47 protein-coding genes and 1 pseudogene (2 of these 48 only partly in view) are annotated in these 57,671 nt (G+C 37.6%); all 48 read right to left on the bottom strand.

All coding sequences use genetic code 11. The features are described 5' to 3' along the window. Positions 1 to 2,427: the 5' portion of a YfhO family protein gene (locus CC90_RS0119440; RefSeq protein ID WP_031392380.1), read on the bottom strand. Its footprint begins 225 nt before the window's first position; the window shows 2,427 of its 2,652 coding nt (coding positions 1-2,427); the start codon lies at positions 2,425 to 2,427; its stop codon lies beyond the left edge, outside the window. 36 nt (positions 2,428 to 2,463) lie between these two features. Then, positions 2,464 to 3,555, bottom strand: coding sequence for a hypothetical protein (locus CC90_RS0119435; RefSeq protein WP_035315860.1), 1,092 nt, complete (start codon positions 3,553 to 3,555; stop codon positions 2,464 to 2,466). 32 nt (positions 3,556 to 3,587) lie between these two features. Then, positions 3,588 to 3,833: a hypothetical protein gene (locus CC90_RS0119430; protein WP_132038506.1), complete on the bottom strand. Its 246-nt coding sequence runs from the start codon at positions 3,831 to 3,833 to the stop codon at positions 3,588 to 3,590. Positions 3,834 to 3,961: 128 nt separating this feature from the next. Then, positions 3,962 to 4,813, bottom strand: coding sequence for a glycosyltransferase (locus tag CC90_RS0119420; protein WP_242843342.1), 852 nt, complete (start codon positions 4,811 to 4,813; stop codon positions 3,962 to 3,964). A 49-nt stretch (positions 4,814 to 4,862) separates the two neighbouring features. Next, a pseudogene (locus CC90_RS0119415) lies at positions 4,863 to 6,577 on the bottom strand (glycosyltransferase). 15 nt (positions 6,578 to 6,592) lie between these two features. Then, positions 6,593 to 7,750, bottom strand: a complete 1,158-nt coding sequence (locus tag CC90_RS23390) for a methyltransferase domain-containing protein (RefSeq protein WP_051869801.1) — start codon at positions 7,748 to 7,750, stop codon at positions 6,593 to 6,595. A gap of 12 nt (positions 7,751 to 7,762) precedes the next feature. Further along, positions 7,763 to 9,094: an ABC transporter ATP-binding protein gene (locus CC90_RS24270; RefSeq protein ID WP_031392374.1), complete on the bottom strand. Its 1,332-nt coding sequence runs from the start codon at positions 9,092 to 9,094 to the stop codon at positions 7,763 to 7,765. 14 nt (positions 9,095 to 9,108) lie between these two features. Then, positions 9,109 to 9,918: an ABC transporter permease gene (locus tag CC90_RS0119395; RefSeq protein WP_031392373.1), complete on the bottom strand. Its 810-nt coding sequence runs from the start codon at positions 9,916 to 9,918 to the stop codon at positions 9,109 to 9,111. A gap of 19 nt (positions 9,919 to 9,937) precedes the next feature. Beyond that, positions 9,938 to 10,648 carry a WbqC family protein gene (locus tag CC90_RS0119390; RefSeq protein WP_132038508.1) on the bottom strand — a complete coding sequence of 237 codons (711 nt, stop codon included), beginning with the start codon at positions 10,646 to 10,648 and terminating at the stop codon, positions 9,938 to 9,940. 28 nt (positions 10,649 to 10,676) lie between these two features. After that, positions 10,677 to 11,486 (bottom strand): radical SAM protein, encoded by an 810-nt coding sequence (locus CC90_RS0119385; protein ID WP_031392371.1) that lies wholly within the window; start codon positions 11,484 to 11,486, stop codon positions 10,677 to 10,679. Positions 11,487 to 11,508: 22 nt separating this feature from the next. After that, a complete protein-coding gene (locus CC90_RS22670; RefSeq protein ID WP_035315859.1) occupies positions 11,509 to 12,792 on the bottom strand; it encodes a radical SAM protein in 1,284 nt (427 codons plus the stop codon). Continuing rightward, complete coding sequence (locus CC90_RS0119375) at positions 12,767 to 14,083, bottom strand: polysaccharide pyruvyl transferase family protein (RefSeq protein WP_031392369.1); 1,317 nt, start codon at positions 14,081 to 14,083, stop codon at positions 12,767 to 12,769. The genes CC90_RS22670 and CC90_RS0119375 overlap by 26 nt, the downstream gene beginning before the upstream one ends. Positions 14,084 to 14,291: 208 nt before the next feature. Further along, on the bottom strand, positions 14,292 to 15,401 hold the full coding sequence (locus CC90_RS0119370; RefSeq protein ID WP_031392368.1) for a DegT/DnrJ/EryC1/StrS family aminotransferase: 1,110 nt from the start codon (positions 15,399 to 15,401) through the stop codon (positions 14,292 to 14,294). Between the two features lie 36 nt (positions 15,402 to 15,437). Further along, positions 15,438 to 16,283, bottom strand: coding sequence for a glycosyltransferase family A protein (locus tag CC90_RS0119365; protein ID WP_031392367.1), 846 nt, complete (start codon positions 16,281 to 16,283; stop codon positions 15,438 to 15,440). Between the two features lie 72 nt (positions 16,284 to 16,355). Further along, positions 16,356 to 17,408 carry a glycosyltransferase family 2 protein gene (locus CC90_RS0119360; RefSeq protein ID WP_031392366.1) on the bottom strand — a complete coding sequence of 351 codons (1,053 nt, stop codon included), beginning with the start codon at positions 17,406 to 17,408 and terminating at the stop codon, positions 16,356 to 16,358. A gap of 10 nt (positions 17,409 to 17,418) precedes the next feature. Continuing rightward, positions 17,419 to 18,579, bottom strand: coding sequence for a glycosyltransferase family 4 protein (locus tag CC90_RS0119355; protein WP_031392365.1), 1,161 nt, complete (start codon positions 18,577 to 18,579; stop codon positions 17,419 to 17,421). Beyond that, positions 18,557 to 19,804, bottom strand: coding sequence for a glycosyltransferase family 4 protein (locus CC90_RS0119350; protein ID WP_035315858.1), 1,248 nt, complete (start codon positions 19,802 to 19,804; stop codon positions 18,557 to 18,559). The genes CC90_RS0119355 and CC90_RS0119350 overlap by 23 nt, the downstream gene beginning before the upstream one ends. 27 nt (positions 19,805 to 19,831) lie before the next feature. Beyond that, positions 19,832 to 21,046: a glycosyltransferase family 4 protein gene (locus CC90_RS0119345; protein WP_157837568.1), complete on the bottom strand. Its 1,215-nt coding sequence runs from the start codon at positions 21,044 to 21,046 to the stop codon at positions 19,832 to 19,834. Then, positions 21,030 to 22,895, bottom strand: coding sequence for a hypothetical protein (locus CC90_RS0119340; RefSeq protein ID WP_031392362.1), 1,866 nt, complete (start codon positions 22,893 to 22,895; stop codon positions 21,030 to 21,032). Before CC90_RS0119340 ends, CC90_RS0119345 begins: the two co-directional genes overlap by 17 nt. Before the next feature lie 168 nt (positions 22,896 to 23,063). Continuing rightward, a complete protein-coding gene (locus CC90_RS0119335) occupies positions 23,064 to 24,230 on the bottom strand; it encodes a nucleotide sugar dehydrogenase (RefSeq protein ID WP_031392361.1) in 1,167 nt (388 codons plus the stop codon). Between the two features lie 66 nt (positions 24,231 to 24,296). Continuing rightward, positions 24,297 to 25,775, bottom strand: a complete 1,479-nt coding sequence (locus CC90_RS0119330) for a hypothetical protein (RefSeq protein ID WP_031392360.1) — start codon at positions 25,773 to 25,775, stop codon at positions 24,297 to 24,299. 175 nt (positions 25,776 to 25,950) lie between these two features. Continuing rightward, positions 25,951 to 26,940 (bottom strand): hypothetical protein, encoded by a 990-nt coding sequence (locus tag CC90_RS0119325; protein ID WP_051869799.1) that lies wholly within the window; start codon positions 26,938 to 26,940, stop codon positions 25,951 to 25,953. Beyond that, complete coding sequence (locus CC90_RS0119320; protein ID WP_031392358.1) at positions 26,933 to 28,672, bottom strand: ABC transporter ATP-binding protein; 1,740 nt, start codon at positions 28,670 to 28,672, stop codon at positions 26,933 to 26,935. Before CC90_RS0119320 ends, CC90_RS0119325 begins: the two co-directional genes overlap by 8 nt. A gap of 178 nt (positions 28,673 to 28,850) precedes the next feature. Further along, positions 28,851 to 29,441, bottom strand: a complete 591-nt coding sequence (locus tag CC90_RS0119315; RefSeq protein WP_198528784.1) for a serine acetyltransferase — start codon at positions 29,439 to 29,441, stop codon at positions 28,851 to 28,853. Between the two features lie 28 nt (positions 29,442 to 29,469). After that, complete coding sequence (locus CC90_RS23385; protein ID WP_051869797.1) at positions 29,470 to 31,347, bottom strand: glycosyltransferase; 1,878 nt, start codon at positions 31,345 to 31,347, stop codon at positions 29,470 to 29,472. A 2-nt stretch (positions 31,348 to 31,349) separates the two neighbouring features. Beyond that, on the bottom strand, positions 31,350 to 33,041 hold the full coding sequence (locus tag CC90_RS0119305; RefSeq protein ID WP_157837567.1) for an LIC_10190 family membrane protein: 1,692 nt from the start codon (positions 33,039 to 33,041) through the stop codon (positions 31,350 to 31,352). A gap of 91 nt (positions 33,042 to 33,132) precedes the next feature. Continuing rightward, on the bottom strand, positions 33,133 to 33,858 hold the full coding sequence (locus CC90_RS0119300) for a hypothetical protein (protein WP_031392354.1): 726 nt from the start codon (positions 33,856 to 33,858) through the stop codon (positions 33,133 to 33,135). 36 nt (positions 33,859 to 33,894) lie between these two features. Then, positions 33,895 to 35,391 carry a hypothetical protein gene (locus tag CC90_RS0119295; RefSeq protein WP_031392353.1) on the bottom strand — a complete coding sequence of 499 codons (1,497 nt, stop codon included), beginning with the start codon at positions 35,389 to 35,391 and terminating at the stop codon, positions 33,895 to 33,897. Position 35,392: 1 nt separating this feature from the next. Continuing rightward, a complete protein-coding gene (locus tag CC90_RS0119290) occupies positions 35,393 to 36,763 on the bottom strand; it encodes a DUF6020 family protein (protein WP_132038509.1) in 1,371 nt (456 codons plus the stop codon). A gap of 170 nt (positions 36,764 to 36,933) precedes the next feature. Beyond that, positions 36,934 to 38,082: a transglutaminaseTgpA domain-containing protein gene (locus CC90_RS0119285; RefSeq protein WP_031392351.1), complete on the bottom strand. Its 1,149-nt coding sequence runs from the start codon at positions 38,080 to 38,082 to the stop codon at positions 36,934 to 36,936. A gap of 14 nt (positions 38,083 to 38,096) precedes the next feature. After that, complete coding sequence (locus tag CC90_RS23815; RefSeq protein ID WP_081906059.1) at positions 38,097 to 40,121, bottom strand: WecB/TagA/CpsF family glycosyltransferase; 2,025 nt, start codon at positions 40,119 to 40,121, stop codon at positions 38,097 to 38,099. Positions 40,122 to 40,124: 3 nt separating this feature from the next. Further along, positions 40,125 to 40,676 carry an acyltransferase gene (locus CC90_RS0119275; protein ID WP_031392349.1) on the bottom strand — a complete coding sequence of 184 codons (552 nt, stop codon included), beginning with the start codon at positions 40,674 to 40,676 and terminating at the stop codon, positions 40,125 to 40,127. A gap of 56 nt (positions 40,677 to 40,732) precedes the next feature. Beyond that, on the bottom strand, positions 40,733 to 41,650 hold the full coding sequence (locus tag CC90_RS23380) for a glycosyltransferase family A protein (RefSeq protein WP_051869795.1): 918 nt from the start codon (positions 41,648 to 41,650) through the stop codon (positions 40,733 to 40,735). After that, positions 41,647 to 42,822: a glycosyltransferase family 4 protein gene (locus tag CC90_RS0119265; protein WP_031392347.1), complete on the bottom strand. Its 1,176-nt coding sequence runs from the start codon at positions 42,820 to 42,822 to the stop codon at positions 41,647 to 41,649. Before CC90_RS0119265 ends, CC90_RS23380 begins: the two co-directional genes overlap by 4 nt. A 19-nt stretch (positions 42,823 to 42,841) precedes the next feature. After that, on the bottom strand, positions 42,842 to 43,843 hold the full coding sequence (locus tag CC90_RS0119260) for a hypothetical protein (RefSeq protein ID WP_051869793.1): 1,002 nt from the start codon (positions 43,841 to 43,843) through the stop codon (positions 42,842 to 42,844). A gap of 36 nt (positions 43,844 to 43,879) precedes the next feature. Beyond that, a complete protein-coding gene (locus tag CC90_RS0119255) occupies positions 43,880 to 45,355 on the bottom strand; it encodes a hypothetical protein (protein ID WP_031392345.1) in 1,476 nt (491 codons plus the stop codon). A 150-nt stretch (positions 45,356 to 45,505) separates the two neighbouring features. Further along, positions 45,506 to 46,405: an alpha-1,2-fucosyltransferase gene (locus CC90_RS0119250; protein ID WP_031392344.1), complete on the bottom strand. Its 900-nt coding sequence runs from the start codon at positions 46,403 to 46,405 to the stop codon at positions 45,506 to 45,508. Between the two features lie 21 nt (positions 46,406 to 46,426). Further along, positions 46,427 to 47,521, bottom strand: a complete 1,095-nt coding sequence (locus CC90_RS0119245) for a glycoside hydrolase family 88 protein (RefSeq protein ID WP_031392343.1) — start codon at positions 47,519 to 47,521, stop codon at positions 46,427 to 46,429. A 27-nt stretch (positions 47,522 to 47,548) separates the two neighbouring features. Next, positions 47,549 to 48,580 carry a glycosyltransferase family 2 protein gene (locus CC90_RS23375; RefSeq protein WP_051869790.1) on the bottom strand — a complete coding sequence of 344 codons (1,032 nt, stop codon included), beginning with the start codon at positions 48,578 to 48,580 and terminating at the stop codon, positions 47,549 to 47,551. Positions 48,581 to 48,640: 60 nt separating this feature from the next. Further along, the gene (locus tag CC90_RS0119235; protein WP_132038510.1) at positions 48,641 to 49,795 is read right to left on the bottom strand and encodes a glycosyltransferase family 4 protein; all 1,155 of its coding nucleotides are present in this window, start codon (positions 49,793 to 49,795) and stop codon (positions 48,641 to 48,643) included. After that, positions 49,792 to 50,979: a glycosyltransferase family 4 protein gene (locus CC90_RS0119230; protein ID WP_031392340.1), complete on the bottom strand. Its 1,188-nt coding sequence runs from the start codon at positions 50,977 to 50,979 to the stop codon at positions 49,792 to 49,794. The genes CC90_RS0119235 and CC90_RS0119230 overlap by 4 nt, the downstream gene beginning before the upstream one ends. After that, positions 50,979 to 52,391 carry a sugar transferase gene (locus tag CC90_RS0119225; RefSeq protein ID WP_031392339.1) on the bottom strand — a complete coding sequence of 471 codons (1,413 nt, stop codon included), beginning with the start codon at positions 52,389 to 52,391 and terminating at the stop codon, positions 50,979 to 50,981. The genes CC90_RS0119230 and CC90_RS0119225 overlap by 1 nt, the downstream gene beginning before the upstream one ends. A gap of 19 nt (positions 52,392 to 52,410) precedes the next feature. Further along, entirely contained in the window at positions 52,411 to 53,634 is a 1,224-nt protein-coding gene (locus CC90_RS0119220; RefSeq protein WP_132038511.1) for a hypothetical protein, read from the bottom strand. After that, positions 53,592 to 54,446: a glycosyltransferase family 2 protein gene (locus CC90_RS0119215; protein ID WP_051869789.1), complete on the bottom strand. Its 855-nt coding sequence runs from the start codon at positions 54,444 to 54,446 to the stop codon at positions 53,592 to 53,594. The genes CC90_RS0119220 and CC90_RS0119215 overlap by 43 nt, the downstream gene beginning before the upstream one ends. A gap of 32 nt (positions 54,447 to 54,478) precedes the next feature. Then, positions 54,479 to 55,486, bottom strand: coding sequence for an O-fucosyltransferase family protein (locus tag CC90_RS0119210; protein ID WP_035315857.1), 1,008 nt, complete (start codon positions 55,484 to 55,486; stop codon positions 54,479 to 54,481). Positions 55,487 to 55,542: 56 nt separating this feature from the next. Beyond that, on the bottom strand, positions 55,543 to 56,397 hold the full coding sequence (locus tag CC90_RS0119205; RefSeq protein ID WP_031392335.1) for a DUF3431 domain-containing protein: 855 nt from the start codon (positions 56,395 to 56,397) through the stop codon (positions 55,543 to 55,545). Between the two features lie 89 nt (positions 56,398 to 56,486). Beyond that, a complete protein-coding gene (locus tag CC90_RS0119200) occupies positions 56,487 to 57,356 on the bottom strand; it encodes a glycosyltransferase family 17 protein (protein WP_035315856.1) in 870 nt (289 codons plus the stop codon). 15 nt (positions 57,357 to 57,371) lie between these two features. Next, positions 57,372 to 57,671 carry the end of a DUF5672 family protein gene (locus tag CC90_RS0119195; RefSeq protein ID WP_031392333.1) on the bottom strand. 381 nt of this gene lie beyond the right edge of the window, so only the last 300 of its 681 coding nucleotides appear in the window; the start codon falls outside the window, past its right edge — the gene reads right to left on this strand; it ends in the stop codon at positions 57,372 to 57,374.

The following is a 57,671-nucleotide window of genomic DNA, read 5'->3' as shown; positions in this document are numbered from 1 at the left end:
TTCTGCACCATTTATATATACCTTCCAGTCCTTATCATATATAATAGGCAGGTACAGTAAACTACTGTCACTCGCATTTATACTTCCCTCGATATATTCATCATTCCATTTAACTATTTTCATAGTTTCTTTTTTCTTTTCATCAATAATTTGCTGCAATTCTTCTGCATTTTTTTCATATATTTCAACTATAAAATCACTGCTTGGTAAATCTATTTTCATTTTCTTTATATTTAAGCTATCTATATTCGTATATTTTTCTTCCTCCGCTTGAAAATTTACAGGAATATAGTTATTGACGCTATATGTATCGCTATTAGCATCTTCTATATAAATATTCCCAGAAATTATGTCTGTCGTGTTATTTTTTATTTTTACAACTAGTGGATTTTGATTTTTCTTCTCTAAAGTTATTTCCTGTCCATTTGCAGTATCGTTGGTGGCCAAATTAAATTCTACCGGACTCAATGTGATTTGAATTCCGTCTTTTTCTGATAAAATATTTTTAACCCCGGAAATATCTTCCTCTTCTATAATACCCATCTCATAGACAACATTTTGTTTTTCATACTGGTTTAACTCATCAAATTTTTCCCGGGGTATATAATAATCATATAAAAATCCAAAACCAATATTATTAAGGTTTTCATACAAATACATATTTCCAACGCTATGAATTTGTCTGAATCCATAAAACTCTGTATCATCTGTTGATATCATATATTTACCGCAATTTATATCTCGTAAAGATTGCTTATCATCAAATCCATAAAAATAGTTTGAATTCTTTACACGCAAGTCAAACATATATTGTAAATTCCAATAAGAATCAGTTAAAATAGAACTATAGTACTTCTCGCCATTATAATGTTGAATCATGCTATCATTTAAATCTATATAGGCATATTTTTTATTTATTCTATAAATTCCCTGATCCCTACCAGAAATATAATCAAACATATCAGATGATTGATCAAAATAGTTCATCGAATTTTTATTATTTCGTTCAATTAAACTTCTGCATTGCGTACTAATCACTCCATTAACTGTTAGTTCCAAAGCAAATATAATTATAATAATTAATACTTGATTTTTTTTATTAGCCCATGTTTTACTTAAACATAAAAAATATATTGTGGAAATGAAAAATACTGTCAAAATTGAATATATTATAATAACATCCGCAGGGTCTTGTTTGTTTTGTAACAAATAAGAGCAGTATAAAACTAATATCGCGCTAATCATAGCGTATAAAATCTTGAAAACAATAGGTTTAATCCTTTCATTCTCATTGCTTTCGATCTTAGAAAAACCCAATCCGATTCCCATTCCTATTACTGGTATTATAACGTATGTCCACCTATAAGTAATAGTACTAAATGCATTAAAAATAATTGCCGGAATATGCGGAAAAATCATGCAAAAGGAGATTAATATTGTCACGATCAGAATATTTCTTTTAAATGTTTTTTTGCTGTATATTAAGGGGATTATAAATAACACAATTATTCCCATATATACAAAAGGAGCTTCATACCAATTACCATATCCGTAAAAGTCTTTATTGATTCCTAAAATATTATTCGACAAAAGCCTTAGCAGCAGCGTAAAGTACTCCTTACCAGTTGCCAGCTCTAAACCAGGCACTATCTTGTTTCCCAATCTTGGGCTATCCAAAATATCAGATACAACCGGTAAAAAAATTATTGCCGATAGCCCTATACCCGCAAAGCATAATAATATTGTTTTAAATCCATGGACGATAAACTCTTTATATTGCTTATCCGCTATCCTAATCCAAGTTCTAACGATATAATATAGTGCTAAAAATATTAATGTCATATAACAATAATAAGGCATCATCATCGCCAGCCACGCTAGCGTTATTACAAAAGCCGGCCATCTCCCCTCCTGCAGCCAACACTCAAAGAAATAGAGAAGAGCTATGAAAAAAACAAACATTGTAGCATAGTTGTAATGCTGCCCCCAGCCAACAAACCACCCTGAAAAAACTACGCTTAAAGAAGCCATAGCTTTTGCACCCGCTTGTATACCCATCTTACTAAAATACAAATAGGCAAATATGGATAGCGCAATATACTTTAAGCACAAAGAAATAAAAATACCAATATCCATATTATAAGGTGAGAAAAGAAACGTAACCCAGTTAAAAGGATCTATCAAGAAATAAGAAACTTGCAGCATTGATGATGCCCCCAGGCCCAGGTTCATATCCCAAAGCTTAAAATCCTTCAAGAGATCAGCTACATATGCGATGCTGGGCCAATAGCTGGAATAGGTATCCGCTCCTATATCAAGGAACATATACATCTTTCCCGAAAAAAGTATAGGCAGATAAATGATGCTAAAGATTACCAGGCACATACCTCCATATAATAATACAACTTTGTTTTTCTTTATAGACATATTATTTCTCACACCACCTTTGCCATCTATTCGTTCTTACCTGCTTTTTACAAACTTTACTGTTTTAGAAAAAAGCGATTTAACACCTTCATCTTTTAAAGTCCGCACGCCTTTGTGAAGATAGTGTATTGGATTTCGTTTTTTACTCAGCCTGATTCGCATTTCCTTATTACATAGGGCAAACGGATTTTCACAATTGAACATCACGTCGTAATTACTTCTATACATTATACGTAATTTATCATCAATTTCTTCACCTGAAGAATACTTACTATAACTCCATTTAGTGGTAGATATATTGTCTGAATCGTTCTTTTCATGCAATTTTTGATAATCATTATATAATTTTCTAAATGGATGATCCTCATTTTGCAGCCAATTTCTCATACAATTTTCAATTGTTTTCCCATATCCGGAAAAGTGAATAAAGCGCAGTGGATCGCCTTTTATAAAATAATGATTTCCATCGTTCGTCATTCCGCAATCCAAGAGTGACCATGTTGCAAAATCATATCCTCTATGCTTTAATATCTCTGCATCAAAAAAACAAGGCGCTAAATCAATCCACTTCTGATCAGTGAATATCCCCCTCTGTATATCATCATAGCAAAATAAATATAATCTGTCTGCCCACCAATTAATAAACCGCTCTGCTTCTTCACTATGATTAACAGCCAAAAACCCCAAATTATATACACCATGTGCCGTCGACGAAAGCTCCATATCAATATTTCCCGGCTGCAGCAGATGTGGACATAATATAATAGGCTTTTTTTCCAAAAGCTGTTTTAATTCTGTAAAGTCAGAATATACATAACAGTCCGGGTCCAAATACACAAATTTGTCTTCTCCGGGATATGTTTTTAATAAATACCTGAAAAATTGCCCCTTTACCGCAGTTGATGCTTCAACGATCGAATGTTTATAAATAAACTGATTAAAATTCCCTTCCCACATATCTTTCGATAAAATCACCTCATCGAAATATGGGAAATCCATTTCCTCGCCCTTTTCCCTTTCAGTTAAGCAAACAAAGAATTTTGCATCAGGTATATTTTTCTTTACTGATTCCGCCAATGTCCTGGCTTTGTGTGCGTAATTTGTACATATTGAAGTAAAAACTATCATAATATATCTTCATCCTTTTATTTTATAATTTCTTATGTTTCATATATGACCTTACTGCCAAGCGAACCATTATTGCTTATTATTAACTCTGCCTTTATTATATAAATTAAATTATCTATAATTGAATGAAAATCCGAATCTAATATTTTAGTGCCCGCAGAAAACATACATGCTTCACCTATAATAACGCTATTGTCATTATCTTCTGTCATAGTTATCTCAAGCAATTTACCGATTTCCCTAAATTCTTCTATAATAATTTGTATTAAAATTACCACTTATTGTTACTACAACCTTTTCGCGTATACCATCCGAACATTTCGTCCCTATTTTATTATCATATCTTTTTATTTTGTTAATATCATTAACTTCACTCATTTTTCTTCCCCCTTATCACATTATATACTTAACAAAATAATTTCCGCATAATTCGTTTTATAACATTTTCTTCTTCATACCCTTCCAGCAATCTTTTTAGTTCAAATTCATATTTTCTTTTTAAAAACGTTTGTTCAATCAAGGCATCTCTCAATATTTTAGCATAAACCTTTGAATATTTTTCATAGAACTCTTCATGGCTATCGTATATTCGGCTATAAATCTCTTTTACTTGCATACTGTTATCCATGAACTGTGTAGTTCTGGAAACCTTTTTTATCCTATAATGAAATAGAATTTCCGGTATCTGATAAATTTCTTTTCCTACTGCTAAAATAGATAACCAAAAATCATAATCTTCCATTCCCGAATCCATATATGTATTAAAGCCACCAACCTTTTCCCAATCGCTCTTATAGAAGATAGCCGTTACAAAAACTATATTATCTAATAGCATCGTTTCAAAAGAATATGAGGGCAAATCCCATTTTCCATTTTGCTCACCAAATAAATCGGCTTCACAATAAACAACACCTATATTCGGATTGTTCTGCAAAACTTTGACTGCCTTTTCAACATAGGTTGCATCAATTTTATCATCTGAATCTACAGGCAAAATATATTCGCCGGACGCGATATTGATTCCATAGTTTCTGGCTCCGGCAGGCTTCAAGTTTTCTGTATGCAGTACTTTCATTCTTTCATCGCTTAAATCGTTTAAAATATTAATAGTATCTTCTTCATCAGATCCGTCATCGATAATAATTAACTCTATATTCTTGTATGTTTGTTGCAAAACTGACTCTATTGCTTCATGAATATATAACCCATCATTATAACAAGGCATAATTATACTAACCTTGGGCATACTTCTTTTCATATCTTATTTTCTCCTAATTTTTTTCGCTCCTTCTTATCATTACATATATTTAATTACGTCTGAATAAATTTCTTCTCTTTAAATATTGTACGATATCCTGATTTCCTAAATCTTCATGCTCCTTTTTCAGCTTGGTATGATTTTTAACAAGCTCCTTATATTGATTTTTTAATTCTTCATGTTCTTTTTCCGACTGTTTATACTTTTGCTCTAATTTTAAATATTTTTTTTGTATTTCTTCCCTCGCCGTCACCTCCTCATTTAAATTTGAATTAATTTGTTCTTTAGTACTTCGCTCTTTGAAAAATAAACTTTTTGCTTCCTCATAATCTTTTTCCACATATTTGATTTTATCTGTGAGAGCTTCTACTTCTTTTGATATTTTATTAATGTGCTCTGCGACTTCTTTTTCACTCATCCTGATTAATTTTCCACGTATACGTATTGCCTTACCCGAATACGATGCCTCGCAAGATATATAAATAGGATCAAGGTCCATAAAAATATCTCCATCCTCATCGTGAAAATAAGTATTGTCAGGGAGCATCTCTATATCTTTATTATCGATTTTGCAACTTTCCATACAACACTTTACAAATATTTCCTCCGCAGGATCAAAGCGCACTCTTTTAATCTTTGCATTTGGCAAATCAAGAGTAAATAACCAATCAAACTCATATTCATTAGTTAAAAAATATTTATATTGAATTTTATTATTTTCTTTCCACCCATCTCCATTATCCCAGTACAGCGTCGCTCTTTGCTCCGACATATAGGGTAAAACATAAAAGATATCCACCCTTCCGGTGTCTTCAATAAAATTTTTATGATTATAATTATATTGCCTTTTAACAATCGCTGCTTGTACAGGATTATTAATTATATTAAACATTAATTGTAAGCCAAATAGCCGCGTATATTTTTGCATTCCTTCTTCTAAACATATGCGCCCAAAGGCATATTCTATAAGAAATTCTTCCCCCAAAGTATATTCTTCTGCCTTGGGAAAGATTTTCAGGAATTCCTCTTTGTCCTTCACTTGTAAATAGTTGCTTAACATGAAAAACAGTTCAACAGTTGAGCGTATTTGCGAATCCGCTCGTAGTCCGCTCGTATTTTTCCCATTTCGATGTACCCGAAACTTTACTAGCTTCTCAGGTAAAATAAAAATTTCATATTGTAAGCAAATTTTTATCCACATAATCATATCAGGAATCTGACTCATTCCATGTATAAAAGGCTGAACATCACTATATACCCGCCGTCTCATCATCAAACTGGGATGACACAAGCAATTTCCTTTGTAAAAAAACCTATTCAGCCATTCATAACGATTGCAATTATCCACCTGGAATAAGTTATAATAAAATCCTGTTTCTTCCTTATATATTTCGCCATTTTCGTCTATAATTTCTGCATTGGTAAATACGCCTGCATATTCGGAATGTTTGTCCAGAAAAGCTACTTGTTTTTCAAGTTTATTATATTCCCACACGTCATCGCTATGATGTACGGCAATATATTCTCCCTTTGCATATTTAAAAATACCTTCTGCCAAAACACCTTCGCCATAATTTTTATCATGATAAACTTTTACAATTCTGGGGTCAGTATATTCATCAATAATATTCCTTGAATTATCTTGCGAAAATCATCTATGATTATCAGTTCATAATCTTGAAAAGTTTGTTTTAGTACACTTTCTATACTTTCTTTGATATATTTCGAATGATTAAATGAAGTTAAGATTACAGACACCTTCATAGCTTTCCTACTTTCTCAATTACTTACATGAAATTCTTTATAAATTAATAATAAATTTTCTTTTTCTGAATTTCTCAATTTTAAAAATATATTATATGTTCCATTTTCGAAAATATTCAAAGCATAACTCAAAGCAATTCCCGAATAATAATAATTATTCCCGTTTTCTCCAAATGTAGTTTGTATGTCTTCGCGTTTTTGTAAATCAAAAGCAAATACTTTTTCTTCCATACTTAAATGGTTTTGAAAAACTATTTTTGCTTTTGTATACCTGCTGTTTTCACAAACAAAATAACCCCATCCCCAAATAAGTATTTGGCCATTATGTTCTTTGCAGCAATCAATCCAATAATTAATTTCCCCCTTTATTCTGTTCATTTGATCAAAATCTTGTTTATAGTTATCAACAAAATTCTGAATAAGCTCTCTTTTCTTTGAAAAATTATTTAAATTTTTATCTACAATATATAGTGTTGATGTATCAGTTAAAGCATTCTGTCTATAATTTTCTTCGCCAAAATCTGCTTTCCTCATTTCATTTACTTTAAACCCCACCTCCTTCAATCGATTAACAAAATCTATTTTTGCATATTTTCTTACATGATCTCCCTGACCAAACCTTCTCCAATTTTCCGCTTCCGTAAGTCCCCACTCTTCATCTGTTTCTGTCTGATTTAAATCAAGCGGGACAAGAATTATTGCCAAACCATTCCTATCTAAAATTCGATAAATTTCCTTCATTGCCAATTTATCGTCTTTTACGTGTTCCAAAACATGGCAACATATAACTAGGTGAAAGCTTTCATTACTAATATCTTTCATGTCTTGGACATCTAATCTATAATCGACATCTTCCATATATAAATCTGCCGTATAATAATTCGTATCCTTGCCTGAGTTAGAGTAAATAAATTTCTTTATTGCTCCTGAAGGCGCAATATCTAAAATATTTATTTCTAGTGTCTTTGTTTTTTCTAGTAACTCTTGCAAAAATAACGCACATAATCTATCTCTATCCAGAGCATAGCAAAATGGACAAGAATATTCATCGGCATTTAATGTCTCAGATCTGGATTTTTGTTTACTTCCATACTTCAACGGGAGTTCTAAATATTTTTTTTCTATTGCCACGTACTTTTCGATATTATTTTTACAAATAATACACTTCTTCATAATTGTGCCCTTTCACACTAATTTGTTTATCTCTACTTCGTTAGGAACATACACTTTATCCCACAATTTGGCGTCTTTACACTCTTCTACCTCAAATACCTCTACATTTTCTGCATAGTCAACAAATAAGGCACTCCTATTTAATATAATAGGAGTAGAAACTACTGTCGAAATATTGTATATTCCTTCGACAAGCGGCACTCTTGTTGAAAACTCAACTAAATATATTTCTCCTTCTTTTCCTCTAATTTGGTGTCCTAATTCTCTTGTTGTGCCACTGCCGATAATTTCCATATTCTTATCATCTCTTATATGATAGCCAATACCCACTTCAGCGTCTTGAAAAAATTTTATACACATTTTTATTTTTAACTTCTGATTAAATTCAGCGCTCTTTATTACCACATCATTTATATCCGTTAATTCAAAGTTAATTAGCTTAACTGTTCCCGTCCCTTCTCGAAATGGTGCTATTCTTTTTTCTAACTCCACATTATATAAATCTTTGCTACATTCTTTCGTTGATATCGGCGCATCTCTTTCTGTTTTATCAATAATACCTTCTTCTTCCTTACTCACGTCCATCACTTTTAGATGTTCTATGTTCATATTCTCTCTTATTCTCTTTAAATACACATCCGCCAGTTCTTCCGCATTTCCTTCCATTATCTTTTTCCCATTTTCAAGATAGATACATCTCTGACATAATCTCTTTACTGTGTTCATATCGTGTGTCACAAATAGAACGGTTGCACCGCCTTTCATAATTTGGTTCATCCTTGCCATACATTTTGCCTGAAACGCGGCATCTCCTACTGCTAATGCCTCATCTACAATCAGTATATCCGGTTCTACATTAACAGCTACAGCAAAAGCTAATCTTACAAACATACCACTTGAATAATTCTTAACTGGCTGATAAATAAAATCACCAATATCTGCAAAGTCAGCAATATCATATATTCTTTTTGACATTTCTTCTCTCGTAATTCCATTAAGGGTTCCATTTAAATATATATTTTCAATTCCTGTATATTCAGGGTTAAATCCTGCTCCCAGTTCTAAAAGTGCGGAAATTCTACCTTTAACTTCAACACTTCCCCCTGATTGACTCAATACTCCAGTTATTATTTTTAACAGGGTAGATTTACCACTACCATTCTTTCCTATTATCCCGACAATTTCTCCTTTTTCTATTTCAAAAGAAAGATCTTGCAACGCATAAAAATCTTTATGACGGCATTTCGCAAAAGGAAACAGGCCTTCTACAATTCTTGATTTATTGTTCTCATATAGCTTATAAACTTTTGATAAATTCTCTATCTTAATTGCTAATTTGTCCATTAACTCAACTCCTTTTATAGCATATCTGCGAACTGTGGACGCAATTTCTTAAAGGTATATGCACCTATTATTAATTGCACTAAGACTATTGCCCAAAAATACAAGGTCTGATAAGGATGCTGCCAAAACCAAATATCCGTGCAAAAAGCTTCCCTATACCCACAGCATATATAGTACATGGGATTTAACTTCACAATAAGCTGTACGTTTTGAGGCATGGTACTTGGATCCCAAATCAAAGGCGTAGCCCAAAATCCTACCTGTATAATGAGTGTAATAATATTTAATACATCTCTTGAGAAAACTGACAACGCAGAAGTCAGCCATATCAAACCTAAAACATAAAAAAATACACATATATAATAATAAAGTACTTGTATATTATTTATTCGCGGCATTCTTCCATACAAAAGATACATTACAAAAATAAATCCAACAAAAAATAAATGTATGAAACTAGCAGAAATTATCTTTATAAAAGGCAGTATGCTTACTCTAAACTTCATATTTTTAACCAAATAATAATAGTCAAATAAACAATTCGCGCCCGAAGAAAATGCTTCCGAGAAAAAATTCCATGCTAAGAATGCAGGAATATACCACAAAATAAATGGTACATTTTCAACCGGAGTAGACCTAAAACCAACCTCAAAGACAAACCATAAAACCAAAATAATTACAACCGGCAACAAAAACGCCCATGCAATTCCTAGCAAGGAATTAGTAAATCTGGATTTAAAATCATTCTTAGCTAATTCAAATAATATTTTTCGTTCCTTGAATATAGACGCCAAAAAGTATACTATTCTTTTTAAAGCACTCATTTAATTTCCTTCCTATCAATCAATTTATAATCTCATAATCATGCAGCATATCCATAATTTCACTTTTACTACAAAACATCATAACGTCAATAATTGAAAGTCCTTTTTCAAAGCGGCCAATTTTTTGAATATATTCATTAAAATTTATCTGCAAGAATTCTAGTTCTATATTCTTGTTACTATATTTTTCACGCACAAAAAAATCCTTTCCGCCAGGCGGATTTACATAAGTGGAATAACCTTCTTTTTCTGTTATATAAAGAGCCCATTCATCGGGTTTTTTTATTTCCGGCAAAGGCATATTCATTTTGGAAAAAACATCAAGCGACGTACTGATTCCAAGATAATCACAAACATTTTGTGTGGACACAATGTTTAAATCTGATAATTTTAGATATTCCCTATCTAAAATATTATGAAGTAATTCTAATACCAAATTATAGTACGGAGCCTTTTTTTTATATACAGTTAAGAGTCCCCATATCTTTTCTTTCCATTTTTTCGAGTTATCAATTTCAATATTCATAATTGGCATTGTCTGCTCCGCCTTTTTTATAGGAACGGTAATATAACTCACTTCATTTTTACTATTTAATACCCTATTTCTATTTACCCATCCATGGTGAATATATTGTGGCGTATCAAAAAATATAAATTTATCTGTATTTTCAATTATTGAAAAATATCCTATGTACGGAAAAAAATATGGCTGCATTATTCCTAATTTCACGTGTTAACGCCCTTTCTTCATTGTCATATTACTTTATCGGAAGCTGTTCTGCCGGATAATGCCTTTTTACATTATTACGTAGCCCCACACAATAGCCGCAAGAAGTGCTGCTTGCCTGCGAAAACATATGAGATAAGTCTTTTCGTTTCTCTTCTATAGTAATAGAAGAACTCGTTAAATCAATGTATTCACCTTTTATTCGAGGGATAGTTTCCTGCCCCATTCTCCAATAAGAGCGAGAGCACGAATGCAGTTCACCATCATTGATTACAAAATATCTTCCTGATCGGTGAATGCATTCTCTTCCTTGTGCATCGCGAAGCTCCAAGTCATCAATCTTTTTTGAGTGATCTGTAAAATCAATCCATCCATCAAAATATAAATCGTCTCCATGGAAATTAGAGATTCTGTATGTAATATTCCTTTTCCCTAATTCCTCTGAAATACTTTGTATCTTAGGCGACAAGTCACCATAATCGCTTAATACCAATCTGGTAATATCCGCATTTCTCTCAAATATCTGCAATATATCCTCCGGAATGTCTAAGGTTGCATTCGTCACAAAATCGACACTTTCCGTAATTTGACTTTTATAAGAATAGACGACCTTTAGTATCTCCGCCAATTCTTTATTCATCAAAGGCTCCCCTCCCGTTACCGTAAATGTCTTTACAGTGTCTACCACACTAAAATAACTTTTTAACACATCTTTTGTTTCCGCTAACGACAAATCTTTCGGATTCTCGTAGTATGGTATAAAAGCAAGACATAGTTTGCACCTTAACGTACACCTTTGACTAACACATAATGCAGTTCTCCATATATCTGTTCTTTGCATCTTTTTTCTCCTAATGTTTTCATTACACTGTAAACTGTTCTGCAGCAGGGTATTTAGGCGTATTTTCAGATAATCCTTCACAATACGCACAAGATGTACTGCTTTTCTGCCCTAACATATGCATTAGTGCTTTCTTTTTATCCTCTGATGAAATATCTTCCAACAAATCAATATATTCCTGTTTGTTGTGGGGAATAATTTCTGTCACCATTCTGTAATATGATCTGGTACAGGAATACAAACCGCCCTCCGCACTGATTATATACTTCTTGTTTTTTTGAAACTCACATTTCATTCCTTGTTTGTCTCTTTCCTCTTGAGTTTCATGTTTCAGGCTATGATCTCTGCAGTCAATCCATCCATATCTATTGCCTTCAGTATATAAGATAGTATTGTCCCCTAAATTGGAATTGCATAAATCTTTATATAACTCTTGTGCCTTTGTAGAAAGATCATTACCATAGTTATTAATAATAATTTTAATTTTATCTTTATTATTCTCAAACAGTTCTATTAATTCTTGTTTCATCTTAATCGTTCCGTTTGTAATGAATATGACTTCCTTTTCAATTTGTTTCTTATAGCTGAATATAATCTTTAAAATCGGTATAATATCTGGATTTGTTAATGGTTCGCCACCTGTTATAGCAAATTTATCTACAGTTCCAATAATGTTAAAATATTCTCTCAATACTCTTTCCGCTTTTTCCTTTTTCATTACTTTTGGTGAGGCATAATAAGGTGCATAAGAAAGGCATAGTTTACATCTGAGCGTGCACCTTTCCGTTACCATCAACGAAGTGCTCAATAGTTTTATCTGACTATCGATTGGCGCATGTAATTCCTTTACCATTTTAATAAATTCTCCTTCTATCTCCATGCTCTTAAATCCCATACTACTATACAAGCGTAAAGCTTTTTTATTATCCTTGTGTACTTCCAAGCTAATCTTTCTTATACCTTGACCAGTCGCGTTTTGAAGTACATTTTGCATTAATAAACTCCCTGCCCCTAGGCCTTGATATTCCGGCAATACTCCAAAAGAAGAGATATAGCTTTCTTCCTTCTGATTCATATAGATTGCGCAATGTCCACAATCTATTTCTCCGGTTTGTACATAAAAAATATCTGCATATTCAGAAAGCTTTTTAGCGTAATCTTTGATACATACCCTCTCAGACAAGGGGGGAACCATGTAACTGTCCATTTTCATCAAAAAATTATAAAGCCTTTGTAAATCTGCCGACGGCTCTTTATGATATACCCTATATTCTTCCATATCAATCCACAAGCTTTCGAATTTCATTAAAGGCTTCCATTGCCAACTGCTGCACTTCCGGAATTCTCTTTTCCAACCTTTTACGGAGACTTTCCATATTATGATAGCAGTATATCACTTTATCCATCACTCCATCTTTATCTCCCGGCTCACATACCATTTCGCCTATTCCTGCAAGGTCGGCAAAACCATACATTTTAGTACTGGGAATAAAACTCTTTTCATATGTTATGAACACTGTTGGTACATATTGTGTGATAGCGGCAACTGAAGCATGAACTCTTCCTGTTACAAACATATCAAACTTCCCAATGATAGTTTTGGTAACCCTTGGTAAATAAGGCCCTTCCAGACATATAATATCTTCTTTTCCAACATTTCCCCGCTTTATTATAATTTCCTGTAGCTGCTTCAAAATTGGATAATCTCTTCCATTTACTAATTTAAAATTTGGCGGAAGCTCAAAGCCATTCGTATGTGATATGAGCACTACTCTTGCATTTAATTTAATTACCATTTCTTCAATAATTTCCACGAAAATTCGATATTGGCTCTCATGCCTCGGCCACATATCATATGGGCCAACTGGCATATTAAAACCGCCTATTGTAAAACCAATTAATATCTTATCGCCGTTCCCTCTTAATTTTGCTACCATATCTTCAACATCAATATCTTCTTCTAATAATTGCGGGTAGTAGAGAAATGCCGGACATGCAAAGTCCTTGACTCTTGCCGATTCAAATCCCCATTTCCCCATATTTTGTGTAGAAGTCGGCTCTCTATTTATAATTAACGAAAAATGAGAGTATACTTCTTTAGCGAAATTTCTTGTCATTTCATCTGTAAATGGTCCGGGCGTTCCTGCAAAAAGCACAGTTTTCTTACCTAATAATTGTGCCGTCCGCATCTTATACAAATCCACCAGAAACCTCTCATGTCCAACATGTTCCGCATTATCTCCCCACATATCTCCCGAAACATTAATAACCAGAATACTTTCCTGTATACATTTCATATAAGGTGTCAACATTTCCTTGGAAATTTCCTTGTGTTGGGATACCAAATCATATTCTTGCTTAGCATCTTGCACATCATGCCCATTCCATGAATAATACAAATCCATAGGTAGCACTGTAATCTTATACTGTTCGATAAAGTTTTGAGTCATCTGAAATGTAGTTACTATCTCCGCATCAGGAAACACTCTGTGTAATTGTAGAAATAATGGTTCTATAATATAATAATTCCCTATGTTTCCAAATTGCAACCGCCCCCAATGGAGAGTGCAAAGCCCTGTCACTAAAACTTTTTTCATTTTTACTTCCTTTTCTTTATTTGTAATTTCCCTTTAAATTTAAATGTAAAGAGCCTTTGTCCATCTAGCCTGCCTATTTGCCATTTCAAAATTCCGCTAAAAACTTACATCTATAATATAAGATTTATATACACAGCTTATATCTCATAACAAAATCACAATATTCTTATTATGTAATGTTACATTGGCATTTATGATTAATTTTATTTTATCCACCTATATTATTAATTAATCCACATATTCTTTTTACATTTTCAATAGATAGTTCTGAATAAAGCGGTAACGTTAGCACACGCTCGGATATATTAGAAGCAATTTCAAGATTTTTATAGTAATAATTCTTACTATAACATTCTGTATTACTAACTAAAGGATAAAAATATTTTCGAGTAAAAATGCCATATTCTTTTAATCTATCATATAAATCATCTCTGCAAATTCCATATTTGTTCTCGTCTATTATTATTGGAAAATATGAATAATTAGGCCTTACACTTTTCTGTTTGTCAAAATACCTAATTCCATTTATCCCATTTAGCTCTTTTTGATAAGTCGATACAATCAACTCTCTTTTTCTTGCCTCTTGATCAACATATTTCAAATTGCATAATCCCATTATTGCACGAAATTCATCCATTTTTGCATTAGCGCCCACACCGTCAATCGTTAATTCATTGCGAATGCCAAAATTTTTCAATCCATACAATTCATGTCCCAATTTTTCACTTTCATATACCACCGCTCCGCCTTCTATTGTGTTAAAAACTTTTGTAGCATGAAAACTCAAAATAGAAGCATCCCCATATGCAGTGATACTTCTATCTTTATAAGTCACACCAAAGGCATGTGCCGCATCATAGATTACTTTTAGATTATATTTTTTAGCTATCTGCTCAATTCTCTCTACATCACATATATGCCCGTAAACATGTACCGGAACAATAGCAGATGTTTTTTCAGTAATTAACTCTTCAATTTTATCAACATCAATAGTTAAATCTCTTTCATTTATATCACAAAAAACAGGAGTTAAGTTATTTCTCACAATGGCATGCGTAGTAGACACAAATGTAAACGGCGTCGTTATGACTTCCCCGCTCAAATGCATAGCTTGCAAGGCCATTTCTAAAGCCATGTGACCGTTTGTCATTAAAGAAACATTCTTTACACCAAGATATTTCTTCAATTCACTTTCTAATTTTTTATGATTCTCTCCCATATTGGTTAATTTATGAGATTCCCATAGAGGTTTTATCATCTCTATGTACTCTTCATACGGGGGCATAGAAGATCTTGTTACATATATATTATTATCCATTTTCAGTTACCTCACAAAATATTTATTGAACTAAATCTATAGTTCTTTCAATGTCTTCCGGACTATCCATCTAATGAACGAAATATTTTTTAATAATTGAAATTTTTCAAATCGCCGCTCATATTTTCTTCTGACATAGATTTGCTCAATCAATGATTCCCTTAACGCCATCGCATACTCTTCTGCATGTTTTTCATAGAAAGCTTTATGATTATGATAAATTCTCTCATAAATTACCTTTGTTTTATCAATATCGCTTAAAAATTTTGTTGTTCTTGATTCCTCTTTTATTCTGTAATGGAATAACGTCTCCGGTATCTGATAAATTTCCTTCTCTTGTTCCAAAATGGAAATCCAAAATGCATAATCTTCCATTCCTTCATCCATAGAAGTATCAAAACCACCAACGCTTTCCCAATCTTCTCTTCGAAACATAGCCGTTACAAACACAATATTATCTATCAACATATTTTTAAAAGAATATGCCGGCAAATCCCACTTTCCTGTTTTCTTACCGAATAAATCCGCAAAACAATACACCACTCCAATATCTTTATATGTCTGCAAAATATGCACAGCCTTTTGCACATAAGTCCTATCAATAAGGTCATCAGCGTCGAGCGGAAGGATATACTTCCCTGTCGCTGCTTGAATACCGAAATTTCTCGCCCCGGCAGGACGTAAACGTTCAGTTCTTAAAACTAATATATTTTTATCCTTAGCAATCTCCTCTAGGATTTTCAGTGTTTTTTTCTCGTCCGAACCATCATCAATTATTATTAATTCGACATCAGGATATGTCTGCTTCTTTACCGAATCAATCGCCTGCACTATATATTTTCCATCATTATAGCAAGGCATAATTATACTCACTTTGTCCATAATATATCCTCACATAATATTTTACCAACTCATTTTACTATACTCTCAATAATAAAGCAAGTTACCAGCCCTCTACCTATTTTCTTCCGCCGTCCTATACTTTCTCATTGCAGCTATTCTTTTTCGGTAATCCTCTGCCCTGAAATATCTTTTTTTTAATACATCTTCCCATTTCTCTAAAAATAGCTTTCTATTTTTTTCAATACCCCGTATCTGCTCATTTTCTAACTTTGAAGACATACCCTCAAAATGAACCACTTCCGACTCTGGCTGATACACTACCTTGTATCCCTGCTCTCTTACTTCAAATGCCAAATCCACATCTTCATAATACGCCGGCGCAAACCGTTCATCAAATCCCCCAATTTCTTCCCATAACTTTTTTCTTATAATAATAGAGGCACCGGATACATAATCTGTTTCCCGCAAATAATTCAGTTCTTCTTCCCCTGCTTGCCTATTGTTTCCATATTGCAAAACAGTAGCATCTCTCCAGACTATGCCGCCGGCTTCTTGGACTAATCCTGTCGGATATACCAGCTTTGATCCTGCTAACCCAACTCTTTCTTCCGTTTGCAATAAATCCACCAGTGATTTCAGCCAATGTTTTTGTACTTGTGTATCATTATTCAGAAAAACCAGATATTTTCCTTTTGCCTCTTTGACCGCACAATTGCAGTTTATAAGAAATTGATAATTTGATTTATTATGAATTACTTTTATTCCTTTTGTATTTTTTTCCAATTCAGAAGTTAAATCAGTGGACGAATCATCAGCTATGATTATTTCATAATCCACGCCTTCACTGTATTTTTTTATAGCTCTTAAACAATTATAGGTATATGCAAATTGATTGTAGACTGGAATAATAATAGAAACCAATGGATTTGTATACGTCGAAAATACAATTGGTTCATATTGCTCCAGAGATAAATATTCGTAAAGCGGCTCTACATCATATATCCTGCCCTTCTTTTCTTTCAATCCCCTTTCTTTATCTTTAACAAGCCAAAAATGATATTTGACTCCGTTCCATCCTTGCTCCTTAAAAATAGAGATTGCATTTATAATTCTATGAGGCTTTATTATTTTTAATAAAGATTTGATTTCTCCAAGCAGCTTCATCTCAGCACCTTTATACTTCCTCTATCTTTGCCTTCCATTTATCAATTACACTATTCCATGTATAATACCGAGCTATATATTCTTGCGCTTTTTTACCATAAAAAATATATTTTTTCCCCATTATACTTTCTATTATAGTTTCAAATCCTTCAAAGTCCGAATAGGCCTCACCTGCATTACTTCTCTCACAATGCCCCTTGAGCACTTCGCATTTCCCATTCACGATCACCGGAACTCCCAGTGCCATGGCCTCAAGCACCGCAATGGAAAGGCTTTCGAACTGCGATGGCAGCCAAAGCAACTTAGCGCCTTTTATCGCATTATATTTATCTTCTTCTGAAACGAATCCAAGATACCGGATGTTGTCCTGTTCAGGGATGTCCATGTATGCTTTACCGATTACCACGAGCTGCAGGTCTTTCCTTTTTTCGCTAAAATTTTGGAAATAGGCGAACATTTCATCACAGCCTTTCTCAACCTCCACTCTTCCTGCGTAGAGCAGATATTCTCCTTCTATCTCATATTTTTCCCGGAAGCTTTCTTCATCGGCACTTTCCGGCAAATCTATTCCTACACCAATTACTTCGCTGTCTATTTTCTCGTTATGGAACAGGCCATGCACAAAAGCTCTCTCTTCCGGTGTCAAAAATATGATTTTTCTTGGCAATCGGAATAATTCATCATACAGCTTGAAATAAATACAGTACTCATCGTGAGCCGTAGGCACGAATATGGCTTTTTCCGCCACCTCCCGCATACCGAATACGGCGGGATAATACATATAGGTAACGAATATGAAAACATCATACTCGTCCTTATTCTCCCGGATATATTTTACCAAACTGGGGACATACGGCCCCAATACTTTATTCCATGTTTCCGTTATTTTCCGGGTATTTCCTCCAAACCGCATGATAAGAATCTTCAGAAACCTTTGCAGAACGCGGCTGCGCTTCGTTTTCACTCCGAACCGCCTTACTTTTACGCCGTCTATTTCTTCAACATCCTCTTTATAATAGTCTTCCCAATTTTCATAAGTAAGGGCCTTCGATGTCAGCACTTCCACCTCATAATGTTCTTTCAGCTTCTGAGCCATCAACCGCGTATAATATTCGGAACCGCCGTTTACTTCTTTTCCATATCGTTGATTAACAAATGCTATCCTTTTCATATATTTCCTTCAATCTATTTTTCATAATGCCTGCCGCACATTCATAACTCAAGTTCTCTTTTATATAGCTTTGAGCATTCGTTCCTGTCGTTTCCCTATATTCTTTATTTTCCCACAGCCTTTTCATATAATAGGCTGCGTGTTCTGTATCAGCATCCGCCCAATAATTTCCTTTCTCGTATGGCCCAATGGTCTTTTCCAGCTTTATTAGTTTATAGTCTACAAGACAGGCACTTTCTTCATCCATGAATTCCTTAGAGGCCGACCAGTTCGTAGCAATAACGGGCTTACCAAGCGCCATTGCTTCCGCAAGCGGAAGCCCGAACCCTTCCGAGCGGTGCAAGGAGACGAGTACATCGGATACGTAAATCAAAGAATCTACTTGAAGTCTCGTAAGGTTGGTTGTAATGAAATAAACGTTTTTATAATCTTTCAGTCTGTCTTTTAACTTCTCCAGCTTCTTATCCTCAGCATGATTTACTTTAATGACTATCCCTACATCTTTATTTTCCTCAGGAAATGCTTTGATGTAAGCATCGATTACCGCTGCAGGATTCTTTCTTTCACTGATGCTTATAAAATCATACATGGTCAAAAAGAGAAATTTATCCTCCGGCAGACAAAAATACTCTCTATCAAAGTAATCGCTCTGTACTGTCTCGATAACATATGGCACTGTAATAACCGGTTTATTTGTCTTCTTCCTTAAACTATTGCTAATAAATTCAGACGGAGTCCATATCTCATCCACTGTCTGAATGCAGGGCAGCCATCTGTCCGGAAATTCCTCCAACTCCCATAACCAGTAGGCGATATTATAGCGATAATCAAACATACTATTATCCGTTTCATTATAATCCTTTGCCCATGTTTCAGGAATCCAGTTAATTAAGTTGATGTCGTACTTTACTGTATTCGTAATTTTATGTTCCCACGTATTGTCATTGTGCTCCAGATTCCCATGGAGGTCTGTTTGCTTTACAACAAAAGGAATATCGCCCTTTTTCATAATAATGGCTAATATCCGAATGCTCTGTCCCAAGCCTGTCTCCGCTTTAATATCTCCCACCAGATTAATTCCAGAAGGGTAATATCCCTTTTTATATGGCTGAATTTTCTCCTTTTTAACAAGCATTTTACGGCTGTTCTTCACATTAATTATATTTTTTAATTTCAACGCAATGGTATCCGGAAACATTTTTCTAACTATTTTTTTTAATTTCATATATAACCCTTTGTTTAAACATATATTTTATGGACAAGTAATTTGCTCTTCTATCTTCTTCGCCGACTTCCCCCACTGGAACATCTCCACCCTCTTCTTAATTTCCCGCACAGTCACTTCATCGCATTCCTGATGAAGGCCCTGCCGCATCTTTTCTTTCAGCTCCTCCTTATTTCCCGAATGAAAATAAGAAGCAGCTTTACCCAGCACTTCCGGCAGGGAGGCGGCATCGGAGGAAATTACCATCGTACCTACCGCCATAGCCTCTAACGGCGGCATGCCGAAGCCTTCATAGATAGACGGGAAGATGAAGCAATCAGCCATATGATATACATAAGGCAAGTCTTCGTCATCGATAAAGCCTGTCACCACAATGCTCCTTCTGTACTCCTCCTCAATCCGGTTCAGGAACTCATCCATCTTCCAGCCCTTACGTCCTGCCAGAACAAGAGGTATGTCTGGAAATGGAGTGTTCACCTGTGAGCATTTCGCTTTTCCCTCCTCCAGCAGCTCCACATAAGCTTCTACCAGAAATGGAAGGTTCTTGCGCGGTTCTAAAGTGGCAAGGCAGAGCAGGTATTGCTCGGGAAGGTGGTATTTATGGCGTATATCCAACGATTTTTTCCTGATTTTCTCAAGGCGCGCCTCGATTTCTTTTTTATTCTCCTCACTGTCAGGGTCCTCCGAAGGCTGGGAGCCAATATAATTCATAAATACATCCGAGATTCCGCAGTAAGCTATCGTAATCTTTTTCTTATCGTAATGAAACTTGTCCACGATTCTGTCACGTGTAAACTTCGAGTTCACTATGATCCCTCTGCTTACCCACAGCGCATTTCTAATGGTCAGCTTAAAGTACAATTCCATCTTTTTCTTCATGGTCTCCGGGCAATCCCAACTGGTCAGGTCATGAATGGTGTTATAAATTCCCTTCCTGAGAAAAAGCACCGGACTCTGGAATGCAAGAAATAAATAAGCATCTGCCTTAATTTTATATAGATGAAACGGCAATATAATCTGTTGGAATACAAGCTTATTCCGTCCCGGATACACCTTGAAAACGATATTTTTCCTACTTTTATATTTTTCGAATTCCTTATGGACTTTTCTTTTAAATAATAAAATATAAGTATTCTTGCCCTCGCTATCCAACGCAATTAATTCTTCGGCTATGCTCATGGCATAGCGCTCTATTCCCGAAAAGTTATCAGCCAGAGAGGTTAAATCAATCACTATTCTCATTTTTTTGCTTCTGCTCACCTTTTTGTTTATCATTATAACGAACCATCCCAATCATTACAAATAAAATACTTCCCAGCAAATACCCTTCAAATATATTTAACAATGCTCCTCTGACATACTCTATCCTAACAATATTTCCGGTTTTTTCTACCATATAATTTTTATCTTGGCTGATATGCTCTATCCGATCCGAACCGGAATCCTTCATGATCCGTTCAGGATAGATTTCATCGGCCATAGCATTTCCAGAAATGATACGTGTCAGCAATACCCTATACTCTTCTTCACTGATATCAGAGTATAATTCAAACAATCGCACGCGGAAGGCATCATACCTTTTATTGCTGCGTACGCTCTGAGGGAAAGAGAATTCCAAGGCAGCATTCACTTGTGCTTCTGTCAGCCGCCCATTTAATCCTGTTTCTCTTAATATATCACGAATAGCACCTTCATTACAAACCGCTTGGACATATTGTTCCATTTCCTCTTCCAAGTCGCCTTCCGAAGCACCGGTATCGACAGCATGTATTATTACGCTCTGTGCATCTACATAACCTAACGCGCGAACCGGAACCTCCACATAATCCGGCATCGTCGTTCGCAATAGATAACAACATAGAAATATTGTTCCTCCCACTGCTCCCGTACCATAAAAATATTTTTTCCCGATCACCACTTTTCTAATTCGGCTTAAATACTTGTTACACCGATTACCCGTTTTTTCATCCGCCTCTTTACCGTATAAAATTATTCCCATGAAAAGTAATGATACGTTCATAAACGAGTTGGAAATAAACTGCTCCATAATACCATATAACAAAAAAGATAATATCATAGCCAATGCGGGTAAATCTTTTTCACATTTACGCAAATGCTTTCTTTTTCCAATTTTATTAAGTATACCACTGAATCCGGCTATCAAAATAATATACCCTATACAAAAAAGCAGGAATGCTATAACACCAAATGTCATAAAAAAATATACATATCCGTTATCCATAATCGTCCAGAAGTTAGGTAAATCCTTCATCCGTGTTCCGAACAGCGTAATGGGCTGATTCCATAAATAATATTGAGAAAAGGACAATCTCGCCTGCATCATACTATCCAACTTCTGCATAAAGGGGTAATTGAGAAGCTGCGGACCACCAAAAGAAATAAGCAAACAAGCCGGAAAAAATAACTGGCTGAGAAGTTTTTCCCCTCGGCTTAGTTCGCTTTTATTTACTGCGTATAGATTAAGTGCGAGATAGAATGTTGTCACTATAATACCCGTATAGCTGACTGAAAATAGAAACACCAGAATATTTCCCAACATAAATCCCATTGCTTTTTTGAAATTAAATTTATCCTTTAAAGCATAGCCAACCAACGCTACTAATATAAAATATGATTCATGAAATACATTTCCTGTACTATATCCCATTCCCCATCTAATAATCTCGCCTATATTTCCCTTATCATGTACAACTAACGGATTAGGGATAATCCCTATTCCTGCCGCTAACACGGTACCAATAAAAGAAACAGTATACACAACAGCACCTATCTTAAAAAGTTTGCGTATATCTATATCCTTAATTCCTACAACCGTCAGCGTTGTTAAGAGAATTCCCAATCTTCCCGAATTTCTATACGCAGCAAAGGCTATGAGACATAAAAGTATCATAGCCGCTATCTGCTTTTTATTATATTTTGTTAATATAAGCTTTAAGACTACACAAACACATGCGGCAGCACTTAAAAGATAATATATCTTATCTCCGCTATCCAGCCCTATTCCTTTTGCAAAAATCATTAACCCAAAAAAGAGGTAATAGGATAATTCCTTCAGCTTACTCTTGGTCATGCAAATGCCCGTCCTATCTTTTTATATCGCCGTCCGATGCGGTAATACTCAATGCCATAATTTCTCATAGCACCTACATCATACACATTTCTTCCATCATATACAACAGGGGTTTCTTTTTTACCGCTTAAAGCTATTTAATGCTTCGATTACATATATGCCTTAATTTCAATCTCTACCATACAAATCGCGCGTATATACCTTATCCTCTACTACGATAAGCTCTTCATTCATTCGATTCGCAATAATAACATCCGATTCATCCATAAAATCTTCCAGAGAGTGTATTACTTTTGAACCAAAAAAGTTTTCCATTTTCATTGTGGGTTCATAAATAACAACTTCAATTCCTTTTCCTTTCAGCCGTTTCATGATTCCCTGAATGGCCGATTGCCGAAAATTATCAGATTCTTTTTTCATAATCAGGCGGTAAATCCCTACTGTCTTCGGATTCTTATTCAATATCATCTGTGCAATGTGATCTTTTCTAGTGGTATTTGATTCTACGATTGCCCCTATCAGATTATTCGGAACATCGGCATAATTGGCTCTTAATTGCTTCGTATCCTTGGGAAGACAATATCCGCCATATCCAAAGGATGGATTATTATAGTGGTTGCCGATTCTTGAATCCCCGCACACTCCTTCTATAATATTCCTTGTATCAAGTCCGCGAACCTCTGCAAAGGTATCCAGCTCATTAAAATAAGCTACTCTAAGAGCCAGATAGGTATTGGCAAAAAGTTTTACTGCTTCTGCTTCTGTTGCATCCATGAAAAAGGTTGGTATCTCTTCTTTTATTGCTCCTTCCGATAATAATCCTGCAAAAACCTGCGCCCTTTTCGATTGTTCCCCTACTATGATTCTAGACGGATATAGGTTATCATAAAGTGCCCTTCCTTCTCTTAGAAATTCCGGTGAAAAAATAATATTATCCATTTCAAATCGTTCTCTGGCTTTCAACGTATATCCTACCGGAACGGTAGACTTGATAACGATCGTTGCCGACTTATTAACCTTTTTTATATTTTCTAACACACTTTCAATAGAACTCGTATCAAAAAAGTTCCTATCCGGATCGTAGTTCGTTGGAGTCGCTACAATAATATATTCCGCAGCCTTATAAGCCTCTTCCGCCACTGTTGTCGCTGCCAGATTCAACCGCTTCTCTGATAAATATTCACAAACTTCCTTGTCAACAATGGGGGACTTCCTATCATTGACCATGTTTACTCGTTCTGTTGATATATCTGTCACTACAACTTCGTGATTCTGCGCTAATAATATGGCGTTGGACAGACCTACATAACCGATTCCCACAACTGCAATTTTCATTGATTTCTTATATCCTTTCTCTCCCCGGATAATCCAATTATTCATTTACCTCGTATTGTTAATTAATTAGAAAAGATATTGAATCACTCCTATCATAGGAAGAATACCTACCAAACATGATATCGCGAATCTGGCAGTCAGCCACTTTCTTCGTTTTGCATAATCATGGGGAACTACTTCACCACTTTCTTCTCTTCTCGGATAATTCAAGACCAGGAAGTATATCAATCCAACAACAACAGCCGCACCAAAGCCTTTCATGATATTGCTTTCCCATATGCCGACTTTTTCACTTAATATAGAAATATAATGCGATAAACCATAATCATTCGCACTTAGATTATCATCAACGAATGAAAACTTATGTCTGGGCGCCAACATATTGCCAACCAAATTCAAATTACATGTCCAATAATATCCAATTGCTTTATTTAAAATAAACCCCACGGAAAAAACACCTTCTAAAACTAAATTTTCTCTCATCCTATGGGGGTGAAACATAATAATTAATATAATGTACGGAAGTAATAATATCCCCCATTGAGGATGCACTTTTACAGTGAGAACAAATATTGCCATAACTACTGCACATAAATAAATTACTTCTCTATTCTTCAATTCTTTTTTATTAAAATAACATATTAACCAAATTGCAATCATCCCGACAAACATCAGCGGAAGATGTTCCATGCTTATATATGTTAATTCTGCTGTACCACTTGCATTAGATGGAAATAATGCTCCGTTAACAATCCAATCAGCTTGTGCAATGATTCCAATCGTTTTCTCACCGCTTGCAAAATATATTTTAGGAATTGCAAGTACACTAATAACAGCTAATCCATACAAAAATATTTTCCAAACTTTTTTCTCACGCAACAGAACAAACGGTATGAAAATCCAAAGTGCAAACATCTTCAAAGCAACTGCCATCGCAAATGATAAGACAAAGCACTTGTTATTCCTTTTCAAATAACCATATATCCCTAACAGCGTGAATGCCACAGAAATAATATCATATCCACTGATTACTACCACTGCTATAAAAAAAATAGCCGATGAAAAGAAGAGAAATGAAGCCCATTTTGCCTCTTCCTTCTTCAGTTCACATTCTAATGCAATTTTATATATTAAATAGGCAGACAAGGCAGAAAAAATCCATACGATTCCTTTTATATATAATCTCGTAACATAAAATTCCAGAAAGCTATATCCGCTTAGTTTCTCCCATATCCATAGAGGAAAATTATAGAGCGCAAAAATCACATACATAGCAAAATCATAATCTCCTCCTCCTGTCTCTTCTAAAAATGTTCCTGGTAACCCTGTATAAGAAATTGAATAAAACATGGATAGCTTACCTTTAAACAGGCAATCCCATACCTTTATTCCACAACCGGATGTATGGGCTATATCCCCATATAGATAAAAGGTTGATAAGAAAAAACCTACTACTATTACAAATATCCACTCCGCTTTGTGTACATTTTTACTACCTTTTATATTCATTAGATTATCTTTTACCCTTTTTATTAAATCCCTCATATTCTATCTTCCTTTTCTCCTCTATAACACCCCTGCCTCACGGGATATCAAGGATTATATATAAGTTAATAGCATTAATAAACTCAACAATAATCATTGCCAATCAGTTTATTCTCATATATTACTTGGTTGAATATCATACCTCCGAAAGACATGCTAGCGCATAAAATCTCTCCTACCAATAACAATGATTTTCCACTATTTCGCTATTTCTGGGAGTTTCTGTTACTTTGGGATATACCCATGCATCGTTAAACCGAACCTCTGATCTTATATTATCTACCCAGCGCCTTCCTTTGATTCCAAACAGAATCTGCGTTGCACCTCCCATATGAATCACCTGCTTACCGGCATTTTTCAGCTTGGCCGCCAGTGGTAATCCATAAGCTCCGCAGCCTAAGATTGCCACATCAAAATCTATTTTTAAGGCTTCCCGATACATATATTCCAAAGCTTCGAACCAAGTCTCAAAACGTTCATCCTTTTCACCGGCAATGGTTTGAACAGCTTTAAGTGTCTTTAATTCAAAATCCGGCAGCACCTCTGTATCTGGGAAAAGAAGCTCACGCTTTTGATATTGTTCCCTAATGGATTCTTCAAAAGGATGGATAACTAATACTTTTTTTCCTTTCAATGCCGCAGACCAAGGTTCTTTGCATCTCCAAGGCTCTATATGATTCAAAAAGGAAACTCTTACATTCGGCATATACTCCGTAATCACATAATCGTCCATATAGCAATGAAACATCGCTAACAGATTTATGCTTTTACAGGAATCCAACATCAGATCAGTGAAATCCTCCGCCAGCGCCGGTTCATCCGGAAAAAATCCGGCCCCCTCCCCCAACCTATGAAACCACTCGGTAAACTGTGCGTCAATCTCCGGTGTATTACCAAACATCCGTCTGTTAAGGACACTAATCATCACGGCGAGCTCCGTGTTCCCCATTCGGGCAACCATAAAAGGTTTCCCTTCTTTTATTCTATCAGAAATAAAGCGATTGGTTTTTTCTTTTCCCATAACCCACTGATTAGCATAGAACGGTATAAATGGGTCCTTATTCAGATATTTTTCAAAAATATGCCTTCTAACTATTTTATGAAAATAAAAATTTCTGAATTCACTTCTTTTTTTATACAGCTTCCACTTTGTTTGCTTATTCATATAAGTGAATTCCTCCATCTCTTACTTCATATTTCAAGCTGCAGTTTTTTACTGTTGTCAACCTATGTGCAATAATAATAAGAGTCTTGCTTCCTGCCAAAGAATCGATGGCCTCCATAACTGCTTGTTCCGTATCGTTATCAAGTGCGGAGGTAGCCTCATCCAAAACCAGAACCTGCGGATTATTATATAACGCTCTGGCTATTCCAATTCGCTGTCTCTGTCCTCCTGACAGTCTGATTCCCTGCTCACCCACCTCTGTTCTAATCCCCTCACTGAGGCTCATTACGAAATCCTTCAGCTGTGCTTCCTCGATAGCCTTCCACAACTTCTCCTGATCTGTTTCGTCAGCTCCATATACAATATTATTTTCGATGGTATCATCCATCAGATAAATATTCTGGGGAATATATCCTACATTTTTCTGCCATGCCGAAAGATGTCTGAATGCATCTGTTTCATCAATGTACATAGTGCCCTCTGTCGGCGATAAAGCTCCCAGAATCAAATCTGCCAACGTAGTTTTACCTGCCCCTGACGGACCGGTAAGTGCCACCGAACTGTTTCTTGGAATCTCAAAGCTGATATTTTTCAGTACAAAATCTTCTCCTGTAGGATACTTAAAAGAAAGATTAGATACACGTATGGACTTCTCCAGCCTTAAGGCCTCCTCGCCCTTCGATCTATGTGATATGTTAATATCTACCCGCTCAATTTCCTTCAGCTCCTGATAGACCGCGTCAAAAGCAGGCATATTAAACAAAAGAGCACTTACAAATGCCGTCATTCTGTTAAAGGAAGGTAACAGCCGAAATGCTGCTATTGCAAATACTGAGATTGTAGTTACAAAATTTTCATTGCCTGCTCCATTTATTAACTTTATAATCACCGCCACCATCAGTGCCGTGATAGCAATAGTTTCCATCACCGGTCTGGGGATTAGCTGCAGATAACGATAATTTTTTTCCACGTCTGCAAAACGGCTATATTCATAGTCAAAATGCTTTAGGAAATAATCCTCCCTACCCATAATTTTGGTTTCTTTCATTCCACCAAAGGATTGCTGCATCCACTTAATGATTCCTGCGCTGTGAGTCCTGCTTTCTTCTCCCATTATTGATAAATGTGCCTTAAATTTCCTTGCAAAAATAAGAAGAAATGCCAAAAGTACAAATATAACTCCCAGTGTAATGCTTTTATCTCTCATGAATAGGTAAGTGCCCAAAACGATGCAGACTAAAAGCTCAGCAAATAGCTGCAAAATACCAAGTATCCCCTGAAACATCATAACCACATCGGTATTCACACTTCGAATCAAATCCGCACTATTGTGTGACAAATGAAAATAATAAGGCTGGTGCATATAGCAATCCATCATCCGGTACGCCAGTTTTCTCTGATTGCTATACGCAAAATGGTATTGAAGCTTGTACATAATGGAAACAAAGACATTCTTAACTACATATACCATAATCAAGAGACCTGCCAAAAAAGCTATAAAATCATTTCTACTCGAAAAATTAAAACTTATATACAACCATTTCAGATATTCCGTATTTTCAATCGAGCCCGGATCCGTCATTACATCAATCAAGGGCATAATTGCAGTAACACCCAACAGCTCGAGAAAAGCCGTAAATATTATCACAATTAATAATAATAGAAATTCGAATTTTTGTTTTTTTGTAAATATATAACTAAGCTGCTTAAACAATCTTTTGATTCTTTTCATGATTCCTCATTTCCTTACAATCTATATCCGTTCCCGCCGGTATACTGACATTATTGATATTTCTTTCATAATCAATTCTTCTGATATGTATCGATACACTGCTTTCCCTGCTCTATCTGATAACCTTTCCCGGCCCCAATCCCAATAAATAATCCCTTCTATACTGACTAATAGCATATTATCTCATAACATTAATAACAAATCGATTATCACACTTACCAATCGCCCTGGCCGGAACACCGCCTACTATTGTATTGTCTTCCGCATCCCTTGTCACAACTGCATTGGCTCCCACAATCACAGTATTTCCGATTGTCACCTTTCCTATAATCTTGGCGCCTGCGCATAGAAGAACCTCATCCCCTATACTGGCAACCTCGTCTCTGGACTTCATGATATTGTTCCCAATCGTTACTCCCTGCATGATTTCACAATTATTCCCTATTACAGCATTTACATGAATGACAATTCCTCCCCTGTGAGGCAACCTCAGCCCGCCCCCTATTTGAGTATGCTGATTTAATTCAATCCCGCACCTCCTCTGGAGTTTCCGGAAGCGAATATAGCAAAAGGAGTGCAATAAAAATTGAAGGAGATTTTTCTTTTCAAGCATTGCAAAATAGTGACAAAGCCTGAAATAGAGCAAAAAGCCTGTCAGAGAATTCCCTGAGAAAAAAGCCTTTATAATATTCTTTCTTGTACAAGACTCCAGATTGCGGTACATGTCACATTCTATACTGTTTTTCGTTTCATCCCATGTCATTCCCATACGTTATCTCCCAGATCTAAAGACGTATCTAATAGCTCCTCACACTGTTTATGGCATCTTTCACTTCATTAAAGTATCCAAGCTCATCCATACGTTTGTATATCAATTTTCCGATGAGTTCATAGCCTGCTGAATTGAAATGGACATCTTCCGCCGTTACTCTTAGCGAAGCAGGACACACTCCAACTGCCATCAATTCATTATCCACACTGGTCGGTATAAGCCCTGCATCACTGAGCCCCGCTGTCACCATATATTCCCTAAGATTAATATACTTCCTTCCATATGCCTTCTCCATCAGGCTCTCTATTTCGGTACTTTCTTCAGCTGTTCCTGAGTGGGAACCGACAATGATATACCTCTCTTGACCTATACCTTCCTCCTGATGTTTAATAATCGCCTGTTGCTGAGCAATCAGCTCCACTCCATCCTTATACCCTCCATTCTCTCCGATGAAAATAATTGGTATATAATCTGTATAGAGAACAGAACCTTGGGTTTGGATTAAAGAACCTTGCGGAATAGTTACCGCCTCACCATAAGTAATACGGGTAAAGTAGTATTTATAGTCCGCTGCTGCGTACGACTCCTGCTCAATAGTAATGATTCCCTCTATGCCATTTATAGATACACTTTCCATACCCTTATTGCCTTGGCGGAGCGGTGCTACAGGGTCACCGTTTTGGGAAGCTAAGTGTATTTCCACAGGTAACGCATCAGAAGCATTGCTTTTCACAAAGGACGGCATCCTCAACTCACTACTTAGGACAAAGGGAACTGCACCGTTTCTGCCCAATATCGTGTCTGTATTTTCACCGCCCACACCCATATTAATTACCTCCGGCACACCTATTTTCACATCTGTGCCGAACACCCCTGCTTCAATCTCATTACGAAGAATATCAGGATACTTAATACCTTTCTTAAGTCTTTCTCCGCTTGGTAAAATATCTCCTCCCGCACTGGCAGTCAGACTATCCCCCCAACAGACAATACCGGGAAGATAACGGCTGGTTGTTTTTTGTACCTTCATTGTAATATTCTCAAACCGCTCTTCTGCAATAGCTTGCTCTGTTGATTTTCTTCCGTCTCTCAAATGAGTAACATAAACCATAGATCCAAGTACTGCCGCCAAAATTATTATCAGAACAACGTATAAAGCACCATGAGGGGAATTCCCTTTATGCTGCGTTCTAAGTCTCATAGCAATCCAGCTCTTCATCATCTTTATCCTATATTCTCTTTTACCGATTAGCTTATAGGCACGTTTCAGCTTTAATGTATCCCGGTATGCCGGAATGGAACCGGAAGCTCCATCCACTGTAAAGTTGCTTAAAATACTATATATCCCCTGAAATCTTATTTCATCCTGCTTTCTGATCCTCATCATAAATTCGTAGTCTGCGGAATAAGGGTAATCCAAAGAATACATCCCATATTGTTCATATATTTTTTTTGTTATAAAGCAAGACGGATGTGCAATCATATCTTCTTCCAAAAAATCCGGATTCTTCAAATATACCGTCACTTCTTTGCCATCTGCTACCGTTCTTAATAAACCATATATAATGGTATACTCATATCCCTCATAGGCCGCCGACACCTGTTCCAAAGTATCCTTCTCATAGTAATCATCACTGTTTAAGATACCGATAAGTTCTCCGGACGCAGTCATGATCCCCTTATTCATTGCATCATAGATTCCCTTATCACTTTCGGAGATTACCCTTATCCTGTCTCCAAACAAGGGCTCATAACGGTGTATGACATTGAGCGTTTCATCGGAAGATGCCCCATCCACAATAATATACTCAAAGTCCTGAACACTTTGTTCCAAAACACTTCTCAGCGTTCTTTCAATTGTTTTTTCGCTGTTATAACAGACTGTTATGATAGAAAAAAGCATGTTTATTTCCTTTCAAAATTATTATAACAGAAACCATCTTTTAAATCCCTGCCCCGTAAGATTATTTTAGCTTTAACCGGTGACGCCGGGAAGGCTTCATAGCCTGTACGATCCCCTTCTGTTGGATAATAAAAGGAGAGTCCCTGAATCTCATAAGACATTGTTTCAAAATTCTCGTAATCCTTTTGATGAATCAGGTAATTACTTTCATATGCCGTTACAGTCTCTCTGCAAAAAGAAAACAGCTTATAGCATGCTAAAATACCTATCACCACATAAACCATCGTATAGCATACCTTCCTCAAACTCTCTCTACCTTCTACTATATATAAAAAGAGTCCACCTAGGGTCACTACTGTGGCAAGCCATACATAAACACAGCCATAACGAAAGAGCGGTGCGGAAAATAACCAGAAAAGAAAGGACACATTCACCGTCGTGGCTAATAATAGCCACACATACATCTCTTTTTTCTTCTTATAAAGCAAATGCAATCCCACTAGTATCCACATAAATACAGCGAAAATAGCTGTAAATACAGATAATTGCTCTAGTCGCCTTAAGCCTCCAAGCCATTCTGAGAACCAGATAGTAATTGGTTCCTCATATCGCCCTACCTCATAGATTCCTCGCCCCCACACCTGTATCTCTCTTGCGTCATACTCGACAATCCCCGCGGGTATCTTCCAATCCACAGCAAAAAGGTCTATGGAGGTAAATGGATAAACTAACCAACCGGAAATAATTACATTGCGAATCAGATACGGTGTAATGATAAGAATCCCAAGCCCAAGAAAGGAAAAAATCCCTCTTAGATTCCGTTCCTTTATAAGCATAACTGCCGGCTTTATGGCAAGTAATATAATCAGTGCTGCTGATAACTTAAGGCTTATGGTATAAACTGCAACAAGACTTAAGCACGCATAAGGAATCCATGACTCTTCCTCGCACTCCAATAAGTCAAGGTAACGGATTACAATATAGAATACTGTTAGTACCATGAAGTAATCTGATGTAGGAGATATCATTCCATTAAATATGCTAAATAGATAATAAATACATACTATTCTAACAAAATTAGAAAGAAACAACTTTTTTTCTATCTCGCTGCATACCTTCGCCAGAAGAAAAGCTAAAAATCCAGCCACACAATGGTAGGACTGCATCCCCAGAAAAGAAAAGCTAAAAAGTGCAGATAGACTGAAGGATGAGCTATTATAAGCCAGTCTGCAATGCAGATTTCCAAGCCCTCTCACTACACCGTATTCCTCAATCCACCGAATGCTCTGTGCATGGTAAAGTCCTGTGTCATAATGGATATAACCTCTTGAGGTTCCATAGGCAAAAAGTATAAACAAAAACAATAGAAGGGCTGTATATATAGCTCTTCCCTTTGTTATTTTCCCTTTTAACAAGGAGAAGTCCTCCAGCAGCTCCTGCCTAAAAATAACCGCAGTAGCCGCACATAGAAGAATGAGAATGATATTGGCCACAAGCCCTACCTTGTAGAATAAGCTGAATAACTGTGCATATACGGTCAGTACCACTAACCCCGCCATGCAGTAGTTCTTACCGTAGTAATTACAACTATCGCGCTTACCAATACAAAGAGGAATAACCCCCCTAAGTACTAGAAATCCCATGAAATAAGTGGTTAAAAGCATATACAAAAAAATCAATAAAACAGAAAACATATGTCGTACCTATCTATACTTTCTTATGTGTTTTTTACCTAAAATCTTTTGTTTTAGCAACCTGTTGAAATGGCTTGATCCAAAGTTCGCATCACACTCTTTTGACTATATAAAAATTAAACTTACTAAGTATATCCCTAACCTTACACTTCCATTCTGTATATCCATAGGTAATCCCGTTGGAACCGGACATTCCGATTACTCTGGGATATCTTGGAAAATTGGTGACATAGATGCTATTTTCCACTAAAATATCTGTATACACCATCTCCAGAAATATTCCCTGATCGTCCATCACCTTATTATAAGAATGCTGAAAATATTTTTTGAATTGTTCCATTGGCATTCCATAAATCCTAGTGTCGTAAATATCTCTTCTTGTTCGATTCGGAATATTAAAATAAGTACTGTCTTTTTTCATCCAAACTATAATATCCTTAATATTATTAATTTGAAGCCTTCCCGTTATCTTGACAAAAAAATCATCCGTGGCAGCCAACTTGCTGTAAGTAAACACATAGTTCATGATTTCTCCCTCTCCATAGCCTTTGCCATGAATGCGAGTCTGTTCCACATTCCCCGGAAAAGAAAGGAGTTCTAATTCTATTTTATTCTTTTCAGCCAGACCTTTTAGATGATACAATCTTTCCGTTCCATAATTACTGTTCTCACAGAATACAATTTTTGAACAAGCTCTTGACTCAAGTAAAAACCGCAAACTCTCTTCATATTGTGTGAAACGCTCATCTTCATTTTTTAATACCAGTTGATTCACTTGATCCGATGGCCGTATTGTTCCTGTCATGATTATAAACATCTGTCTTTCCCCGCCTGATTAATTGTGATTCCTACATTAAATATCCTTTTTTTTCTGATATAACGCTGAATGGATTCCGCCATCACGATATTCCAGAATCAAATGATACTGTTCATCCAGACATGCAAGCATTTCACTGTCCATTAGTGCATCATTCCAAAAGGAATAGTCATCATCTAAAAATTGTATTATAACATACTCATTTTCCCCTGAGCAAAGAGACGCAAACTGTTCATCAATACAATAGGGAAAAGTCTCATATCGAAGACTGCTGCCAAAAATAGTGAAATATTTAATGTGTGGTAATGTCCCTGTACAATTATAATAATGGGAGTTCCCAAGTACTAATACATTGGATGCTTTATCGGTAATCAATTGTTCCATTTGATATGCACTTTCATATGCATAGCTTGATGTTCCAATCCTAAAAATCTTTTTCACTAATTGTAAATTTGCTATAACTGTAATAAATAAAATTGCAATACATAAGGAAACAAACCATTTATCTTTAAAATATTTTGATATAATTATGAATAGCGGTATCATAAATGGCATATAGACAGTATAATAAATAGGATTTGCATTAAGAGAAACACTCATGCAAACAATTGTAAATAACAGCATAGATATCAAAAGTAAATTAATATATATTTTCTTATAATAATTTCCCGCTATCAGAATGCCTGCTGCTGCCAATAATACTATTGCTCCCGAAGGCGATAAAAGAAAATCTTTTAAGTATACCAGAACAGTTTTTCCTATACGTCCATCCTTAGAATAAAGAAAATTAATTTCAAACATAACATAATACATATCTTCAATACAATTATGCCAGATTCCATAAGCCGCTACCGGTATGATAGCAATGCCGGTACCACAGATAAGATAAAACAAATTAATAAAAAAATTACGTATATATCTTTGTTTTAACAACATACAAGCCAAAACCATTCCAAAAGGTATCCACATAGCAATCAGATTAGCTTGTATGAACAGAACCACACCTGCACAAAGACCATGTATCATCATCCATTTGGGATTATGCTCACATATTCTACCTTCTTTATTATTCATGTTTAAATATAACACTATATAATAAATACCTATAATTTGAAATGTTAACGCAAACTGTTCCCCTAAATTACCTGTATTCCAAGATAAAAAATTAGTAGACACTGCCATAAACATCATAGCAGCCAAAATGCATCTCTTATTATTTTTTTCAAATGTCAGTGCTGTTTTATATAAAAATATTAATTTAATCCATGCAAACAATATTTCCACAGCAAATAGCCCATTCATATTTTCCGGTGTCAGCCATGCTCCGATCCAATTAAACAAAAAGAGATAAAACCCTTTATGATCAGCAATTTCTTTATAAAGAACAATTCCCTTATTTGCACCCCGTCCCATTGTATAGAAAATACTGCTGTCCGGAGACAGGTATTGAATCACCGGGGAACTGCCTGCACATAAAAGCATCACAATAAATGCATAAATAAATAATATTCCATAAGCTTTTCTTTTTGTCATCTTATTCTTCTTTCCGTTCTTTTCTTATCATACCAAGTAAAACCGGTATACAAACTATAATCGGATACATATATCTGATCAAGCAGGTAGGCCCAAATAGTAAGGTGACATAATATACAATTAGAAAAACAATCGGCAGCATATAATTTCTATCGCCTTTATAGTATATAATTACAGCAATAAATACCAAAAGCCACCACCAAAATGCTGGAGAAAAAAACAACCTGATAATTGGTATATTTAGATATTGATTTTCAACAAAACAGTTGTGATATATCTGTTTCAATAACGGAAAATAGGAATGTTCTTTTCCAATCGGATTACCATCATAGCTCAGTCTAGCATCTGTTAAATATCCAAATCCCTCCTTGTCACCATATATATCCGTGTGAGAAAGATCATTAATATACCAAAAGCCAATGTTATTATACAAGAATGCCTCTATATATTCTTTAGGATGCTCTATTCCTAATGTAATCCACTCATTAATAAAGCCCTTTTTATTATTTCTTACATTTTGAGAATTCATATAAAACTTAATATTATCAGCCAGATACGGATTATACTGTTCTATTGTTTCTTCTGGAATAAAACGTGACAGAGAACTGCTTTCCTTCACTTCTTCATGATAATATCCGACTCTGGCCATCTGCTGTGCGGGTACACTCAACATTTCAACAGGGCTGCTCTTCTCAGCCCCGGTCAGCGCAATTAACCCTTGACTAAATACAAAAAACAAAATCAGGATGCAAAATTGGAGGACTGCAAATTTTTTTCTATTTTTTTTAATTATAAGCAGCATTACCGGCATACTTACCATCCATGCATAAAGAGCATTGTTTCGCATTAAAAGCATCAGAACTGTTATTATAATATTCCCGGCAATCGCTTTTTTCGAGAGCTCCCCTTCCTGTAACTGCAGCATATTCATCACATAAAGCAAGACAAGTACCGCAAATAGTGCATCCTTTGTTGCACTGACTGCTAAAATTGAATTAATCGGAAATACCCCATAAAATACAGCGTAGCAAATACAGAGTTTTTTACTTAATCCACTTGCATAAAGATATGCCACCGCATACGCAAAAACCGCGGATAATATGATCATTTGTATCAGCGTATAGTAATCGATTCCCATTCCAGGCTTTTCTAAGACACATCCCACCTTATACAAACCTCCTAATAATATTGAATGTAGGATGGGATGATGTGTAGAAAAATGATTCTCCATGACATACTTCACTTGTATGTTTACGTCATATGAAGCAATTCCCGGATAAAAAGCTAACCACACAGGAATATAAGCGCATAAAATGCATATCCAAGAGATTATAAACACTTTAAAATTTATTTTAATATTTATATGTGTCAAGGTAAACTTGGGGGCATACCGCCACAACAATTTAGCCGCTATTCCCCCTACAGCAGTTAAAAATATCCCACCGCATACGAGGGAAAATATATTTATATTTTTGTTTAAAATATATCCGATTGCAAATGCTATAAAAAAAGCATAACACACTCCATAACATACTACTTTCTTCACTGCACATTCTCCTTCTGTACACCCTCCTGTCCGCGCTCCTCCTGTACGGATGATATAACCATTCCTGCAAACAGCAGCGGAAACCAGCTCATCTGGGTAGTCTCCATACTGTTTATCGTCACTCCGCTTCCCAGAAGAAGTACTGCCATAATCACTGCAAGGTAAAAGGTCTTTCTGTCATTCACTTTAGCTACATAATACATGATGCTGATTATCAGGAGTAACGTCAATCCTAATCCGGCGAATCCCAGAGAATAAAATATCTTGATATAGAGGCTCTGTATGCTGATATCGGCTCCCATTCCGGTACCGAACAGCATGACAAGCATTCCTTTTTTTTCACAGATATCCAGAATCTTTCCCCATTCGTCATATCGAATGTACATATTATGATTATTAAAGAAATGTCCCTGAAACAGCCCTGTCACAAATTCCGAACTGTACAGGCCCATAACAGGAAGATAGATAATCACTACAATTCCAATCAATCCCAGAATCATCAAAGTCAAGAGAATTCCTGAAAGCTTTTTATTCTCAAACAGAAGTTCCATAATGTAAACAGCAATCACTGCATAAACAGCCAGCATTAATGCCATCTGAATTCCTGCATCGGAAAAGAATACCATATAGGGGCATACCAACAAAATGGTCAAAAGCTTCTTCACTGAATTTCTTGCAAACATAGCAATGAACACCATAGCAAGAATCATCGCAAAGGCCATATCGGTATCATTATAATACATATCGCCTCCCGCATTCCTTACTTTAGTAAGCGAAAAACCAAACCGGTAAATCCTTTCGATCAGATTAATATATATCACCAGATAAGAGGCTACTACAAGGGTTCCATAACATTCTCTTACTCTGTCATAATAAATCCGTCCCACAAAATAGATAAGAAATGCGGACATCACCTTGAAATATATCTGGTATCCACTTCCTGAACGGATAAAGGTAATGGTCAAGAGTAAACCCAGCAGAATCACAATTCCATCCGCCGGTCGAAACATCTTACGGATATCAGGGCGTACCAGTGCCGTCTGATAGACTAACAGGAGCAACACACAAACTACCATGATATAATCCAGTATCCGATAGTGATAGAACATATCTACAAATTGTTTTGCAAATAAAAATAAAGTCATAACAGCTCAGCCTTTCATTGCCGTAAGGTTTTGTTTGTGATGCAGGATAATATTTCATCCCGGTATTTACTGATCGATACATCCTTTGTTAAATGACGGACCAGATAATCTCTTCCTTTATCTCCCATCTCCGTCAGGCAATCCTGCTTCATTGTAACAAAGGTACGGATGAGCGCTTCAATCGCTTCATAATCGCCCGGTTCAACACTTATGCCGCAGCCTGATTCTTCCACGATAAGTCTTGCCTCCGACCCTTCTTCCAAAATACCAAGAACCGGCTTGCCGGCCGCCATCACACCATATAATTTACTTGGAACAGATACTCCCTTAATGCCCTTCGCATTGACCACAAAGTGTATATCTCCCGCATTTAAGCTATATACCAACTTATCCTTGTCCTGATACGGAATAAAAACTACATTAAATAACTGCTTTTTCTCCCGATAGACCTGAAGTTCTTCCAGCATGGAGCCCTCACCGATAAAGGCAAAGACTACCTCCTCCTGATCCCTAAACCCTTCGATTATCTTCATAATATTGAGCAAATCGTAATATAAGCCGATATTACCGGAGTACATAATGACAAGCTTGTCCTGCAGACCATATTGCTGCTTAAATCTCATGACCTGCTCATTATCCGGTGACAAGGGAATAATCTCTTTCTCATCAATCCAATTATTAATATAAGCATATGGGGGAAGAGTATCAAACCGCTTTTTTAAGGTTCCTATCATATCCCGTCCTACCACGATCACCCGATCGGCCTGTGTACAGCTATACTTATCCAGCATCATCATAGCCTCCAGAAGAAGCTTATTATGAGTAAACTTCACCGCCTGTATCTGCTCCGGATTGAAATCCTGTATATTATAAATCAGCTTTGCCTTTTTAATCCGCTTTCCGATAACACCAAGCATACCGCCAAGCATTGGCGGCTGTGAAATCGTAAACACATAATCCTGATGTTCAACCCGGAAGGTTGCCAGAATAGCCGAAAAAAAGTATGATAAAATATTAAAAATCCGGCTCAATGCAAAATTCTTCCGAAATTCCGGTATCCGGATCCTTAACACGTCCACTCCACCTATATTCTCAAAATAGTATTTATGTTTCCTGTAATGCTGTGGTATTTTACCCGTATAGGAAGGTACGGTACAAATAACAGTGGTATGAAAAGTATCATTTAACCCCTCTGCCAGTTCTGTCAGAATCTGTCCTGTAGATGCCACATCCGGATAATAATAATGTGCATAAATCAATAGGTTTTTTCTATCCGAATGCACATGCTTTTTCCATGCAAAAGCATCTTTAACAGACCGTAATAAAAATTTTGCATTTACCTTCGCATAACGAGTCCAAGATTCTTTCGGATTCTGCATCAGCCGGTATAACCATCCCTGATCATGGTTCCGCAGCCATCCGGAGGCCCGTCCCACAATTCCTGTATGATAATTCATTCCGGCTCCTACCCCCAGCATGAGCGAGTGTATAGAATCCTGATGCTCATACATCCATTTTTCCTGTTTTAGAACATCCAATCCCACCCAGACAACAGCAGCTCCTGATTCATTGATTCTCTTAACCGTTCTCCTATCGTCCTCTTGCGTTATTTGAGAACCGGATGCTTCCTCCATTCCCGCGATCTTCATCCCCGGATATTTCAAAAGGAGATTCTTTTTCAGCGCTTCCATCGTTTCCTGTGAACCACCATAAAAATAATGGGAAATATCAGTATTTTCAGTGGATTTCCAAAGTGCCTCCATCAAATCCGGCCCCGTGATCTGTTCTGCCCCCCGATATCCCCGCAAGCGTTGTATCATTGTAAGCAGATTTCCTTCCGGTAACGTAAGAAAAGCCGCATTCTGGATGTTCCTGTACTCTTCATCCTTATCCGACATTACCATAGTATATACATTTGACAGACTAATAAATTTCCCCTCGAGGTTATTGATCTGACTCACTATTAAATTAACCGTTTCCTGCATGTTGGTAACAGCTGTGTTGACTCCCAGTATACGACTAGTAAAAGGCTTTTTCATCACTTATACCCTTTTAATTGTTCTGGCAGGATTCCCTGCTATCACACAGCCACTTTCGAAAGTTCCGCTGACGACTGCTCCTGCACCCACTACACAATTATCTCCAAGATTACTTCCTTTCAATATTATCACATTACACCCTATAAAGCAATTTCTTCCAATGTGTATCGGTGCCGTGCCGATCTGATTCTTATCATCCAGCAGTCGTGCTTCGGGCTCCACCGGATGAAAATCATTATCCAGAATCTTAACATTGCCACCGATATTCGTATAATCTCCAATCTCAATCCTGCTTCTGGCATAAATTGTAGCCCCTGAGATTCCTACATGATTTCCTATTTCCACACAGGCCTCCGGAGTTCTTGTCAATATGATGGTCTTGGAATACAGGCCTACCAGATTAGACAAAAAGGAGCTTTTAATAATGCATCCCTCCCCAATAGACAGCGTTGCACCCTTTTTATTAAAAATAACAGGAAGTCCTTTTAAAATAAGACGTTTTCCATATTTTACATTCTGTAATTTCAGGAACAATTTATATAAAAAAGTAAGCATTCTCCCTCTCATTCTGTAACCGGTGCATTCACCGTTACCTCCCAGAATCGTTAATTTCATTTTCCGGTTTTTAAAGCCTCTTCCATTAACATCGCTTTGACCTCGGGATATAATTCCATTAACCGGCTCCACGAGCTATCATTTCTTTTTTCCTGACCGATATTACTATTCCATAATCCTCTATCCTTGGTAGATAATCGGTTAAAATAGATCAATATGGTTTTATTGCAGTTTACTGTTTTCCTTTTATTCAAAATTTCCATACATTTCAGCCACAAATCATCGGTGTAAAAAGCTGTCTCCATGATTGTCCGTTTATGAAACGCCGCCTCAGGCAGACTTCCCGGCGGATACAAGATACCATTGCACCCCACGGCTAAAGTTGCATAGGATGGCTCTTCTTGCGCATTATCTATCCAGTCATTGTACGGATAAAAATCCTTCTGATCCTTTATCCCAATCTGATGACTCCAATGGCAGATTATGGTATCCGGATATTTTTCATGTCCGCGCCAAAGCTTTTCTATATGGTCTTCCGGATATAAGATATCATCATCTGCCGTCAAGATATAATAACCAGGATATTCCTGCATGGTGTAATAGTATTTCTTATGAGATTTTAAATCCCCGCAAAATCGCACGTCCAGTCCTCTTTTTTGCATCCGTTCAAGATTCCTCTTAATTCTCCTATCCTTAAACTGTTCTTCTGCCAGCCATAGAATTACCTTATATGGCGGCATTGTCTGCTGCAATAAGGAAGCAATGGTAATCCAGACGCTTCCTGCCCTTGCCGGATACGTAGTTAAGGATACGATAATTCTGCTGTTTTCATCCAGTCCCCCCGCCTTTTTCCACCTCTGACCGATCGGAAATAATAAATTCACCAATACCTTGTTAACTTTATATAGATACTTCCAATATGGATTGTTTTCCTCTTTCAGCTTCTTTACGGACTCATAAAAAAATGCAATCATTCCATTATCCCCACTGACCTTCGCGCAATCATCTTATAGGAAAAGGTATGCCTTTTATCACTGCATGCCACTTTCTTCATTTCCTTATATTTCTCCGGATAATCTAAAAGCTCTGTAAGTTTTTTCTTGATTTCTTTTACGGAATCCTCCATCAAAAACTCCACATTACCGCCGATATCTACATGTGTAGTACCCTCCCAATATTTACACAGCATGGGAATTCCCTGAGCCGCCACCTGCTCCCAGTATACGGAATGTCTCCCCGGGAACACTACTAAATCTGCGGATGCAAAATATTCATAGGACTCTTCACCCTTAGCCCAGCCAATGTAACGTATTCCTTCCCCATCACATAATCCCATCAATTGTTCCTTTAGTTCCTCTGCCACCGAACCAAAGATAAGCAGCTTGATTCCTTTTTTTTGTACTTGCAGTTCCTTTACCGCCTGCATAAGCAACAGTGTCTGTGTCTTAAAAGCATCTATTTTACCTCCGGTCATGATCAGAAAATCCTCCGATTCTATGCCATATTGTTCTCTGATCCTCCTTCGAACCTCCGGACATCCTGCACGGATCACACTTTCATCATCCGCTCCCATTACGAGCATATCCGTCTTTTCCGGTGCAATTTTATATATATTCTGTAAAAAATCGACTCTTGACGGCATGACACCGAAAAATAATTCCGCATACGGCTCCAGTGCTTTGGCACATGGCTTCCACCAAAAACGGTATAAAGTGTTTCTGGAAAACCAGTTTCGTGCACTATTGGAAAAATCGCTGTGATTATCTGCATATACCACTACTTCACGGTGCTTTTTCTTATAGGCAGCCACCCTTCGAATATCTTGAAACTGCATATTGTGTACAAAAATCGTATCAGGCTTCAGCTCTTCAAGAACTTCCGCAAAGCCTTTGAAAATCCCAATCTGCCGGTTTACCTGATAAGGGAGCCCAAAAGCAAAAGGCAGCCTGATAATGCGGACCCCATACGGATTGATATAATCGCTCTCAGTCCGGCACAGCCCCCATACACCTTCCGTATAGCAGTGATCTGTAGTAAGCAGACTTACCTGATGCCCGTCCAGAGCCTGGTATTTAATAATAATATTTTCCTGATAATTCAGACCTTCCGTATATCCGCCGGCCAAACATATATGTGTGATTTTCATGATTCCCTTTCTATATCATTTATCGAAATTGTTCCAGATGATAGATATCCGTCATACTTTTCACTTTAAAGCGCAGCACATTTCCTTGCAAAAATGCAATCAGCCTGTTACTGGAATATATCTTTTTAACACTGAAAGTAATTCCGTATTCCTTTAATTCTCTGCGGCACCTCTCAACCTGTGCTAAATAAGGCCGATATATGGCATCTTTCGTTTTCTTGGAATGGGTACCGGAACTGATATTTACCGTATTTTCACTCAGATAGCGCAGATTCTGAAAATGATAGAAAATCAGAGGGAATTCATTACCTGTTTCTTTATCCAATAAAACCGGCTGTCCTTTTTCTATCCCGCACAATCCGTATCTTCCCAAGTTCCAAGGTGCTACACCACCGCCGAGACTGGCCAGCTCATATACCCCCTGAAATAATTCCGGAAATCTCTCCAAATATTTCTGGTCGCCCATCCTATCCGGTTCGTATCTGTGATAGCACCATTCATAACATTTCTGCTTCCACCAGGTAAGCGCTTCCCATGCATTTGCGGACTGATCGAAATAATTGAACTCCACACAGTATTTGCCGCTTCTTTTACATAGTCTCCTGCCGTTCCAGTTGTCCTTGAAGCGATGCTCTGTTATGACAATATTGGCATTTGCCGCCTTTATCTCATCGAACAGAATATGGGGATCACGGAAGAAATATAAGTCTGAATCAATATAGGTACAGCTTTCTTCCTGATAGTTCTTAAGCACATATTCAATGATAACCGGAGTGCAAGTCCAGCAATACTCTGCCTTTGAACGTTCTTTCTTTAATTTAAGAAGCTCATCATCCTCTATCCGCGAATGATGAATGATAATGGCCGATTTTAACTCTAAGCCGGATAACACTTCATAAGACTTATCATCAAAGCAAAAAATATACAGTTTAAATTCCTTTGTACACTTCTCCAGTGAACGGTAAAGTGTTAATCCTTTATCCAGATAATAGCTGTCAAACAGGGTGCAAAATGTGATCATTTTCTTTCAACCTCTCTCAGATATTCCTCTTACTTCCTAATCTGTTTTATTCTTTTTATAGTCAATAAAACCATAGCTTGTACCCATTATGATTGCGAAGACAAGCTCGCCTACCAAAAAAGCAGTCAAAATCACTCTAATTCTCTCATAGACCAGTACATTACCCTTCTGCACTGCCAATGCGGTAGCATTCGGTTCATAAAGAAAGCCGGCCCCAATACTCAACAATAATGCGGCCACAGTTGCTGCCCGCAATATAAGCTTACCGTGGGTATCCCACATTGTCCTGATCCGCACCGCTATTTGCCCTAAATATTTTATCGGCATTTGAACGTTTCTATTATATTTGCTTAAAATAGTAAACTGTTTCTGATCTGAAAATTTATTGGCTAAAAACAGGAAAAATTGTTCCCCTACAAAGAGAAGGGGCAGATTTTTAAAAGACGTATTAAATAAAAAAGGTTCTGTAATACCTGCCACAAAAAAACAGCAGATCATTACCAGTTCCATATTTTTTCTTTTTTTGATATACGCACTTACAGTCCCGATATATCCTGCACAAATCAATAGAAAAATAGGTACTCCATAAATGACCAGCGCCAGGACGAGGGAGTTATCCATCGTGATGACATCTGTTGTTATATCTGCCGCCTTATTTCCAAAAAAGGACATATTTCCAATCGTCAGAAAATGTCTTGCAAAATTGATTCTATTATTAAAAAACTTGTCCGCGTACTCAAAATATTTTCCCTGTAGTACCACCGGAAGTACGATAGAGAACAGAACATAGAGGGGGAAAACCAAACTTACCAGAAAGTATTGGAATCTTCCGATTCTTATTTTCTTCACATAATAAGATAACAGGATATACAGTATTACAGCAAGTCCCCCTGTAAAGCTGTAAGAATAAAAGAACAAAAACAGATTTCCAAACAGCAGCCATAGCACATGTCTCCAGTTATAATCTTCCCATACGGCATAAATGATGAGCGCCGTCAATACTAAATAAGATACATGCAGCACATTAGGATGCGGAAATCCCATGAAATATCTTAACACATCGCCGAAAATACTCTTTGTCTGCACCGCAGTCCTCACATGCTCCAAAGATAAGAGCGACAGCAGGAAACGGCCTCCCATTGCCACAGACCACACGACAAGCCCCGTCTGAAACACTCTTTTTACGGAAACACCTTTTATAGCGACTACCATTACCATATAAATCAAGGCACCCTTATCCCCGCTCACCCTATATACTATCGTCGCCAATGCAAGCAATAAAAAAATTATTGCCCATTCTATAACCGAATGCTTCGTAATACACATTTTTACCACTATACATAAGAAGGCAAGCACCAAAAATACCTTATAGGCCCCTTGCCCGTCATACAAGCCGATACCCTTGGCAAAAAACATCATTCCGAAGAAGCATAAATATAGCAGCTCCGATATGCTTATATTTATATTATTTTTCAGGCTTTGATTTTGAAGTGTTTTTTTTCCGTTTTCCATCTATATTGTCCCTTTATTCCGTCAGCTGCTTATTCATAAATTATCGTTGCACTTTAAACTTTATAAAATTATATCACGCTTATTTTTTCTATACAAGAATCATTGTTCCCGGCACAGCCTGCACTTTGTTTGCTGCACAGCCACATCGTTTCACACGATTTCCCCTTTATTGTTTAATAGGATCCATCCCTCCCACAGCTCATGCATTGTCTCAGAATCGAATTTCTGAGAGTTCTTGTGGATGGACGGCCTTATCATTATTTTCTCCGGATTAGCGTTCAGTCTGGCTCCCCAGAAGCTGAAAGTGGAATTAGCACAAATATTATGCCTGCAGAGGCTCATAAGCCACATATCATAGAAGCTGTCGCTTCCTTTATTCCAATTCACCACCGTATATTCTTCTGATGTATATCTTTCTCTCACATATGTTTCATCATCCGAAAACAAGTAAAAACGAGCCTTCGGATATCTATGCTTCAATTCTTCGATAGCTCCCTTATAATAGTCCTCCGTACAAATATTGCCAAACATCTCTATATTTTCAGTATCCAGATAATCTCCCCGCCGGATATGCACACTTACCGATTCCTGACTCCTTATCTGGATTGCCGCTTTTTCATTTTGAGGGTTTGAACTTGCCGGAAATTTTATACTCTCGCGCAAACTATCCAGAATATCGGCATAATATTTTTCGCAAGCAAAATAACCGCATAAATATTTATTATCAAATTTAAAAATTTCAGGATGATACATTTCCTTTTCGTAAAAGACCCTCTTTGCCGACGGAAAGATTCTTCCCCTTACCTTATCAAGCAATCCTTCACTTCCTATGACGGCCCTTTTTTCTTCCTCTGTGCATGCTTCATATTCCAGCCCTTCGAAATAATTCAATTCCAGCTCCCGTCTGGCATATACTCCATCCTGTCTGGAGCACTCTGTAAACCAAGAGATATCCAGTCTCGCATCCATCCCAAGCGATATCAACTTTCTATAAAGGGCATATTGCTGCATCTGATTCCCCAGTCCGCCCGCTACCTGTATGATAATCATATTGTTCCTAACCTTCTTTTCCTATCTCCTGTCATTTATAAGATTCCCCGCTGCGAACAACAAATTCAACCCCGGTCCTAATGACCACGGGTAAGCGCCGTATATTTGCGGATACTCCGAAAATCCCATACATTCACCGGAACAGTGGAATATTTTACCATCTTTTTCACAGCTTTCGATATAGTCCGCTGCCCGTCCGATCAGATATCCACATCTCTCCATCTCCGTATTTCCTTTTAGAATGCCAGATTTCAGACCTTCCGCCACTGCCTGAGCAATCATCGCTGTAGCGGAGCTGTCCTCCGGCCCCTCTATTGTTTCCAACTGCCACGAGAAGGCTCCATTCTCCTTTTGATAAGAGGCTGTGCTCTCCACCACTTTTGAAAACATTTCTCTCAATTCTTCACAACCTTCCCATTCGGCAGGAAGAAATCTAAGCGTACCTGATATTCCCATAAGGAGCCAGCCCACTGCCCGCCCCCATCCGATAATACCATATTTTACCTTACTTTCATACCTATAACCGTGATAAGGAAGCATAAGTTTTTCATCCATACCGTAGGATAACATATTTCTTATCTGCTTCACCGCTGTCTGTATCGCCCTCTCCTGCCCGAATTCCACTCCATATTTGCATAAAAAGGGACAAATCATCCCGATGCCGTCCACATAAATATAATAGTTCTTCTGGGATGGGCGATAAGGAAGGCTTCCTGTCTGATCCGCTTCTTTCTCCTCCATCTGATACAGAAACTCTGCCATCTTATCTGCTGCTGTTTTATATTTCTCTCTGCCGGTCAGCTTATATAAATCAATAAGTGCTACACCACACAGGATATCATCCATATAAAAAATAGGCATTCCCTTATCAATCCAACGGTCAAAATAAGTAATCAGTGCTGTAAGCACCGCTTCCTTATCTTCGCACTCCTCATAATTCTCCATAAGGGTATTCGCAAGCAGCCCTGTAGGCCAGAAAATTAAATCCTTTGGAGGAACATAACGCCCTGCTGCCTTTTTTATAATATTTTTTACTGCTTGGGAAATGCTTTTTTCGTGATAGTGAAGCAGCTGCTTTCTCGCTTCTTCTTCCATCCTTTTAATTTGTTCCGTCATACTTTCTCCTATACATATTCTTGTATTCTATGCTTTCAGTAAATGATAACCCCACAGATACAGGCCGGGGCATATCGCATAAGTTGTTACTTTTACTCGATATCCGAAGGACAGCTTCTTACATGCTCCTTTTACTTTCCTGCATTCCTCCAGCTGTCTCCTGCAGACGCTTACCGCTTCCCTGCATTTTTTCCTTTCCGATCCTTCCAAAGCTGCCAGCTTCCCGGCAACGAGCATCGTGGAAATCATCAGTATAGAAGCCACTTTCGCTCGTAAATGAGGGGCCGATTCGCCAATTTGTTCCATGGCTATTTTCCAGCAGATTATCTGATCCATATAACTATTCTTAAACCTGCGGTTCATCGCCCCTGTTTCATTGGAAAAATAGGCATAACCCTTATACGGACTCCGGCAAAACTTGGAACCTTTTCTTGCAAGTGCAAGAAGAAACAGCATATCCTCTCCGATGGATATTCCTTCTTCATAACGGATATCCCCAACTGCTTCTCTCCGATAAACCTTGCTCCAGCATCTGGTGTCTCCATTTAGGATTCCTCTCTCGATAAAAGCTTCTCCGCATAACAATTCCAGCTTACCGTAAGTCTTCCACATTTCTTTATTATCTTCTGACCGTTGCACAGGTTCTTCTTCTGTGCCCTTTACACTCACTCTCCCCACTTCCTTTGCCGCAGAAAGCGAAAAAAAGTTACAGCCTGCCACATCACTTCCGGTTTCCTCCAGGCAGAATGCAAGATACTCTATCATATCATATTTAAGGTAATCATCCGCATCTACAAAGGTCAGATATTCCCCTTCAGCTTCCTCTATTCCTCTATTACGAGCTGCTGAAACTCCTCCGTTCGCAATGTGAACTACTTTGATTCTGTTATGCTGACTCGCATAGTTATTGCACATGTGAGCGCTTCCATCTACAGATCCATCATCTATTATTATAATTTCCGTATTCGCATATGTCTGTACCAACAAGCTATCCAGGCAGCGCTCCACATATTTCTCCGCATTATATACCGGAACTATAATACTTACCTTTTTTTCCATATCGGGCTCCCATCTGCGTGCTTTAGCACGTATACAAATCAAGGTACACGCCTTTCCCTGTTAACTCCAATAAATACTCAGTAATTCATATACCTTTTTATTAACCATTTTATAATCAAAGTTCTTCGAATTAGCATATGCGTATTCAGAATAACGCTCATAATGAGCAGCAATTCTCTTCATCGCTCCTCGTATGCTTTCTGCCGTCCCGTCGGTTTCCTCCGAATCCTGACCGAAATGAAGCACTTGCCCGATGCCTCCCACATTCGTACTAATCACAGGAAGAGCATAACTGATTCCTTCTAATATTGTCATAGGAATTCCTTCAAAAGCTGAATTCATAACGAGAATATCCGCCTTATCCATATACTCCTTCACCTTTTCAGGCACAACCGCACCAGTAAAATGGACTTTATCTCCTTCGTATTTTATTAAGTTACGGTATTCTTCCCCATTACCCACAATCGTAAGATGCAGTTCCTCCATCCCTTCAAGAGAATCGGTGTCCATTACCGCTTGAATAATTGGCTCCACCTGTTTATCCTTCGAAAGCCGTCCAACAAATAGAATCTCTCTCGGTTTCCCCTCCTTCAGGCTGCGCTTCCCACCCGGAATATCAGGGCAGACGATAGAATTAAGAACTTCCACAAGATTATCATTATAAGGTGCATAATCCCTTAAACTGTCCTTGTCCAGCAGAAAAATCATATCCGCATTTCCCAGTATCCATTTCAAATACGCTACGAAGCCCTTTTTAATGAATACATTTTTCTGGAAGAAGCGAAATCCACGTTCCATATTAAAATAGCTTCCATGGGAAAAGATAACGCATTTCGAGTACATAGAAAAAAACTTCACAACACCGTATGCCTCCGGCGTGTGAATATAGTTACAGTCCTTTTTTTTGATTTTTAATAGCTTTCTATATTTTAACAGACCCTTCATATACTGCAAACGCAGCGACTTGGAAGTATTGCCCAAGTCGCTCTGTGCAACAGCTACCGGAAGAAACTTCAATTCCCTTCCGTGCAGCCTGATCTTCTTTATTTTTCCTATCTCGTCAGCCTCCAGTGTAATCCCGATCAACATAACATCATCTGTACGCTCGGGGTGTTCCTCGCAAAGAAAGCGCAGGAAATTACCGATGCTCGTCAACTGTCCGCCAATCGGAAAATCCATAAAATTAGAGGTATCATATATAAGTAGTCTACTCACTGCAACAATTCCTTCCAATACAAGTCTGTTCTCGTCTCCCAAGAAAAGCGTTTGATATTCTCATAACCTTTCTGCACCAAGTCTTCTCGCAAGGCTGCATCTGTTATGATCCGGTCCAGCGCTCTTGCCACAACTTCCTTTTCATCGGGATTCACAAGAAGTCCTGCATCCCCTACTACTTCCGGCAGCGAACTTCTGTCAGAGCACACGACGGGAAGTCCCATCTGCATCGCCTCTAAAGGCGGGAATCCAAAACCTTCCGCATAGGAAAGGAATAAATAGGCCTTTCCTCCGGCAATCATCTTGCACATATCTGCAAAATTCTCGAAGAATTTATAACATTTTATATGAACCTTCGCTTCCTCTGACATCCCTTCATACACTGAAGTATCTCCGATACCTATAACCACAAGCTCTAATGGCTCCCTGTTATCAGCCTTCGCTAACTGATAATAAGCTTCATAAGATTTCAGAATTCCGGCAGCATTCTTATGCGGAAGTGTGGAGGTCATGGCTACAATATAGTCTTTATTTTTCTCTCCCTTAATTCCCTCTTCCCCATCATGTGCTGCCGTTCCCGCTTCATAAGAAACATCATTTAATCCATTGCGAATAACCGTTATCCTCTTCCCGCAGCCAGGCACTTTATCGAGAATATCTTCCCGTGAATGCTCCGATATCGTAATTACTCGGTCCGCATGTCGAATTGAGGATTTCAACCGATTCATAATATAAGCATTTTCCAGCCGATTGAATACGCCGGGATAATATTTATCATAAAAGAAGGGAATCAAGTCATGAATGATAATCGTATCCTTCACTTTCCCTCTCACTCCTCCGGCGAAAGCTTTCGCAATCCCAAGAGGGGCAAATCCGCGCGGAAATAAAATCCTGTCCGCCTGATACTTCTTCGCATATCCGGGTACCAAAAATAGCTCCCAGAAAATACAATATATTTTATTCAGCGGGTCTCCCTTCATCTCCACGAAAGTCACGCCCGGCACCGCAAAATCTTTCTTGTTACAGGAATTGCCGAGCACAATAATCGAGTATCCCCGCTTTCCTTCTGTTTCGCGTTCTGCCCGTTCACCCAGGTGGGAGACAACGCTTTGGGCCAGATTATAAATACCGATGCTCTTTCCTGCACCCTTTACAAGCTTAAAACAATCAATCACAAGATTCATTATTTTGCTCCTTTTCCAAATAAAACAACACCTATCGTCTGAAATAATATTTTAATATCCAACCGCAAAGACCAATTATCAATATATTCAAGATCATATTTCACTACATCATCAAAATCTTCAATATTGCTTCGTCCGCTCACCTGCCACATACCGGTAAGTCCCGGCGTCATACTGATACGGCGGCGATAATACTGATTATATTTCTCGAATTCATCCTGTGTGGGAGGTCTCGTCCCTACAAGACTCATATCTCCCTTGAACACATTGTAGAATTGTGGAAGCTCATCAATACTCGTTTTTCGAAGAAATGCTCCCACTTTCGTAATTCGCGGATCGTTCTCTATCTTAAACATAAGTCCCTGCATTTCATTTTCCGCTTCCAGTTCCTTCTTCCGCTCTTCCGCATCCATATACATAGAACGAAATTTATAAATCTTAAACCGTCTCCCATTACGGCCAATTCTCACTTGGGAGAATAAGACAGGTCCGCTGGAATCCAGTTTAATAGCCAACGCCACAAAAGGCAGGCATATGAGGGTAATCAACATTCCCATAAATCCCCCGGCAATGTCCATCCAGCGCTTTATCATCATCCTCTTGTAGCTGCTCTGGAAACGCGTATAAGTAATAACCGTATAATTTCCAAAACTGTCCACCTTACTTCTATTAGCTTCCATACCCGGAAGCTCCAGATTATAGTGACAGTTCACTCCCATATCGCCGAATCCCCGGATAATCTGTTCCAACTTTTTCCGGGAAATATCCGGCAGGCTTAAAAATGCTTCATCGAGTGCCATTTGAGTGGCAACCTCAATTAAGCCTTCTTTTCCCGCAACGACAGGAATTCCTCTTATCTCTTTTCCTCGAAGGTCATCATCCATACACGCCAAGGCTACAATCTGATAATAAATATCCAATTCCTTTTCCAACCGGTCGAGCGTAAAATCAATCTGGCTGCTCTCCGTTATTACCATCACCTTCACCGAATTCTGCTCCGAAGCATAATACGTATAAAGAAACTTTTTAATTGCCATATGCACGGCTAAGCAAAGGAAGAAATTAAGAACAAAGAAATAAGCGAGCACAAGACGAGAAAACACATCCGCCCACTTTACAAGCACCATAAGAAACGTGACCACAAGAATCATAATGGCATTATATTGTAATACGCGGTAAGCTTCCTTCCATATGCTTCTTCTTAGGAAGTTCCTGTTCCAATCAATAAAGAAGTTATAGACAGTTCCAAAAAGCATCAGGCATAAGCATACGAGAAAATGTATGCTCTGGTCTCCCATATCCTTGAAGTTGCCGAAGCGGATATAGGTTGCCGCCACGAAGGAAATTACTATACATATCAAATCTACAAACCATAAACCGTATACTTCTATGATTTTGTTTTTTTGCTTCATGATTATAAACATGCCCCTTTCAAATCAGCTTCCCTGCATTCCATATATAAGCTTCTTTTTCACTTCCCAAATACAGCATATCGCTCATATACATTCCCATCAAAAACAGTATATAGTTTCTGCCTATATAAACAGATACCAAATGTGCCTCTACTAAGGTATATATTGCAAAAACACTTACCATGACAAGCCCTGTCCCATCTCTTCGTTTATATAACTGTAAGATAAGAAGTATATGTAATATCACATAAATGGCTGCAGGTATAATACCATACCAATAAAATAACCTGACAAATCCCATGTCAAAGTAGTAATTATTTTCCGGTCGGGAAAATAGCGACCACGTCGCCGTTGTCCCCTCCTGATTTACGGAACCATAGTATAAATCTATAATTCTCCCATTCAAGTGAGACTCTGCTTCTGCAACCCATGGATTCTCAAACCAATATTTGGATGGTTTAGCCACCCGGCTGTCTGCGGCAAGAACAGAGAACGCGATACACAAAAGGAACAGCCCGATTCCCGCACCATAAATCCATACCTGCTGCCGGATTCCCTTCCAGTATCTTATGAGAACGGCTCCAATTATCATACACATACTCATCAGCATTCCCGTATTGGAATCAGTCAGTACAAATAGCCCATAGTTTAAGCCAAACAGTACAATATAATAATACCACCTCATCCTATCATTATACAAATACAATCCCAGCGACAAGAGCATAAGAAACATACAATGAAGTGCATTGGGATGACCAATTCCGAGCGTATATCTCGTCTGAATATATCCTCTTCCGAAATCATTTACTAAAGCTACTCCGCCATATATCCCGCTGATGGACAGCAACACCAATATCATACATCCTGCCAGAGTTGTATAGAATACGAATTTTAACATTCTTCTCATATCTACATTCTTGCAGGCTGCAATGAATACCACAATGCGCAATATCTCATTTCTTCCGGTCATCTTATATGATATCAGCCCAAGAATTCCAAATGCGAGCATCGCAAGCCATTCTTTTTTCGTATATTTGGTAAGCAGTACCTTAAGGCATGCAAACACAAAGGTAATACGAAATAACTGTCCCTCAATAGGGTTTATATAATTGCTTTTATCGATAATTACGATAATAAGCTCCAATAATACACTGACATAGAAAACTATAATGCCGATGCGTTCCAGCGAATATTTATTTTTTATTTTCGTATTCCCAATTTCCATTTTACTTTTCCCATCCATTTCGCCAGCCTTCCCCTCGTATAGGCAAAGCGAGATATCCCAAAATTCCCCGCAGTTTCATAAGAAGCATTATTATCCATAAAAACCTGAAATAACTTCCCGCCATATTCCTCGACTCCATCCAAGCAATACTTTTTATAGATATATCCGTATTCCTTCACATTTATCTTCTCATCTCCGATGCACTCCTTGGTAAGCTGGGTACTGCTTACCCCTATGGAAATAAGCGGTTCCTCTGTATATATAAACAACGGATTTTTTCTTAATATCTGCATATAGAATTCCATATCCACAAGCCATACTAAATTCTCATCATAAGCTAATTCCGATTTTTTATATATTGTTGCGCTGGGCGCACCTATCGTATTGCCCAAATACAGGTTACGGTAATCTTCTTTTATCAGAGCGGCATCTGCCGGAGAAATATGTCTATCATAGCTTTTATCCCCTTCAACCTGTCTCGTACCGCAGAATGCTATGTCCGCTTCCGGATGTTCTGTCAGCAAACGAACAAATTTTCCAAGGCTGTCCCTCTCGGTAAACCAATCATCATGATGCATGATCTTCACATATTCGCCGCTGCACTTACTCATAGCCTCGTTCCAATTTGCAGTAGACCCAAGCCTTTTATCATTTCGATAATATTGTATTTCCGGACTATCCTTTACCAATTCATACACCTTTTCGTCTGTAGAATCATCCGTAATAATAATCTCATAGTCCTTGTAATCTTGCCCGGCAATACTTTCAAGAAGCCTTTTCATGGCTGTAACATTGTTATAAGCCGGAATACAAATTGAAACCTTTGCCATAAGAATATCAGCTCCTTCCTCGTCTTTATTATCTATCTTTTATAAATCCGATATATTTTACCTTTTGCCTTATCCCACCAATAAAGAAATTTGTCTTTCCCGGCCTGCCGTCTGACCGCCGAATCCTCATACTTTACCGTCCTCATCAGAGTCCCCAGCCGGCGTTTATATTCTTCCAGCTCCTTACGGCATTCTTCGGCTGTAAAAAGCTTTCCTCTTCGATCCAAATACATAAAGTCCTCATAAATATTCTGCTCGCCGGCCCAATATCCGTCCGACACATTATGCCTCGCCCAAAATTTGGGAGCTATAATTTTCATCGCGGTCTCACTCGTAAAAGCCGGGAAAAACGCAAAGGTAGAATTGGATAAAATTAAATACCTGGCATTCTTAATCGTCACGTAATCCCCTGCCAAATCGAAATGATAAGCGGGTATTCCGGGTAAAATCCGCCCGGCTGCCTCCAAATCATCCGTCACAATCATAAACTCCATATCGCTTCGAATATTTTTCATATGCTTCATGGCATTCAGCCAATAGCTTCGTCTTAAAAAGAGAGCCCGGTTATCCGCATATTCTCCGCCCCGCACATTCATTATGCATAGGTTATCTTTCGTGAATTCGTGAGAGTCATATTCCTCCTTCACTTGCAGCCACTCTTTAATTTCCTCCTTATGATGAAGGAAATATCGCTGAGCCTGAAGATTACCATAAATAAGCGTATTTTCTTTTATCTCGTACAGTTTTTCATCCGCTCCCGCTACATAGCATCCATACACCATGTCGTGAACACAATTTTTCAAATACAAACGCATTTCCGCTTCCCTGTAAACATCGAAGGTACTCACATCCGCAATAGGGCTTCCCAGATCCATATCCATAAAATACATGCCCTTTTTACTATGGATATTTACCGCAAGCTGTTCCTGTCCTGCTGTCCCGAATTCACAGCAAAGATCCTTTGCCAGACATCTTGCCGATATATAGCAAAATAGCTGATTGCCAAGTCCTTGCCCTTTCAAAAATTCTGTCCCGATCATATCATTACCTTCTGTCTTTGCTCCATACTTCTATCTCTGCTTGTTGACTTTTTAACCTAAAAATGCTGCCCAATAAGCTTCCTCAGCCTTTTAAAACGTTTCCCGTTCCATTCATCCTTTTTTCTTATGATTTCCACACGTTCCAATAATTTCTTATCGAAAGCCGCCTCATCATTCATCCATTCATTTTCCTCATAGGCCGCCTCGAAAATAACGGGAAACATGCGTTCCACCATATGCGCCTCCGACGGGAAATTAGGATTCAGCTCATAACTCATAATCTTATTCAGATTGCGGTAAAAAGATGGGCTATGCTTCTTTATCTGCTCCCGTCTTACGATATAACAGGCCCCCGGTGAAAATAAACAATATCGGGGAATCACAGGATCTTTATAAATAAAGCTCAATAAATCATCGAAATTATCGAAATATCTGTGGGGATGATTCGGAGACTCCACATACCATGAAGTATTCTCTTCAATATATTGGCTCTCCGTTACAAGGCTGGATATGCTGCTTATCCCGGCTTTTTTATTTCCGATATCTGCATCTGGTATTTTAGAAAACTTTTCTCTGCTATCTTTATCTTCATAAAGGTAGGTGAAATATTTATTATCATAAACTCTGCGGAAATATTCCTCCGAAAGATGGCGTCCCAGCATATTTCCTTTACAAAGACAGATAACCTCAGGCAGTCGTTCATAATGTTCTGCGAAATACTCGAAATAGGTCGTAATGTTATGCCCTGTGTTATCCGCATGAATATAAGTAAGCCCCTTTTCCTTCAACTGATTTTCTGTGTTCTTATCCGTTGAAGCATCCACAATAAGATAGCTTTCGCAATACGAAAGAAGCACCTCCGGAACTGTATTAAAATTATGAATGAGGAAAAAATTATCCGTTTTTTTCATTCGGAATCATACCTTTCTTGTAACTGTTCAGTACCCTAACAGTTACATGTGCAGACCTGCTGAATAGTTACCCCGTCTTCACAGTCAGCTTATCTGCTGAAAATAAAATCATACCACTTAGGTTCTTTATAAAGTAAATACCGATACTTATCGATATTTTCACGCAAATACGCCGGGAAGGTTTCATCGATTTTCACCTTTACGATCTGAGCATCCCTGCCGAAAATATCCTGACGGTTTTTGATATTTTTTCTTACCTTGGATAAGGTGGAGCGGTTATTATATTCCTGATGTGCCGCACTTTTTATTTTATATTTCACCCGCTCTTCTACGGACTGATTCTTTCCGCCGCCCATATAACTGAAATGCCAGCCGCCGTCAGCAACTCTGACGCCGATTGCTTTCTGCTCCTTGTTGCGGAGTTCCTCCGTCGTATAGTTCTCGAGCATCCGATAACGGCATACTTTCGTACCGAGCCACATAGGCTTTTCCACACCTTCGAATTCTCCCGTCACAGAAAGGAGACGGCCTGAAACCTCTTCCATATCGAGATAACAGTAAAAGAGGCGCTGCGCCAGCATGTATATTTTTCCATCCTCTACGTTAGGAATAAGCGTCTTCAGCGTCTCAGGATTCGGAATCTCATCCACATCGCTGAAAATAACGATGTCCTCCGGTTTACATTCCGCCAGGCCCCTCACCACAGCGCACTTCTGGTGATGATCGCGCGTAAAAGCATCACAGTCCATGGGAGTATCATCGACTACATTATGAATGATCTTGTGTTCGAATTCTTTGAACATTTCCTTATTTTCTTCATAATATAACGGTTTTTTATCCCCGGAAAATGTTACCGTGGATTCACTAATAACAAACTTGTCCACTGCATCATTTAAAATATGCATGCGAAGCAATAGAATATCCAATTCATTAAAAAACTGAAAACTATCGTAAACCATAAATTATTCTCCTTTTTAAAACTTCGGATATTCCGAATTCGTCCCTGCCCATTTGTGGAAAACAAAAGGGCGGATGCCTGCAACCTCTGGTATCATAGATTCATGTCCAAAATACTTCGCAACTTCCAGGGGTGCATATTTCATTCCCGCCTCCTCAAACAGATGCTTATTTTTACAGCAGATAAATCCATCCTCGTTGAAAAAACCGTGATCTGCCTCAAATGGAATCTTCGCCTTTTCAGGGAATTCCAACAACCTTTTACTTCTGATGGATACGCTGTTTCCTACCCGGCAAATATTTCCATTCACATCCCT

This window comes from Kineothrix alysoides, from assembly GCF_000732725.1.
GTDB lineage: Bacteria > Bacillota > Clostridia > Lachnospirales > Lachnospiraceae > Kineothrix > Kineothrix alysoides.
Note: the sequence above shows the minus strand (reverse complement) of the source record. Positions and strands in the feature narration are given on the sequence as shown.

What these genes read in the sequence shown, in the direction of transcription:
- CC90_RS0119435 (WP_035315860.1), bottom strand. Translation starts at nt 3,555, where the DNA reads ATGATAGTTTTTACTTCAATATGTACAAATTACGCACACAAAGCCAGG.
- CC90_RS0119420 (WP_242843342.1), bottom strand. Translation starts at nt 4,813, where the DNA reads ATGAAAAGAAGTATGCCCAAGGTTAGTATAATTATGCCTTGTTATAAT.
- CC90_RS23390 (WP_051869801.1), bottom strand. Translation starts at nt 7,750, where the DNA reads ATGAAGAAGTGTATTATTTGTAAAAATAATATCGAAAAGTACGTGGCA.
- CC90_RS24270 (WP_031392374.1), bottom strand. Translation starts at nt 9,094, where the DNA reads ATGGACAAATTAGCAATTAAGATAGAGAATTTATCAAAAGTTTATAAG.
- CC90_RS0119395 (WP_031392373.1), bottom strand. Translation starts at nt 9,918, where the DNA reads ATGAGTGCTTTAAAAAGAATAGTATACTTTTTGGCGTCTATATTCAAG.
- CC90_RS0119385 (WP_031392371.1), bottom strand. Translation starts at nt 11,486, where the DNA reads ATGCAAAGAACAGATATATGGAGAACTGCATTATGTGTTAGTCAAAGG.
- CC90_RS22670 (WP_035315859.1), bottom strand. Translation starts at nt 12,792, where the DNA reads ATGAAATTCGAAAGCTTGTGGATTGATATGGAAGAATATAGGGTATAT.
- CC90_RS0119375 (WP_031392369.1), bottom strand. Translation starts at nt 14,083, where the DNA reads ATGAAAAAAGTTTTAGTGACAGGGCTTTGCACTCTCCATTGGGGGCGG.
- CC90_RS0119370 (WP_031392368.1), bottom strand. Translation starts at nt 15,401, where the DNA reads ATGGATAATAATATATATGTAACAAGATCTTCTATGCCCCCGTATGAA.
- CC90_RS0119365 (WP_031392367.1), bottom strand. Translation starts at nt 16,283, where the DNA reads ATGGACAAAGTGAGTATAATTATGCCTTGCTATAATGATGGAAAATAT.
- CC90_RS0119360 (WP_031392366.1), bottom strand. Translation starts at nt 17,408, where the DNA reads ATGAAGCTGCTTGGAGAAATCAAATCTTTATTAAAAATAATAAAGCCT.
- CC90_RS0119355 (WP_031392365.1), bottom strand. Translation starts at nt 18,579, where the DNA reads ATGAAAAGGATAGCATTTGTTAATCAACGATATGGAAAAGAAGTAAAC.
- CC90_RS0119350 (WP_035315858.1), bottom strand. Translation starts at nt 19,804, where the DNA reads ATGAAATTAAAAAAAATAGTTAGAAAAATGTTTCCGGATACCATTGCG.
- CC90_RS0119345 (WP_157837568.1), bottom strand. Translation starts at nt 21,046, where the DNA reads ATGAGAATAGTGATTGATTTAACCTCTCTGGCTGATAACTTTTCGGGA.
- CC90_RS0119340 (WP_031392362.1), bottom strand. Translation starts at nt 22,895, where the DNA reads ATGACCAAGAGTAAGCTGAAGGAATTATCCTATTACCTCTTTTTTGGG.
- CC90_RS0119335 (WP_031392361.1), bottom strand. Translation starts at nt 24,230, where the DNA reads ATGAAAATTGCAGTTGTGGGAATCGGTTATGTAGGTCTGTCCAACGCC.
- CC90_RS0119330 (WP_031392360.1), bottom strand. Translation starts at nt 25,775, where the DNA reads ATGAGGGATTTAATAAAAAGGGTAAAAGATAATCTAATGAATATAAAA.
- CC90_RS0119325 (WP_051869799.1), bottom strand. Translation starts at nt 26,940, where the DNA reads ATGAATAAGCAAACAAAGTGGAAGCTGTATAAAAAAAGAAGTGAATTC.
- CC90_RS0119320 (WP_031392358.1), bottom strand. Translation starts at nt 28,672, where the DNA reads ATGAAAAGAATCAAAAGATTGTTTAAGCAGCTTAGTTATATATTTACA.
- CC90_RS0119315 (WP_198528784.1), bottom strand. Translation starts at nt 29,441, where the DNA reads ATGGGAATGACATGGGATGAAACGAAAAACAGTATAGAATGTGACATG.
- CC90_RS23385 (WP_051869797.1), bottom strand. Translation starts at nt 31,347, where the DNA reads ATGCTTTTTTCTATCATAACAGTCTGTTATAACAGCGAAAAAACAATT.
- CC90_RS0119305 (WP_157837567.1), bottom strand. Translation starts at nt 33,041, where the DNA reads ATGTTTTCTGTTTTATTGATTTTTTTGTATATGCTTTTAACCACTTAT.
- CC90_RS0119300 (WP_031392354.1), bottom strand. Translation starts at nt 33,858, where the DNA reads ATGTTTATAATCATGACAGGAACAATACGGCCATCGGATCAAGTGAAT.
- CC90_RS0119295 (WP_031392353.1), bottom strand. Translation starts at nt 35,391, where the DNA reads ATGACAAAAAGAAAAGCTTATGGAATATTATTTATTTATGCATTTATT.
- CC90_RS0119285 (WP_031392351.1), bottom strand. Translation starts at nt 38,082, where the DNA reads ATGACTTTATTTTTATTTGCAAAACAATTTGTAGATATGTTCTATCAC.
- CC90_RS23815 (WP_081906059.1), bottom strand. Translation starts at nt 40,121, where the DNA reads ATGAAAAAGCCTTTTACTAGTCGTATACTGGGAGTCAACACAGCTGTT.
- CC90_RS0119275 (WP_031392349.1), bottom strand. Translation starts at nt 40,676, where the DNA reads ATGCTTACTTTTTTATATAAATTGTTCCTGAAATTACAGAATGTAAAA.
- CC90_RS23380 (WP_051869795.1), bottom strand. Translation starts at nt 41,650, where the DNA reads ATGATTGCATTTTTTTATGAGTCCGTAAAGAAGCTGAAAGAGGAAAAC.
- CC90_RS0119265 (WP_031392347.1), bottom strand. Translation starts at nt 42,822, where the DNA reads ATGAAAATCACACATATATGTTTGGCCGGCGGATATACGGAAGGTCTG.
- CC90_RS0119260 (WP_051869793.1), bottom strand. Translation starts at nt 43,843, where the DNA reads ATGATCACATTTTGCACCCTGTTTGACAGCTATTATCTGGATAAAGGA.
- CC90_RS0119255 (WP_031392345.1), bottom strand. Translation starts at nt 45,355, where the DNA reads ATGGAAAACGGAAAAAAAACACTTCAAAATCAAAGCCTGAAAAATAAT.
- CC90_RS0119250 (WP_031392344.1), bottom strand. Translation starts at nt 46,405, where the DNA reads ATGATTATCATACAGGTAGCGGGCGGACTGGGGAATCAGATGCAGCAA.
- CC90_RS0119245 (WP_031392343.1), bottom strand. Translation starts at nt 47,521, where the DNA reads ATGACGGAACAAATTAAAAGGATGGAAGAAGAAGCGAGAAAGCAGCTG.
- CC90_RS23375 (WP_051869790.1), bottom strand. Translation starts at nt 48,580, where the DNA reads ATGGAAAAAAAGGTAAGTATTATAGTTCCGGTATATAATGCGGAGAAA.
- CC90_RS0119230 (WP_031392340.1), bottom strand. Translation starts at nt 50,979, where the DNA reads ATGAATCTTGTGATTGATTGTTTTAAGCTTGTAAAGGGTGCAGGAAAG.
- CC90_RS0119225 (WP_031392339.1), bottom strand. Translation starts at nt 52,391, where the DNA reads ATGAAGCAAAAAAACAAAATCATAGAAGTATACGGTTTATGGTTTGTA.
- CC90_RS0119220 (WP_132038511.1), bottom strand. Translation starts at nt 53,634, where the DNA reads ATGGATGGGAAAAGTAAAATGGAAATTGGGAATACGAAAATAAAAAAT.
- CC90_RS0119215 (WP_051869789.1), bottom strand. Translation starts at nt 54,446, where the DNA reads ATGGCAAAGGTTTCAATTTGTATTCCGGCTTATAACAATGTTACAGCC.
- CC90_RS0119210 (WP_035315857.1), bottom strand. Translation starts at nt 55,486, where the DNA reads ATGATCGGGACAGAATTTTTGAAAGGGCAAGGACTTGGCAATCAGCTA.
- CC90_RS0119205 (WP_031392335.1), bottom strand. Translation starts at nt 56,397, where the DNA reads ATGAAAAAAACGGATAATTTTTTCCTCATTCATAATTTTAATACAGTT.
- CC90_RS0119200 (WP_035315856.1), bottom strand. Translation starts at nt 57,356, where the DNA reads ATGGTTTACGATAGTTTTCAGTTTTTTAATGAATTGGATATTCTATTG.